Source organism: Actinomadura sp. 3N407, assembly GCF_052245875.1.
Taxonomy (GTDB): domain Bacteria; phylum Actinomycetota; class Actinomycetes; order Streptosporangiales; family Streptosporangiaceae; genus Spirillospora.
The window spans coordinates 1-55495 of record NZ_JBQQBP010000022.1 but is presented as its reverse complement, the minus strand read 5'-3'; the positions used below and the strand labels follow the sequence as shown (position 1 = coordinate 55495).

50 protein-coding genes and 1 rRNA gene (1 of these 51 cut by a window edge) are annotated in these 55495 nt (G+C 70.5%); 25 read left to right on the top strand and 26 right to left on the bottom strand.

What is annotated here, in order from left to right:
* A protein-coding gene (locus ACTWPP_RS38085; RefSeq protein WP_443109300.1) for a winged helix-turn-helix transcriptional regulator crosses the window boundary here: on the top strand, nucleotides 1–397 show its 3' portion. 269 nt of this gene lie to the left of the window's left edge; the window shows 397 of its 666 coding nt (coding positions 270–666); the start codon falls outside the window, past its left edge; the stop codon is at nucleotides 395–397.
* A 284-nt stretch (nucleotides 398–681) separates the two neighbouring features.
* Here the strand turns inward: ACTWPP_RS38085 and ACTWPP_RS38080 are convergent, their stop codons facing one another.
* The 4 genes from ACTWPP_RS38080 to ACTWPP_RS38065 all read right to left on the bottom strand — a co-directional run bounded on the left by ACTWPP_RS38080 (nucleotide 682) and on the right by ACTWPP_RS38065 (nucleotide 5232).
* The gene (locus ACTWPP_RS38080) at nucleotides 682–1335 is read right to left on the bottom strand and encodes a hypothetical protein (protein ID WP_443109299.1); all 654 of its coding nucleotides are present in this window, start codon (nucleotides 1333–1335) and stop codon (nucleotides 682–684) included.
* A gap of 203 nt (nucleotides 1336–1538) precedes the next feature.
* The gene (locus tag ACTWPP_RS38075) at nucleotides 1539–2438 is read right to left on the bottom strand and encodes a hypothetical protein (protein WP_443109298.1); all 900 of its coding nucleotides are present in this window, start codon (nucleotides 2436–2438) and stop codon (nucleotides 1539–1541) included.
* Nucleotides 2439–2568: 130 nt separating this feature from the next.
* Nucleotides 2569–3792, bottom strand: coding sequence for a cytochrome P450 (locus ACTWPP_RS38070; protein ID WP_443109297.1), 1224 nt, complete (start codon nucleotides 3790–3792; stop codon nucleotides 2569–2571).
* A 156-nt stretch (nucleotides 3793–3948) separates the two neighbouring features.
* The gene (locus ACTWPP_RS38065; protein WP_443109296.1) at nucleotides 3949–5232 is read right to left on the bottom strand and encodes a citrate synthase; all 1284 of its coding nucleotides are present in this window, start codon (nucleotides 5230–5232) and stop codon (nucleotides 3949–3951) included.
* 137 nt (nucleotides 5233–5369) lie between these two features.
* On the opposite strand from ACTWPP_RS38065, the gene ACTWPP_RS38060 reads away from it, so the two are divergent.
* The gene (locus ACTWPP_RS38060) at nucleotides 5370–6056 is read left to right on the top strand and encodes a hypothetical protein (RefSeq protein ID WP_443109294.1); all 687 of its coding nucleotides are present in this window, start codon (nucleotides 5370–5372) and stop codon (nucleotides 6054–6056) included.
* 52 nt (nucleotides 6057–6108) lie between these two features.
* Here ACTWPP_RS38060 and ACTWPP_RS38055 read toward each other — a convergent pair whose 3' ends face one another.
* The gene (locus tag ACTWPP_RS38055) at nucleotides 6109–7011 is read right to left on the bottom strand and encodes a serine/threonine-protein kinase (RefSeq protein ID WP_443109293.1); all 903 of its coding nucleotides are present in this window, start codon (nucleotides 7009–7011) and stop codon (nucleotides 6109–6111) included.
* 76 nt (nucleotides 7012–7087) lie between these two features.
* Nucleotides 7088–8026: an aldo/keto reductase gene (locus ACTWPP_RS38050; RefSeq protein ID WP_443109292.1), complete on the bottom strand. Its 939-nt coding sequence runs from the start codon at nucleotides 8024–8026 to the stop codon at nucleotides 7088–7090.
* 175 nt (nucleotides 8027–8201) lie between these two features.
* Here ACTWPP_RS38050 and ACTWPP_RS38045 point away from each other — a divergent pair, with 175 nt between their 5' ends.
* Complete coding sequence (locus ACTWPP_RS38045) at nucleotides 8202–8990, top strand: hypothetical protein (RefSeq protein ID WP_443109291.1); 789 nt, start codon at nucleotides 8202–8204, stop codon at nucleotides 8988–8990.
* Between the two features lie 47 nt (nucleotides 8991–9037).
* On the opposite strand, the gene ACTWPP_RS38040 is transcribed toward ACTWPP_RS38045, so the two are convergent.
* From ACTWPP_RS38040 to ACTWPP_RS38025, 4 genes are all read right to left on the bottom strand, one after another.
* Nucleotides 9038–9727, bottom strand: coding sequence for a hypothetical protein (locus tag ACTWPP_RS38040; protein ID WP_443109290.1), 690 nt, complete (start codon nucleotides 9725–9727; stop codon nucleotides 9038–9040).
* A gap of 1704 nt (nucleotides 9728–11431) precedes the next feature.
* Complete coding sequence (locus ACTWPP_RS38035; protein WP_443109289.1) at nucleotides 11432–12385, bottom strand: hypothetical protein; 954 nt, start codon at nucleotides 12383–12385, stop codon at nucleotides 11432–11434.
* 96 nt (nucleotides 12386–12481) lie between these two features.
* Nucleotides 12482–13423, bottom strand: coding sequence for a helix-turn-helix domain-containing protein (locus tag ACTWPP_RS38030; RefSeq protein ID WP_443109288.1), 942 nt, complete (start codon nucleotides 13421–13423; stop codon nucleotides 12482–12484).
* Nucleotides 13424–13495: 72 nt separating this feature from the next.
* Nucleotides 13496–14029, bottom strand: coding sequence for a 2,4'-dihydroxyacetophenone dioxygenase family protein (locus ACTWPP_RS38025; RefSeq protein ID WP_443109287.1), 534 nt, complete (start codon nucleotides 14027–14029; stop codon nucleotides 13496–13498).
* A 191-nt stretch (nucleotides 14030–14220) separates the two neighbouring features.
* On the opposite strand from ACTWPP_RS38025, the gene ACTWPP_RS38020 reads away from it, so the two are divergent.
* A complete protein-coding gene (locus tag ACTWPP_RS38020) occupies nucleotides 14221–15255 on the top strand; it encodes a class II glutamine amidotransferase (protein ID WP_443109286.1) in 1035 nt (344 codons plus the stop codon).
* A 363-nt stretch (nucleotides 15256–15618) separates the two neighbouring features.
* Entirely contained in the window at nucleotides 15619–15831 is a 213-nt protein-coding gene (locus ACTWPP_RS38015; protein ID WP_176196825.1) for a helix-turn-helix domain-containing protein, read from the top strand.
* A 73-nt stretch (nucleotides 15832–15904) separates the two neighbouring features.
* Here ACTWPP_RS38015 and ACTWPP_RS38010 read toward each other — a convergent pair whose 3' ends face one another.
* Together ACTWPP_RS38010 and ACTWPP_RS38005 are read right to left on the bottom strand one after the other, a co-directional pair.
* On the bottom strand, nucleotides 15905–17407 hold the full coding sequence (locus ACTWPP_RS38010) for a DUF2786 domain-containing protein (protein WP_443109285.1): 1503 nt from the start codon (nucleotides 17405–17407) through the stop codon (nucleotides 15905–15907).
* A 147-nt stretch (nucleotides 17408–17554) separates the two neighbouring features.
* Nucleotides 17555–17824, bottom strand: coding sequence for a hypothetical protein (locus ACTWPP_RS38005; RefSeq protein WP_443109284.1), 270 nt, complete (start codon nucleotides 17822–17824; stop codon nucleotides 17555–17557).
* Between the two features lie 239 nt (nucleotides 17825–18063).
* Between ACTWPP_RS38005 and ACTWPP_RS38000 the strand changes: the two genes are divergently transcribed.
* Nucleotides 18064–19587 (top strand): long-chain-fatty-acid--CoA ligase, encoded by a 1524-nt coding sequence (locus ACTWPP_RS38000; RefSeq protein ID WP_443109283.1) that lies wholly within the window; start codon nucleotides 18064–18066, stop codon nucleotides 19585–19587.
* 22 nt (nucleotides 19588–19609) lie between these two features.
* Here the strand turns inward: ACTWPP_RS38000 and ACTWPP_RS37995 are convergent, their stop codons facing one another.
* Nucleotides 19610–20707, bottom strand: coding sequence for a winged helix DNA-binding domain-containing protein (locus tag ACTWPP_RS37995; RefSeq protein WP_443109282.1), 1098 nt, complete (start codon nucleotides 20705–20707; stop codon nucleotides 19610–19612).
* 277 nt (nucleotides 20708–20984) lie between these two features.
* On the opposite strand from ACTWPP_RS37995, the gene ACTWPP_RS37990 reads away from it, so the two are divergent.
* The 3 genes from ACTWPP_RS37990 (at nucleotide 20985) to ACTWPP_RS37980 (ending at nucleotide 23276) form a co-directional block, all read left to right on the top strand.
* Nucleotides 20985–21425: a hypothetical protein gene (locus ACTWPP_RS37990; protein ID WP_443109281.1), complete on the top strand. Its 441-nt coding sequence runs from the start codon at nucleotides 20985–20987 to the stop codon at nucleotides 21423–21425.
* A gap of 851 nt (nucleotides 21426–22276) precedes the next feature.
* On the top strand, nucleotides 22277–22978 hold the full coding sequence (locus ACTWPP_RS37985) for a hypothetical protein (protein ID WP_443109280.1): 702 nt from the start codon (nucleotides 22277–22279) through the stop codon (nucleotides 22976–22978).
* 169 nt (nucleotides 22979–23147) lie between these two features.
* Complete coding sequence (locus tag ACTWPP_RS37980; protein WP_443109279.1) at nucleotides 23148–23276, top strand: hypothetical protein; 129 nt, start codon at nucleotides 23148–23150, stop codon at nucleotides 23274–23276.
* Here ACTWPP_RS37980 and ACTWPP_RS37975 read toward each other — a convergent pair.
* The 3 genes from ACTWPP_RS37975 to ACTWPP_RS37965 form a co-directional block, all read right to left on the bottom strand.
* Nucleotides 23266–24204 carry a TIGR03621 family F420-dependent LLM class oxidoreductase gene (locus ACTWPP_RS37975; RefSeq protein ID WP_443109278.1) on the bottom strand — a complete coding sequence of 313 codons (939 nt, stop codon included), beginning with the start codon at nucleotides 24202–24204 and terminating at the stop codon, nucleotides 23266–23268. The genes ACTWPP_RS37980 and ACTWPP_RS37975 overlap by 11 nt on opposite strands.
* Nucleotides 24205–24425: 221 nt before the next feature.
* A complete protein-coding gene (locus ACTWPP_RS37970; protein WP_443109277.1) occupies nucleotides 24426–24932 on the bottom strand; it encodes a GNAT family N-acetyltransferase in 507 nt (168 codons plus the stop codon).
* 63 nt (nucleotides 24933–24995) lie between these two features.
* On the bottom strand, nucleotides 24996–26060 hold the full coding sequence (locus tag ACTWPP_RS37965) for a phosphotransferase family protein (RefSeq protein WP_443109276.1): 1065 nt from the start codon (nucleotides 26058–26060) through the stop codon (nucleotides 24996–24998).
* Between the two features lie 125 nt (nucleotides 26061–26185).
* Between ACTWPP_RS37965 and ACTWPP_RS37960 the strand changes: the two genes are divergently transcribed.
* The 3 genes from ACTWPP_RS37960 (at nucleotide 26186) to ACTWPP_RS37950 (ending at nucleotide 28540) form a co-directional block, all read left to right on the top strand.
* Nucleotides 26186–27478, top strand: a complete 1293-nt coding sequence (locus ACTWPP_RS37960; protein WP_443109275.1) for an acyl-CoA dehydrogenase family protein — start codon at nucleotides 26186–26188, stop codon at nucleotides 27476–27478.
* A complete protein-coding gene (locus ACTWPP_RS37955) occupies nucleotides 27471–28103 on the top strand; it encodes a TetR/AcrR family transcriptional regulator (RefSeq protein ID WP_443109274.1) in 633 nt (210 codons plus the stop codon). Before ACTWPP_RS37960 ends, ACTWPP_RS37955 begins: the two co-directional genes overlap by 8 nt.
* A gap of 74 nt (nucleotides 28104–28177) precedes the next feature.
* On the top strand, nucleotides 28178–28540 hold the full coding sequence (locus ACTWPP_RS37950) for a VOC family protein (protein WP_443109273.1): 363 nt from the start codon (nucleotides 28178–28180) through the stop codon (nucleotides 28538–28540).
* Here the strand turns inward: ACTWPP_RS37950 and ACTWPP_RS37945 are convergent.
* The gene (locus ACTWPP_RS37945) at nucleotides 28528–29607 is read right to left on the bottom strand and encodes an amidohydrolase family protein (RefSeq protein WP_443109272.1); all 1080 of its coding nucleotides are present in this window, start codon (nucleotides 29605–29607) and stop codon (nucleotides 28528–28530) included. The genes ACTWPP_RS37950 and ACTWPP_RS37945 overlap by 13 nt on opposite strands.
* Before the next feature lie 52 nt (nucleotides 29608–29659).
* Nucleotides 29660–30367 (bottom strand): APH(3') family aminoglycoside O-phosphotransferase, encoded by a 708-nt coding sequence (locus ACTWPP_RS37940; protein WP_443109271.1) that lies wholly within the window; start codon nucleotides 30365–30367, stop codon nucleotides 29660–29662.
* 180 nt (nucleotides 30368–30547) lie between these two features.
* Between ACTWPP_RS37940 and ACTWPP_RS37935 the strand changes: the two genes are divergently transcribed.
* Complete coding sequence (locus tag ACTWPP_RS37935; protein ID WP_443109270.1) at nucleotides 30548–31978, top strand: hypothetical protein; 1431 nt, start codon at nucleotides 30548–30550, stop codon at nucleotides 31976–31978.
* Nucleotides 31975–33120, top strand: coding sequence for an ARPP-2 domain-containing protein (locus tag ACTWPP_RS37930; protein ID WP_443109269.1), 1146 nt, complete (start codon nucleotides 31975–31977; stop codon nucleotides 33118–33120). The genes ACTWPP_RS37935 and ACTWPP_RS37930 overlap by 4 nt, the downstream gene beginning before the upstream one ends.
* Here ACTWPP_RS37930 and ACTWPP_RS37925 read toward each other — a convergent pair.
* Together ACTWPP_RS37925 and ACTWPP_RS37920 are read right to left on the bottom strand one after the other, a co-directional pair.
* Nucleotides 33113–33925: a PIG-L family deacetylase gene (locus tag ACTWPP_RS37925; RefSeq protein WP_443109268.1), complete on the bottom strand. Its 813-nt coding sequence runs from the start codon at nucleotides 33923–33925 to the stop codon at nucleotides 33113–33115. The two genes, ACTWPP_RS37930 and ACTWPP_RS37925, sit on opposite strands and share 8 nt — an antisense overlap.
* Before the next feature lie 54 nt (nucleotides 33926–33979).
* Nucleotides 33980–34834 (bottom strand): class II glutamine amidotransferase, encoded by an 855-nt coding sequence (locus ACTWPP_RS37920; RefSeq protein WP_443109267.1) that lies wholly within the window; start codon nucleotides 34832–34834, stop codon nucleotides 33980–33982.
* An 89-nt stretch (nucleotides 34835–34923) separates the two neighbouring features.
* Here ACTWPP_RS37920 and ACTWPP_RS37915 point away from each other — a divergent pair, with 89 nt between their 5' ends.
* From ACTWPP_RS37915 to ACTWPP_RS37905, 3 genes are all read left to right on the top strand, one after another.
* Nucleotides 34924–35424 carry an HAD domain-containing protein gene (locus tag ACTWPP_RS37915; protein WP_443109266.1) on the top strand — a complete coding sequence of 167 codons (501 nt, stop codon included), beginning with the start codon at nucleotides 34924–34926 and terminating at the stop codon, nucleotides 35422–35424.
* Between the two features lie 309 nt (nucleotides 35425–35733).
* Entirely contained in the window at nucleotides 35734–36741 is a 1008-nt protein-coding gene (locus ACTWPP_RS37910; protein WP_443109265.1) for a methyltransferase, read from the top strand.
* Between the two features lie 95 nt (nucleotides 36742–36836).
* Nucleotides 36837–37598, top strand: coding sequence for an SDR family NAD(P)-dependent oxidoreductase (locus ACTWPP_RS37905; protein WP_443109264.1), 762 nt, complete (start codon nucleotides 36837–36839; stop codon nucleotides 37596–37598).
* A gap of 24 nt (nucleotides 37599–37622) precedes the next feature.
* Here ACTWPP_RS37905 and ACTWPP_RS37900 read toward each other — a convergent pair whose 3' ends face one another.
* Nucleotides 37623–38258 (bottom strand): NUDIX hydrolase, encoded by a 636-nt coding sequence (locus ACTWPP_RS37900; protein ID WP_443109263.1) that lies wholly within the window; start codon nucleotides 38256–38258, stop codon nucleotides 37623–37625.
* Nucleotides 38255–39118: a helix-turn-helix domain-containing protein gene (locus ACTWPP_RS37895; protein WP_443109261.1), complete on the bottom strand. Its 864-nt coding sequence runs from the start codon at nucleotides 39116–39118 to the stop codon at nucleotides 38255–38257. Before ACTWPP_RS37895 ends, ACTWPP_RS37900 begins: the two co-directional genes overlap by 4 nt.
* Before the next feature lie 96 nt (nucleotides 39119–39214).
* Here ACTWPP_RS37895 and ACTWPP_RS37890 point away from each other — a divergent pair, with 96 nt between their 5' ends.
* Both ACTWPP_RS37890 and gltX read left to right on the top strand, forming a co-directional pair.
* Nucleotides 39215–39805: a TIGR03086 family metal-binding protein gene (locus ACTWPP_RS37890; protein WP_443109260.1), complete on the top strand. Its 591-nt coding sequence runs from the start codon at nucleotides 39215–39217 to the stop codon at nucleotides 39803–39805.
* A gap of 72 nt (nucleotides 39806–39877) precedes the next feature.
* Nucleotides 39878–41275 carry a glutamate--tRNA ligase gene (gene gltX, locus ACTWPP_RS37885; RefSeq protein ID WP_443109259.1) on the top strand — a complete coding sequence of 466 codons (1398 nt, stop codon included), beginning with the start codon at nucleotides 39878–39880 and terminating at the stop codon, nucleotides 41273–41275.
* Nucleotides 41276–41364: 89 nt separating this feature from the next.
* On the opposite strand, the gene ACTWPP_RS37880 is transcribed toward gltX, so the two are convergent.
* Entirely contained in the window at nucleotides 41365–42021 is a 657-nt protein-coding gene (locus tag ACTWPP_RS37880; protein ID WP_443109258.1) for a response regulator, read from the bottom strand.
* Nucleotides 42022–42103: 82 nt separating this feature from the next.
* Entirely contained in the window at nucleotides 42104–46366 is a 4263-nt protein-coding gene (locus tag ACTWPP_RS37875) for a HAMP domain-containing protein (protein ID WP_443109257.1), read from the bottom strand.
* 338 nt (nucleotides 46367–46704) lie between these two features.
* Here ACTWPP_RS37875 and ACTWPP_RS37870 point away from each other — a divergent pair, with 338 nt between their 5' ends.
* The 3 genes from ACTWPP_RS37870 to ACTWPP_RS37860 are packed head-to-tail and all read left to right on the top strand — an operon-like array spanning nucleotide 46705 to nucleotide 49752.
* Nucleotides 46705–48969: a SpoIIE family protein phosphatase gene (locus ACTWPP_RS37870; protein WP_443109256.1), complete on the top strand. Its 2265-nt coding sequence runs from the start codon at nucleotides 46705–46707 to the stop codon at nucleotides 48967–48969.
* A gap of 31 nt (nucleotides 48970–49000) precedes the next feature.
* On the top strand, nucleotides 49001–49339 hold the full coding sequence (locus ACTWPP_RS37865) for an STAS domain-containing protein (RefSeq protein ID WP_443109255.1): 339 nt from the start codon (nucleotides 49001–49003) through the stop codon (nucleotides 49337–49339).
* 44 nt (nucleotides 49340–49383) lie between these two features.
* Nucleotides 49384–49752, top strand: a complete 369-nt coding sequence (locus tag ACTWPP_RS37860) for an ATP-binding protein (RefSeq protein ID WP_358468614.1) — start codon at nucleotides 49384–49386, stop codon at nucleotides 49750–49752.
* 109 nt (nucleotides 49753–49861) lie between these two features.
* On the opposite strand, the gene ACTWPP_RS37855 is transcribed toward ACTWPP_RS37860, so the two are convergent.
* Together ACTWPP_RS37855 and ACTWPP_RS37850 are read right to left on the bottom strand one after the other, a co-directional pair.
* Nucleotides 49862–51208: a class II 3-deoxy-7-phosphoheptulonate synthase gene (locus ACTWPP_RS37855; protein ID WP_443109254.1), complete on the bottom strand. Its 1347-nt coding sequence runs from the start codon at nucleotides 51206–51208 to the stop codon at nucleotides 49862–49864.
* 137 nt (nucleotides 51209–51345) lie between these two features.
* Nucleotides 51346–52356 (bottom strand): sigma-70 family RNA polymerase sigma factor, encoded by a 1011-nt coding sequence (locus tag ACTWPP_RS37850; protein ID WP_443109253.1) that lies wholly within the window; start codon nucleotides 52354–52356, stop codon nucleotides 51346–51348.
* Nucleotides 52357–52486: 130 nt separating this feature from the next.
* Here ACTWPP_RS37850 and trxA point away from each other — a divergent pair, with 130 nt between their 5' ends.
* From trxA to ACTWPP_RS37835, 3 genes are all read left to right on the top strand, one after another.
* Nucleotides 52487–52840 (top strand): thioredoxin, encoded by a 354-nt coding sequence (trxA, locus tag ACTWPP_RS37845; protein WP_443109252.1) that lies wholly within the window; start codon nucleotides 52487–52489, stop codon nucleotides 52838–52840.
* Between the two features lie 211 nt (nucleotides 52841–53051).
* Nucleotides 53052–53903 carry a putative RNA methyltransferase gene (locus ACTWPP_RS37840; RefSeq protein ID WP_443109251.1) on the top strand — a complete coding sequence of 284 codons (852 nt, stop codon included), beginning with the start codon at nucleotides 53052–53054 and terminating at the stop codon, nucleotides 53901–53903.
* Between the two features lie 1488 nt (nucleotides 53904–55391).
* Nucleotides 55392–55495, top strand: a 16S ribosomal RNA gene (locus ACTWPP_RS37835); the annotation flags it as partial.

Sequence of the window (55495 nt, the reverse complement as noted above, 5' to 3'; positions counted from 1 at the left end):
CGAACCGGTTCTGTTCGCCCTCGCGAAGTGGGGTGGCCGCACCCCGATCGATCCGTCGTCCACCGGCGAGCTGAGCGCCGACGCGATGATGTTCGCGCTCAAGACGACGTTCGACCCGGACGCCGCCTCGGGCCTGAGCGTCCGCCTGGCCCTCCGTTTCGAGGACGATCGCTTTGTGGCCGAGATCGACGCCGGACGGTTCGACGCCGCTCGCGCTGAAGCGCCGCTTCATGTCGATGCCACGCTGACCACCGATGTCGGGACGTTCAGGACCCTCGCGTTCGGTGGCCGTCCGCTGGCAGGGCCCAGGGACTCCGGTGAACTCCGGCTGGAAGGCGACAGCGGCCTCGCCGCGCGGTTCCTGAGCTGCTTTCCCCGCCCCTCGATCACCCCCTGACGCGCGTCCGTCCTCCCTCGAACATGTGTTCGGGCTAGTGTTTCCTCCCGTGCTGATCGATGAACCCGTCTCCGCGGAGACCACGCCCACGGGCCGACCGTCCCAGATCACCGGCCCGCGCGGCTGCTACCGGGTGCGCCGCGTGCTCGAAGAGTGGCAGGCCCCCGGTCAGGCGAGGTTCTACCGCCTCCAGGTCGCCACGCCGGGACGGTCCGGCGATCGCCGAGGTCATCGGCCCGGTCAACGGCCCATGGACCCTCCGCCGGGTCCGGCGCTGACCAGGGTCACCCGCGGACGCGCAGTACGAGGCGGCCCGAGAATCCTCCCCGCTCGGCCGCCTTGGCCGAACGCCGCTCCTCCAGTTCGCCGGGCGTGATTCCGTGCAGTGCCGCCAGGGCGTGAACCACCTCCAGGAGATCGGCCAGCTCAGCGGGATCACCACTCGCGACATACTCGCCGGCCTCCTCGTAGAGTTTGGCGCGCAGCAACGCGCCGTGCTCCTCCGGAGCGGCGACGCGGATCTCCGGCAGCCGCCCGGCGGCTCGAACGATCTCGGGAATGCGGTCCCGGACCAGCTTCTCGGCCCGTCCGCCCGCCTCTTTGGCAGGACGCTCCATCGCACCGTGCCGCCGGTCCAGAGACTGGATCCACTTCACCGCGACCGCCGCCGTCTGTACCAGTTCCGTCCGCAGGCCGCCGGGATCGGATTCGGCGAGGGCCTCGAAGAACTCCTCCGCCAGAATGTGCCGCCAGGTCAGTGCCCCGCGTGACCAGGCGGCGGCGCATTCTCGCTTGGCCTCCTCGGCGCGCTCGGTGAACTCCGGCCCGCTTCCATCGGGGAATTCCTGGACACCCCACATCCGGTCTTGGGCATCGCGTTCGGCCGCGACATCCTCCAGCGCCTTCGCCAGCGCCCCCGGCACTCGATCGCTCTCCATGCGACCCGACGCTACTGCGAACACCGCGAACCTCCCCCGACTCGCCGCTCGCCCATGCGCCACCGTCCCAGAGGCCCAAAGCATGGACCCGCACAACCGTCCACCCCCCAGCTCCAGGCACCGACCCCCGGCCCCGGCGACCGACCTTGGCGCGGTGTTGGGTGCTGGGCGGCGAGCGTGCGTGGGTGGCTGCTCGGGTTCGGTCAGGTGGGTGGCGCGTGGTCGGGTTCGCAGCTGAGCAGTTCGTGCAGGATGGGCGGGAGTTCGTCCCACAGCCATTCGTTCAGGGTGCCGGGGAAGTTCGCCGGCGGCCGGATGCCCAGGCGATCGTGGGCCACCTCTGTCAGGCGTACCGGGATGGGGCCGTCGTCCCACATCGGGTCGCGGTGTCCCCAGAACGCGGAGAAGTCGGGGCTCGTCAGCATCAGCTCGGTGGGCATGGTGTGCTCACCCGGGTGCCTGCCCAGAGGGAGCAGCCGCTGCGCCGTCGTGCGGAGGATGTTGAGCGCGGCCAGGTCGTGCGGGCAGGCGACGTCGGTGATCTCCAGTTCTGGCAGCCCGAACCGGTACAGGCCGCGGGTGGTGAGGTGGACGCAGCCGCAGCCGTCGATGGCGTCCTCGTCGGCCGGGCACCGGGAGTCCGGGCAGGAGGGCAGTGCGGCGCCGATCCAGTGGTCGGCGAGGACGAACTCGTCGAAGCGTCCGAAGGGGACGACGGGCAGGGCCTGGTTCGAGGCGAGGTCCACGGGCACGCCGCACAGCGATTCGGCGATCGCCTTGGCCGTGGCGCGCGCGAGGTGCGGCCCCGAGGGGAGGTCGCCGACCGGCAGGACGGATGTGACGCCGATGTGCCGCGTGGCCTGACGGGCCCTCTCCGCGTCCTCGTGGTCGGCGCCGGTCACCTCGCTCAGGTCCCAGGGTGAGTCGGCGGCCCGATGGCAGGCCATGACGAGGCGGGGCGTGCCGATGCGCATTGACACCGCAGCCGCGAACGGGCCGGGGAGCCGTTGCAGGACCGCCGACGTCAGGTCGCCGGGGTCTCTGTCGGCGGCGACGACGAAGCCGGCGGTCGTCTCTTCGGGAACCGTGATGGTGACGGGCATTGCAGCCTCCTCGGGCCCACGGACGGGTCTGTGCCGTTCAGCTTCCAGGAGGCGGACGGGCGAAAGAACCAGAACTGAATTCTGTGGATAAAGGGGGCCGAGAAAACGGTAAATGTCGCCTTTAAGGTGATCAGAAGGCGCAGGGGAGGGAGGTGATCCCGTTGATGAAACTGGTGCGCTGCCGGACCGGTGGCGTCGTGGCATGAAGATCCGGAAGACGCGTGTACAGCTCGCGGAGCAGTGCCGTCACCTCCCGCCGGGCGAGGTGGGCGCCGAGGCAGAAATGCGGTCCGGGGGCACCGAAACCGACGTGCGGATTGGGGGAGCGCGTGATGTCGAACGTATGCGGATCGTTGAACACTTTCTCGTCCCGGTTCGCCGAGTTGTAGTAGAGGATCACCCGATCGCCGGTCCGGTAGACGTGGCCCCGCAGTTCGTAGTCGCGAGTCAGGGTTCGGCGCATCCACGTCACAGGCGTGGCGTAACGGACGGTCTCCTCGACGGCGCCCGGTAGCCGTTCCTCCAAGTCCGCCAGGAGCAGATCCCGCTGGTCGGGGTGTTCGGTGAGAAGGACGAGGGCATGCGACAGCGCGTTGCGCGTGGTCTCGTTGCCGGCCACGACGAGCAGCGAGAAGAAACGGCCCAGTTCACGGTGATCGAGGGCTTCGCCGTCCACGTTCGCGTGCGTCAGCGCGGTGACCAGGTCGTCGGCGGGCTTCTCACGGCGCACGCGGCTGAGATCGGCCATGAGCTCGTGCAGGTAGGAGAACTTCTCGGCGAGGATCGTCGCCCGGTCCCTGCCGTCCGGGCTGACGTGGTCCGGATCGCCGACGGCCAGGATGAGGTTCGTGGCGTCGATCACCTCGTCGTGCGCCGAGTCCGGGATGCCCATCATGGAACAGATGATCTGCAGGGGCATCGGCATGGCGGCGTGCTGGACGAAGTCGCACGGTCCCCGCTCGGCCATGTCGTCCACGATGCGGCGCGCCAGGACGGCCACGTCGCCCGCGACCCGTTCGATCAGGCGCGGAGTGAAGGAACGGGAGACGATCCGCCGGAGCCTGGCGTGCCGCGGATCGTCGATGCTGATCATGGAGCCGGTGTAGTCGGTGATCTGGGGCGGCGGGTCGACGGGACTGACGGCGGTGGGCTGGGAGCTGAACACCTCGGGATTGCGGCTCGCCTCGGCGACCTGTTCGTACCGGGTCAGGGCGTAGAACCCGGGTTCACCTGGCAGGGGGCAGAAGACCCGCTCCTCCGCGGCCCGGAGTGCGGCGAACAAATCGTCTCGCTCGCCTTGCGGCTTGGCCCAGAACTCCAGGCTTGACAGATTCTTCTCGACAAGGGAGGGCATGGTGGGAGCCGCCTTCCATCGGGAATCGCCGCCGTCAGGCTAACCCGGTGGCCGGCGGAACGCGATCAATAGCGGGCGGGCGCGGAGACCCGCCCGCTGTGCGTGGGTGCCGATCGAACGGCGCGTCCCGGGAAGGAATGCGTGTAGCGGCACCCGTCAGCGGGCGGACGGCTCCGCATAGTGGCGCTCGCCCGGACCCACATAGACCTGGCGTGGACGGCCGATTTTGGTGGACGAGTCGTCCAGCATCTCGCGCCACTGGGCGATCCAGCCCGGCAGGCGGCCGAGCGCGAACAGGACGGTGAACATGTTGGTCGGGAAGCCCATCGCCTTGTAGATGACGCCGGTGTAGAAGTCCACGTTCGGGTAGAGCTTCCGCTCGACGAAGTAGTCGTCGCTCAGCGCGACCTCTTCGAGGCGCATGGCGAGGTCGAGCAGCGGGTCGGACTTGCCGAGCGCGTCGAGGACCTTGCCCGTCGCCTTCTTCACGACCGCGGCGCGCGGGTCGTAGTTGCGGTAGACCCGGTGCCCGAAGCCCATCAGCTTGACGCCGGGCTCCTTGTCCTTGACGCGGCGTACGAACGAGTCGACGTCGTCGCCGTCCTTGTGGATCCCTTCCAGCATCTCCAGGACGGCCTGGTTGGCGCCGCCGTGCAGGGGGCCGAACAGGGCGTCGACACCCGCCGACACCGACGAGAACAGGTTCGCCTGGCTGGACCCCACGAGGCGCACCGTTGAGGTGGAACAGTTCTGCTCGTGGTCCGCGTGCAGGATGAACAGCATGTCCAGCACGCGCATGATCTCAGGGTCGATGTCGTACGGCTGCGTCGGCAGGCCGAACGTCATGCGCAGGAAGTTCTCCACGTACCCGAGAGAGTTGTCGGGGTAGAGCAGCGGCTGGCCGTTGGAGGTCTTGTACGCGTACGCCGCGATGGTGGGCAGCTTGGCTATGAGCCGGATGCTGGACTGGTCGACCTGCTCGGGATCGAAGGGGTCGAGACTGTCCTGGTAGAACGTCGACAGTGCGCTGACGGCGGACGACAGCACCGCCATCGGGTGCGCCTTGCGCGGGAAGGCGGAGAAGAACGCACGGAACTTCTCGTCCAGCAGTGTGTGGTTGCGGACGTTGTCGGTGAAGTCGGCCAGGCGGTCGGGTGCCGGCAGCTCGCCATAGATCAGCAGGTAGGCGACCTCGAGGAAGGACGATTTCTCCGCCAGCTCCTCGATCGGGTAACCGCGGTAGCGCAGGATGCCCGCCTCACCGTCGATGTAGGTGATCGCCGACGTGGTGGACGCGGTGTTGGTGAAGCCCGGATCGAGCGTGACATGGCCCGTCTCCTTCAGGAGGCTGCCCACGCCGAGGCCCGAGGGACCCTCCGTCGACTCGGTCACCTCGAGAGGCATCCGGCCGCCCGCGTGGCTGAGCTCGAAATCCGACATGCTCGCTCACTCCCAACTGCGTCCACACCTGCGTAGACGTTCCGATCGTCCCGTTCATCATCGTATCCACGTGATCACGGGCGCCGATCCGTGCCCTCCGCGTTGACGTGGACCGGCGCGGGTGTTCCGGTGGGTTCATGACCGATCACAGCACGGCCCGGCCCGCCACCGGGCCCGCCGCCGAACTCGCCGCGCGCGCTCGCCGGGAGATCGTGGACGCGGCGCCCCCGAACCGTTTCGTCGATGTGCTCGAATCAGGCGAGCTGCCCAGGGAACGCCTGGTCCGGCTTGCGGGGGAGGAGTACAGGATCGTCAGCAGCGATCGGCGGAGTTTCGCCCTGCTGGCCGCGCGCTTCCCGGAATCGCCCGCCGGTGACCTCTTTCTCGGGCTCGCGCAGGGCGAGGGAGAGGCGCTGAAACTTCTCGGCGACTTCGCCGCCGCACTCGGCGAGAGTGAGAAGTATCTCAAGGCGTACGAGCCGAAACCCTTCGCCCAGGCCTATCCGGCCTACCTCGCGCAGAGAGCGGCCTTCGGAACCGCCGGTGAGGTCGCGCTGGCCATGCTGGCCAATCTGGAGGAGTGGGGCGAGTACTGCTCAAGAACCGCGCAGGCCCTCCGCACGCACTACGGCTTCAGCGAGAAGTCCGTGGGGTTCTTCACCTTCTTCGCCGAATCGCCGCCCGGTTTTGAGGAACAGGCCCTGACGGTCATCGCTTCCGGCCTCGACTCCGGTGACGATCCCGAGGAAGTCTTGCGTGCTGCCCGCTTTCTGCATGCGTACGAGACCGCCTTCTGGGACGCGCTAGCTGAGGATCTGCCCTGAACCCCATGGGGTCGCAGCCATATAGCGGCGGCGGTTCAACGGGTGGTGGTTCCTATGGGGGCGGCTCCCGGAGGGTCGGCAGCTCGGCCGTGATCTCGACCAGCGTCCGTTCCTGGACGCCGATCAGCTGCTCGACGTCGACCGGCGGCCACTCCTCGCCATAGTGCGCGTCCAGCAACGTTGACAGGGCAACGAGGACATGCTCCGGCGTAGGACGCTCCCCGGGGTCCTTGACGAGGCAGCGTGTCACCAGGCCGCGCATGGGGGCGGGCAACAGGGTGAGGTCTGGTTCGCCGTAGACGATGCGGCCGCGCACCTTGCGGTCGGTCCCGAACGGCGCCGCACCGGTCGCCGCGAACACCAGGGTCGAGCCGAGGGAGAACACGTCGCTCTCCGGATGGACCGGATCCCCGAGCGCCTGCTCTGGCGACATGTACGCGGGCGTCCCCAGGATCTCCGTACGCGACAGCGGCAGTGCGTCAAGAGGCCGCGCGATGCCGAAATCAATCACTCTCGGCCCGTCCGAGGCGAGCAGGACGTTCGACGGCTTCAGGTCCCTGTGGACGATCCCCGCCCGATGTATCGCGATCAGCGCCTCGGCAAGCCCGGCGCCCAGCCGGCATGTGGTCCGCTCACGGAGCGGTCCCTTCTCCTGCACGACCTTGGAGAGACTCACGCCGCGGATGTACTGCGTCGCAAGCCACGGCTGGTCCGCGTCCGGATCGGCGTCCACGACGGGTGCGGTGTAGAAGCCGCTGACCGACTGCGCAGAGGTGACCTCGCGGCGAAATCTCGCCCTCCACCTGGGATCGTCCAGCAGCTCCGGCCGGATGACCTTCACGGCGACCAGCCGCCTGCTCTGCGACGCCCCGAGGAACACCTCGCCCATCCCGCCGGAACCGAGCCGGGCGACCACGCGGTACGGGCCGATCATCTGTGGGAGGTCTGACTGCATGGGCAAGGGGATCCGATCATGGTGGGGCGCGCTCAATCGTGCCACGATCCGGCCCTCCCGTCCGACCGGGAACGCATCACGTCCAGGGGAGAGCACTCCGTTCGGCCCAATAGCGGTCCGGAGGAACACTCAAGCCGGACAGCACCTCCATTTCGTCGTCACTGAGGTCGACCTCCGTCACAGCCAGGTTGGCCTCCAACTGCGCCGGGCTGACCGCGCCCATGAGGACGGTGTCCGCCCACGGCCGGCTCAGCGCCGCCGCAAGGGCCAGCGCGTCCGGCCGGACGCCCTTCCCGGACGCGAGGGTGAGCGCAGCCATGGGCGGCCGCACGGCGAGCCTCCCGTTGGCCAGTACTTCCTTGAGCAGCACATGCAGCCCCGCCTCACGCGCCTCCCGCAGGGCTTCCCCGGCGGAGGTCTCCAGGATGTTCCACGTCGATTGGACGGTCCTGAAGAGCCGTTGTCCGGATACCTCCAGTTCCATCGCCCGGCGGATCGTGTCGGCCTGCCGCGGGCCTGACGTGGAGAAGCCCACGCGGACGCCGTCGGCGGCCGCTTCCGCAAGGGCTACCTGTAGCCGGACGTCCTGGAACAGTGGGCTTTCTTCGGTGAGCGAATGCACCTGATAGACCGAGAGATGCCCGTTGAGAAAGGCGAGCGTCTCCGCATACTGGGTCCGGTAGCGGTCGAGACCATGCTCCTTGACCTCGTGCACAGGCGCATCGGTCTTCCAATCACCGACGTAGGTGTATCCCCACTTACTCGATACCGTCACACCTTCAGGGGCGCGTGCGGTGAGCCAGCCACCGAGGAACTCTTCCGACCGGCCGTACGACCGCGCCGCGTCCATCCACCGGATGCCCGCCGCGTAGGCCGCGTCCAGGACGTTCCAGGTGGCCTGACGCATCTCCTCGACGCTCCGGTCAGGTGGCAGCTCGTCCGCTCTGCCCACGTTGATGTATGCGGGCCGCCCCAGCGCGGCAAGCCCGATCCCCAGCCGCTGTATCGCGTTCATCCCTTCAGCCTGGCATGCCCCGCCTCACGTCCGAGAAGGCCGACTGTCCGAAGTGACCGATGAATCGGAGAGATTCCCCTGGGTTTTCCACAGAACCGCATTCTGGTGTAAGCGGCGTGGCCCGTCCGCGAGGCTTGTCGCGTCAACGTCCCATCGCGGAAAGAAAGGCACGGCCATGCCTGTGCAGATCACTCGCGGCCATTACGGGGCCCACCAGTTCGCCGGCCTTCTCGGGCTTGCCCGGTGGCAGATGCGCGTCGGCCTGGAGCACGGAATCCTGCCCGAACCCGACCTCGACGGAGAACGGTGGTCCGCGAGGCTCGCCGAGGAGGTCAAGGGGCACGGCGAGCAGGTCATCGCCAGATTCGGCGACGAGCCGCCGGTCGGATCCACCCGGGCGGCCGCGAGGCTCGCCGCGCGGGTGGGGCTCGACGTCGAGCGGCGGGACGTCGAGGTCCTTGTCGCCCAGGGAGACCTCAACGTCATCAGCAGCTTCCGCGGACATCCGGTCTACCTCCTGCGCGACCTGGACCGGCTCGACCCGGGCTCCGTCCGGTCGGTCGTCTCCACCCGGAAGGGCCCGCTCATCGACACCGTCGACCCCGGTGGCGCCGCGACGATCCTCAACTGGCCCCGCAGGACGTTCGACCGGATCGCCGGTGAACGCGAACTCGCCATGGACCGGCTCGGCCGGTACGCGCTCGCAGACGTCCAGGCCCTGGCAGCGGACGAACTCCTGGTGCGGCAGGTCGCAGAGGAGAAGCGCCACATGGCCCTGACCAAGACGCGACGCTCAGAGGCCAGGATCGAGGACGTCATGCGCGGCTGGCTTCTCCGCTGCTCCGCCTACCTGGATCGCGACGCCGACGTCCCGCCGGACCTCGCCCCCCTCAGCCGGGCGATCCGGGGCCTCATCGCCGTCAGGGCCGAAATCGCCAGACAGGAACAGCAGGCGCCGTCCTAGACCGAGTTCCTCAGCTTCTGTGTCCGGGAGAGACGCTCGAGCACTCCTTAGGGGCGGCGGGACGTGGAGCGGCGCCTGGCCGGGGGTTTCTGGTCTTCGTTCTGGCGGGCGAGGGCCGAGAAGAGGCGGTCGCGGGCCTCGGTGCGGGACATCGCGGGGAGACGCTCGGGGAAGGGGACGGCCATCGCGGCGGGGGTGTCGACCAGGCCTTCGTCGTCCACGGTGGCTTGGTCGCCCGTCCAGCTCCCGAGGAGGATCACGGACGCGCCGCCGGGGTGGCGGTCGAGGAGGGCCTCGATCCTGTCGGTCTCACCGCCCGGATCGGCCACGAGGAGGAGACGCCGCGCCTGCGTCACGCCCGTGCTCTCGCGGATGGCGAGTTCGGTCTCGAGGTACGCCAGGGCGGCATCGAGATTGCCCGGTATGAAGAGGCCGGCGGTGTCGTCGTCGAGGAGTTCGTCCTCGGCCAGGCCGAACAGGCAGGTGGTATCGGGGCGCGGTATCACCACCAGGGAGCTCCCGCCCTGCTCGTCGAGGGCCGCCAGGGCCAGTGTCCGCGCCGTGGCGACCGCGCCCGGGCCGGTCAGGCCGATGGCCGGAGCCGCGAACGGGTCGAGTGCGGGCTTGTGACTGCGAGGGGCGGCCAGTGGCGGTTCCGTGGGCCCGGTCGTGGAGAACGAGGGGAGCCCGGCGACGGCGTAGAGACGGTGCCGGAACGGGTAGCAGATCGCCGCCACGGTGGGGAGGAGCAGGCCGAGGAGCAGGACGGGCTGCAGTGAAGGTGGGCGTGAGTCGAGGTCCTCCGCCTCACGAGTGAGAGTTGTCGGGGCGCGCGTGGGAGTCGGCTCCGTGGACGGGTCGGCGGACGAGCTGGAGGGTGCCGGAGTCGGTTCTGGGGACGAGGTAGGCGATGTTGTGATCTTTGGACGTGCCGGTGGTGGAGGCGCGGGACGGGGAGAGTCCGGCGTGGTAGGCCGCTGGCGGAGCAACTCCTCAAGCTGCCTGCGCGAAGGGGACCGGCGCCTGGGCCCGGGCATCCGGTCGTATCGGTCTCCCCGGCGGTAGAACTCCTCACCACGCCCTGATCTCTTGCGAGACCCCTCGTACATCGCCAGCCACGCCTCCCGGCACTTGTAGGCGGCGTACAAGTCGCCGGTCCTCTTGGCGCGGTGGCAGATCGGCGGAATGGATCTGCGCGGCTCCGGGTCGACGCGGGTGACCGCGTCGGCAGGTACGGCCACGCCGATGGAGATGGCGCCGGCCATCGCGGTACAACCCAGCACCCCGCCGGTACAGCGGAGCAAGCCGCAGATCACGACGGCAAGTCTGGGATGTGCAAAACGGTTCATCTTCGCCCCGGGGGATCGCGTCGGTCACCGTGAGAATGCCGATCGTAGTCACTTTGGCTACGGAGCGTTGAATATTGCTCACAGTCGATCTTCCGATCATGGCTGTTTCTTCCGTGCCACTCCGGGTTATATGGGCGGCATATCCCGGATTATTCTGATTCGTCGGTTCGCCGCCCGCGGTTCGGCTGAACCGTCGGAGCGCCTATACAGGTTTCCCTGGCAGCACGTGGATTGCGGGGAGGTGGCTTGAAGATGCACGGGTGGTTTCGCGTGCAGTCCGCAGCCGCCATGGCGCGATTCACCGGACCAGAGGCAGCATGTGCGGGTGGCGGCGTGGTGCCATAAGTCTCACTCGGTGTTATCGAGGTCGGCGAGAGCTCATCCGCGACGACGCGATCAAGGACTAGACGCCGGCACCGTTGGGCGCCCGGCAACGACCAAGGCGCCCGGGCATTCAGCAGAGGCCGAAGCCCCAACCGTCCATGACCAAAAGGCATACGAACCAGCCGATTTCGTTCGCTATGTGCCGGTTACTCGGCCTCTTCAAGCCCGAAGATCTGTTTCACGGAGAGCCTCGTGATCGGGACGCACGACAGGCGTCATGCGCACGCCGTTCGAGGGCCGCCGCCTGGGACTCGGGGACGGCACAATCACCGAACAGCGGGCGGCCTGACGACGCCCGGCCAGCCGGGCTGCCGAGGGCGGGCTCGCGGTAGACGCGCTCCACGAACAAGTTTCGCAGCCAGGTGCAGGCCTCCTGGTAGGTGCCAGGGAGTCGTTGAGATCCTTCTTCGCCTCGATCAGCAGCCCCTTGGGAGCACCTCGGACAGCATCGCCTCGCCCGCCTTCCCGGCACCGGCGGGTGTGGTGGAAGCCGCCGCGACCGGGCCGAGGCCGCCGAGCGCCGCGCCGCCGAGGCCGAGCGGGGCCGCGAGGCCGAGGCACGGCCGCGCGTGTGATGGGCGTCGGTGGTGGTGGGGTTGTGGGGTGTCCGGGCCGGCATTTCGAGGGCGTGTGATGGGCGTCAGCTCGGATGGGGTGAGGCGCTGGTGGGGTTGTTGAAGGTGTTCACGCGGTGGCGTGGTGGTGTGGTCAGGCGGCGGGTGGGAGTTGGGCGTCGGCGGGGGCCTTTAGGACGTCGTACATGCCTACGGGGAGGGTGTCGCTGTAGAGCCAGTCGTTGATCGTGCCTTCGAAGGTCGCGGGCGGGCTGACGCTGAGGAGGCGCGGGGTCAGTGGGCTCAGGCGAATCTGGAAGGGTGCCGGGGGTGTGGGGCGGCGTGCAGAGCCCCAGAAGTCGGTGAAGTCGCTCTGGCCGAGGTGCGGGGCGGCCGTGATCGTGCGGGTGTGGGCGGCGGGGCCGGAGGCCAGCCAGGACCAGTGGTCGGTCAGGAGGCGGCGGGCGGTGGTGCGCAGCACGTTGAGGGCCGCGAGGTCATGCGGGCAGGCGACGTCGCTGATCTGGAGTTCGGGGAGGCCGAAGCGGCGGAGGCCGCTGGTGCGGAGACGTACGCAGGCACAGCCGTTCACGCCCTCCGGGTCGAGGTCGGGTTCCGCGGCCGTGCAGCGGCCGTTGGAGCGGAATGGGGGCAGGACGTCGCCGAGCCACTGGTCGGCCAGCACGAAGTGCGTCCTCTCGGCGCAGCGCGTCAGGATGTGGCCCGTGATCAGGTCGGCGATGACGCCGCCGGTGGCGTCCGCGATGGCGTGGGCGGCCGCGCGGGCGACCTGGACGGCGCGGGGCTGGTCGGTGATCGCCGCGAAGGCGGTGATGACGGCGAATTCCGTCGCGTTGTTGAAGGCACGCGCGGCCGGGCCGTCCTCTGGGCCGGCCGCCTTGATGTGCCCGGGGTCCCAGCGCAGGCAGGTGAGGTCCTCCCGGGTGACCTGCAGCTGCGGAGAGCCGAGCCGTCCGGCGATGTGGGCGTGGTAGGGGCCGGCCGGACTTCGGCGGACCAGGCCGGCGAGGTCGCCCGGGATGCTCGTGGCCGCGACGGCGAACCGGGAGGTCGTGCTGGACGGAACCGGGAACGTGATCGTGGCCATCGAGGCCGCTCCTTCCGTGCCGGGACGGGACCTGGCAAGCATGCGCCGCCGTCCCGGCCGGAAGCAGTAGAACCCGATTCTGGGGATAACCCTCGATCACGCCGGTCTGGCGGCCCCCGGTGTGCAGCCGAAGCGTTCGCGGAAAACGCGGGTGAAGTGAGCCTGGTCGGCGAACCCGTGGCGGTGTGCGATCTCGGCGACGGTGGTATGGGACGCCGTGGGGTCGGCCAGATCCTCCTTCGCCTTCGTCAACCGCCGTTGCATGACGTAACGGGCAGGGGTGAGTCCTTCGGGTTCGAAGACGCGGCTGAGATGCCGGACAGAGATGCCCAGCGCGGCGGCGATGCGTCCGCTGCTCAGACCGTGGTCATGCAGGTGCCGTTCGATGTAGTCCTTCGCAACAACGAGGTGGAGCAGGCGGGTGGGCGATGCAGGACGGTCCCCGACCCGCTCGGTCGCGAGCTTGCCGAGGAGTTCCAGGGCCAGATCGTCGGCGCCGTCCGGTCCCCTCTCCTTGGCGAGTCCGAGAAGCAGGGACCGAAGGGCCCGGGATGCCGGTGAATCGTGGTCTGTGCTGAGCGCGATGGGTGCAGGCAGGAACGGTGAACGGAAACGCTCGGCGAACATCTCCCGGGGGATGTCCAGGAGCAGCTTCCGCATGGGGGTGGAGAAGCCGAAGAGATACGGACGGGCCGTGTCGTAGAGGATGAGGTTGCCTGCGTTGATGGTCAGGCAGCCGCCGGAGTGGTAGAAGACAGCCTCGCCTTGGAGGACGAGGCTGGCGAAAACCGATTCCTTGGGGAGGTCGCGGCAGGTTCGCGGTGTCCGTTCTATGACGTGTTCGTTCCCCTGGATATCGGCTAGGCGCAGCCCGCCGACCCGCAGGTTCGTCTGTTGCGCCAAGAGCCCGCCCTCCGCGTACGAGGAGCAGGTCAGCCCGACCAGTGCGCGCGCGTTGTACTCCTCCCAGTAGGCGATCCGGTCATCGGGAGGGACCTCCTCGGTCGACACGCGCGACTCCATGACGGAAACGGCCATCTCGACCTCCTCGCGTTCACGGGAACGCTCCCTTGCAGGGTGGTGGAGGAGGCCGAGTCTATCCGCCGGTCCTCAGCGGAAGAGGGAGTCGACGTAGTCGGACCCTAGGCCGACCCTGTCGTAGTGCTCGCGGCACATCGCGATGTAGTCGTGGACGTCGAAATACCCGTCGGCGTCACCGTTCTCGTCCAGCCAGATGAGCGGGCCCTTCACGATGAACATCGTCTTCATCGGCTCGCCGCTCTCGTAGGCGACGAGCGTGTGACCCTCGCCGGGCGCCTCGTAGACGAAGTCCCCGGCCGTGGCCGTCCAGGGACGTTCGAGGTAGCCCCACTTGCCGGAGATGGTGTAGGCGAACACCTCGTGAGGGTGGTAGTGCCGGTTGACCAGTCCCGCGCTGGTGGCGCGCAGGACGTCCGCCCAGGAGTTGTCCTTGACGTTGATCCACAGCGGGCGGGAACCGACGGTCTCGGTGAACGGCACGTAGTAGCGGTCGTCGTCCGTGGCGACCTTGGACAGGTACACCTCGGGCAGGGCGTCCGGCTTCTGCGAGTTCTGGATCGGCTTCAGGTTCTTCCAGAACTCCGTCGTCGCGTCCTCGGGCATGGCATCCTCCAACGTGCGCCGGTCGTTACCAGCAGTGAACCGTGCCTGCCCCGGGCCGTCTTGCCTCTGCGGGACCCTCGGGTTTGCCTGTCGTGGACACGGGCCGGATTGGCGAGAATCGCCCAACGAAGACGGCGACGTTAGGTAAGGTTGCCGTCACCCGCGGTCAGATTGATGTGAGAGGCGACGGCATGTGCCGACTTTTCGGTATGAGCACCGGAGGACCCCGTATCAGGGCGGCCCACTGGCTGCTGGACGCGTCCCGGAGCCTGCGTGCGCAGAGCCACCGGATGCAGCATGGGGCCGGACTCGGATGGTTCTCGCTCGGCGGTGAACCCGTCCGCGACAGGGCCCCGCTCGCCGCCTTCGAGAACGCCGACTTCGACTTGCACGCCCGGAACGTCCCGTCCCACACGTTCGTGGCGCATGTCCGGGACGCCTCGGTGGGCGGTCTGACCGTGCATAACTGCCACCCGTTCGTGATGGGCGACCGGCTCTTCGCGCACAACGGGGTCGTGAAGGGGCTGGACGTCCTCCGCACCTGGCTGACGGACGTGGACCGCGCCCACGTCGCCGGCGAAACCGACTCCGAGCTCGTCTTCGCCTACGTGACCGCGGAGATCCGCCGCCGCGGCGACACGACGGCCGGGATCGTCGAGGCGGTACGGCGCATCGCAGCCGAGCTCCCGGTCTTCTCTCTCAACCTGCTCGTAGCCGAGGCCGGGCGGATGTGGGCGCTGCGCTACCCGGAGAGCAACGAGCTGTGGGTGCTGTCGCCCGGCGAGGGCGGCGTGAGCGGGCCCGGACGTGCGGCTGGGACGGACGGGCCGGTGCCCGCCGTCGTCATCGCCAGCGAGCCGATGGACGACCAGCCGGGCTGGCGGCCCCTCCGGCCCGGTGAGCTGCTCGCCGTCGACGGGCTGACCGAGGCGTCCTGCTTCCCGTTCGGTCCCCTGCGCCATCCGCTGCGCCGCTCCGACCTCTCCATCCGTGAAGCCGCCTCCCAGTCGACCACCCCCGGTACCGCCGGTCCGCCTGTCGCCTCCGGCGCCCGCGCGCGCACCGACACTTCCGCTGACCTTTCGACTGCCGCCTCCGCTGCCACCGTCTCCTCCACCCAGGCACCGTCCGCAGCCGCGTCCGTTGGTTCGTCCGCCGCCCCGTCCGTTGCAGCGTCGGTTGCTTCTTCTGCTGCTCCGTCCGCCGCCGTCGGCGCCGGGCTGTAAGTAGCCGAAGCGGCGCCGCCTACCAGCGGCGCCGCGTGCCGCCTTCCCTTCGCCTCCGCCAAGCCGTCCGGTGCCACCCTGCCCGCCGGTATGGGACGTGAGGGTCTTGATGGGGCCGGGTTCCGGTCCGGGATCGGCTGCGACCGACGATCCGCGGGGGACGGCCCGACTCCTGCGTCTGAGGCCCGCTCTCCGACTCCGACACGCCGTTCACCACGGAAAAGACCAGCTTCGGCCGAATTCGCGGTGATTCGCGCGGCATCGACGGCGTAATCAGGGGGAATGTGTACGTTGGGGAGATCAACACTGCTGTGAGCTGCGGGGACGGGCCCCGTGGCGCAGCCTTGGAAACAGGAGGTCCCCGTGGCCCGAACATTGTCGAGGGGCACCCGTGTGACCGGTGCCGAACGCACACAACTCGCCGCCGAACTCGCCCCGCGGTACGCGGCCGGCGAGAGTATCCGAGACCTGGCGGCCGAGACCGGCCGGTCGTACGGGTTCATCTACAACGTCCTGAAGGAGGCGGGCGTGCCGCTCCGTGGCCGGGGCGGCAATACCCGGCGCAAGAAGGCCTGACCCGCTCCCGCGACCAGAAGGAAAAGCGCACATGAACGGACGTCCCCCTCGCCCCCCGGGGGGACCCCGCGCGCTAAGAACGGTGATGCGCCCCGGTGACCTCGAGGCGCCCGTTCAGGCTGGCGAGGTCCGCGGCGGCCCGCCCGGCCACCCAGCCCTCATAGTTGGAGACCGAACCCGCCCGACCCCTGGCGAGGTTCGGGAACATCGTGCCGACGGCCTGTTCGACGGCCCGGTCGCGCACGGCCAGGACGGGAACCAGAACGTTTCCGCCGGCGCTCGCGGTCGCCCTGTCCGCCGCCTCCCGCAGCCGCTCCCCGATACGGGCGGCGTAGGCGTTGAGGAAGGCGTGACGGAACGAGCGCGTCCTTGACCGTCCCCGCGCATCGCGCCTGGGACCCGCGTGCACCATGGCGGACGTCGCCTGGACGAGCAGCGACGTGAACAGCATTTCCACCGCGGCCAGATCGGCCGGATAACCGACGACCGTGGAGAACCCCAGCTCCCGATGCCATACCGCCCTGCAGCGGTTGGCGTCGGCCACCACCGTCAGCAGGACCGCCTTGGGCGAGTCGTAGGGGTTGTCCACCGCGATGCGGCGTCCGGCGGGGCCGCCCATGTCACCGGTCTCTGCGGCCAGCAACGCATGGTCGATGCTGTGCCGCGCCATCAGTTCCTGGGCGCGCGCGCTCAGCGCCTCCGCCTCTTCGGGGAACTCGGTCGACTCCGCCTTGGCCAGAAGCGCCCTGACCCGGCCGAGCGTCCGCTGGTCGACGTCCCGGATCCGTCCGCGCGATGCCGCCCTGGGGCCCAGGCCCGGGCCGTCTGATCCGCTCGCACCGGGCGCGCCCGTGCTGTCCCCGCCGGGGCTGGCCCCGCCCTGGCCGGCCCGGCCCTTGCTGGACCCGCCAGTGTCGGCTCCGCCTGTGCCGGAATCGGCTTCGGCCCTGCTTGTGCCGGATGTGCCTGTGCCGGACGCGCCGGTGTTGGCCCCGCCTGTGCCGGACGTCCTTGTGCCGGAAGTGCCCGTGGTGGGTGTGCCAGGGGGTGGGCTCAGGTTCGGCAGCCTTGGAAGGGTCTCCAGGAGGTGGACGAGTTCGATGGCGCATGCGACGTAGGTCGCGTGTCCGACCTCTTCGCGTCCGCACCAGGCGTCCGGATGCTCGTCGTCGTCCTCCCACCACACTTCGGCCTCAAGGGCGGCGAGTTGCTCGTACCACTGGTCGTCGACGGTGGTGCTGGTGTAGGCCCGCATCTCGCCCGCGATCACGTCCGTCGCGAGCCGTGCGTGTCTGGCGGTGCGGCGGCGGGACGCGAACCGGACCACGTCGGCCGGTTGCCACCCGCGCTCCCAGGCCGTTGTGATCCCCTGCTCCAGCCGCGCGGCGAGGCATCGGTGGACGGCGAGCGGCCAGCCGGGCACGCCGGGCCGTCCGGTCAGGTCCGCCACGAGCCGCTGGAACGCGGCGGTGTCCCCTCGGTAGAGCGACCGCACGGCCTGGGCGGTCAGTTCACCGGCGGCCTCCGTGAGGGGAGCCGCGTCCCGGGGTCGTGAACGCCGCCGCGCCTTCCGCACCGCCACTCCCGTCGTCCGAGGTCACACGAGTACGACGCATCCTGCCATCCGGCGACGACAGACTCGCCGTACCCACGCGGGATCACTCGGCCCATACGAGCGTACGCCCCCGGCCGTGCGGCCGGGGGCGGTGAGCGGGCGGTGGTCCTATTCGCGGAGCTCCTCGCCGCGCATTTCCTCGATGACGACGCTCTGATAGGCGCGGGAGGTGTCGGGAACGTAGCTGAGCCGTGCGAGGGCCTTGCCGTGGTGGTCCCGGATCTCGAAGTGGTAGCCCTCCCCGGCGTCGCCGACGTGGGCCACGGCCTGGTCGTGCCGCAGCCGGCACATCGTGTCGACCTTCTCCAACGCCACTTTCAGGCTCCCCGCGTCGCTGATGAGCCGCGCCGGCTCACTCGTCTCCCAGATCTCGAACATTGGTCGTGTCCTGTCGGCGGTCGGACGGAACGGGGCGGGGCATTCCAGACGTCGGAGACAGCTTGAACCCGTTTGATGGATCTTTCAATCAGTGCAGGTATCGGATTGATCACTATTCGAAGTTATGCACGCTCACAGCGTCATGTCCGCATGTGGCGGCGGATGGACGCTTTCGTCGGCCGTGCCGGGATCGATAGGGTCGGCCGCACATAACCGAACGGGATTCGGAAGGGGTCGGAGTGGACTACCGGGTCGTGTCCATCGTCCGTGACCACGCCCGTGAGCGGGGGACGGCGCCGGCCGTCACCGGCGACGGGCGGACCGTGAGCTACGCCGAGCTCGACGAGCGCTCCAGCCGGGTCGCCCAGGCCCTTCTGGCTGCGGGCCTCGGGCACGGCTCCCGGGTCGCCTACGTGGGCAAGAACGCGCCCGAGTTCTTCGACCTGCTGTTCGGCGCCGCGAAGATCGGCGCGGTGACGGCCCCGGTCAACTGGCGGCTGACCCCCGCCGAGATCGCCGCGGTCATCGCGGACGCGCAGGCGCCGGTGACGGTGGTGGACGCCGAGTTGGCCTCCCTCGCGTCCGAGCTCCCCGGACGCGCCGTCCTGACCGGGGAGGACCACGAGGCGTGGCTCGCGGCGCACGCCGCCGACGACCCCGGCTTCACGGGAGAGCCGGACGATGTCGTGATGCAGCTCTACACGTCCGGCACGACCGGGGTCCCGAAGGGCGTGCAACTGACCAACGCGAACTTCGAGGTGGGGGAGCGGATGGCCCGCCGGTGGCGGCTGGACGGCTCGTCGGTGAGCCTCGTCCCGATGCCGCTGTTCCACATCGGCGGCTCCGGCTGGGCCCTGGCCGGGCTGTTCGCGGGGTGCCGGCAGGTCCTCGTCCGCGACATCGACCCGGCCGCGCTGGTCGACACGTTCGAACGCGAGCGGATCACCAACGCGTTCATCGTCCCGGCGGTGCTGCAGTTCATGTGCCAGGTCCCCGGCGCGGCCGGACGCGACTATTCGGCGCTGCGGGCGATCACCTACGGCGCGTCCCCGATCACTTCGGAGGTGCTGCGCCGCGCCCTCGACACCTTCAGGGCCCCGCTCTTCCAGCTGTACGGGATGACGGAGACGACCGGCGCGATCGTCCAGCTCGAACCCGAGGACCATGATCCGGAGGGGCCGCGCGCCCACCTGATGCGCTCGGCCGGGCGCCCGTACGACTGGGTCGAGGTGAAGATCGTCGAACCGGGCGGGGACGCCGGTCGGCCAGCGGGCGAGGTCGGCGAGGTGCTGACCAGGTCCACGCAGAACACGCCGGGCTACTGGAACCGTCCCGAGGAGACCGGGCGGCTCCTCGCCGGGGACGGCTGGCTCCGCACGGGCGACGCCGGTCACCTCGACGCCGACGGCTACCTGTTCCTCACCGACCGCATCAAGGACATGATCGTCACGGGTGCGGAGAACGTGTACCCGATCGAGGTCGAGGAGGTCCTCGCCGCCCATCCGGCGATCGCCGACGTCGCGGTCATCGGCGTCCCGGACGAGCGCTGGGGCGAGGCCGTCAAGGCCGTCGTGGTGCTCGTCCCGGGCGCCGCGCTGACGGAGGACGAGGTGATCGCCTACGCGCGCGGCCGTCTCGCCGGCTTCAAGCGTCCCCGTTCGGCCGACTTCGTGGACGCCCTGCCCCGCAACCCCAGCGGCAAGATCCTCAAGAAGGATCTGCGCGCGCCCTACTGGGAAGGTCTGGGCAGGACCATCGCCTGATACGACGACTCCCTAGGGCACATTAGTCGTCGGCGACGGTGACGACGGTTTCCTTCGCGTCCGGTTCGATGAAGCGCAGCAGCGAAACGCCCTCGGTGGTCAGTTCGTCGATGGCCGCCTGGGGGAGTGGCTCGAAGGGACGCAAGCGCAGTGTCGCGACCCTGCGCTTGTACTCCGTCTCCCAGATTCCGTGCGCGAAGCCGTCCCAGAGGAAGACGGCGCGGACCCGGAGGTTCTTGGTGGTGAGCAACGGCCGGTGTGCGTCGGCGATGACGCGCCTGCGGTCGGCGTGCGCCAGGACGAGGCTGTCGAACTCGGGCAGGAACCGCGCCGGTGCCGGAACGCCCCCGCCGGGTCGTGGAGCGTCGGGCAGGTCGAACAGTTCCTTTCCCCTGTCGTCGGTGAAGACGCGGAGGCCGGGACGCAGGCGGTCGAATGCCTCACCGGCCGCAGGGAGACCCGACCAGGTCTGCGCGTCGGCGGCGGACGCGGGACCGTAGGCCGCCAGGTAGCGAAGCATCAGCTCGTCCGTCGCGGGCTCGTCCGCCAGTGCGGCGCCCAGCCATTCATCGGCCGGCGTGAACCGCGATGTACGCGGGAAGCCCCACCTGTCCTCGGACGGAACCATGACCAGCGGCACGCAGAGCCGGACGGCATATCCGAGCGCCCTGTCGTTGACGTCCGGAAACTGCTCCTGCAACAGCGCACGGACCTCGTTGAACGTCCGGGGCTCCGCTTCGAGAAGCGCACGCGCCGCCGGGACGACCTTGCTCAGGTCCATTCCCTTGGCGCGGTCGCCCAGTACGCGGAGGGCGCCGTCCAGCATCGGCTGCATCGCCGTACGGAACGCCGTGTAGTCGGCTCCGGTCATCAGATGCAGGGTGGCGCGCATCATCGTGGCGCGGACGAGTGACCGGTCGTGCAGGGCCGTGTTCAGGTCGGACGCTTGGAAGCCGTCCAGCCGGGTCCAGAGCCCCAGGAACGGTGGTTTGGGCTCCTGCGCCTGCATGCCGAACAGCCGCCCCACCGCCTCGGTTACGGGGATCGGCTCGCGCGCGAGCAGGAGCTGCCGTGCCAGCGTGGCGCGGTTCAGGGCCCGGACGCTGAGGGTGTCTGTCATCCGACAAGAATGCCCGCGATCACCGTCAGGACGCGGGCCCACGCCCGTGCATGGCCGCGGGAAATGGCAGGCGACGCGAGTTCCCGCAGGTCAAACCGCTTCGGACGCCCCGGGAGCACGGGCCGGAGTGATCGGGAACGATCGACGGGCGCAAGGGTTACGGGGTGAACTTTCCTAAAATGCACGTGCATCAGCTCTTGCACCTGCACGCCATCCCTAGCAGGATGAGCCCGGACCCCCGCACGTGAACTCCCCGGAGATCGCGATGAACGCACACTTGAGCGACAGTGACCGACAGGCGCTGCGGCTTGCCCATGATCTCCGTGAGGAGATGCGGGCGGCGCTTCCGCAGCTGCCGGCCGCCCCTTCGGTCTCCCCGTTCGTCGACCAGGCCGGGATGCCCAGCGTCCTGCTGCGGATGGACGCCGACACCGCCCGCGCGCTGATGGCCCTGCTGGCCGAGCGTCGCATGGAGCGGGCCGGCCCCCCGTCCGGGGAGCAGCGCCGGATCGACGGCTCCCACGTGCCGGGCCCGCCGTCGGCTCAGGCCGTTCCGGCGGCCCAGGGGCCCGTGGTGGCCGCGACATTCGGTGACCCCGCCTACGGTGAAACCGCCTACGGTGAGCCGCCGTTCGTCCAGCAGCAGCCGGGAGGCCCGGTCTTCACCGGCGGGACCGGTCCGACGCCCCTCGTGCCGTCGGTCTACCCCACGTACTGACTCCGCCCCTCCGCACCGCCCGCCGTGCGGGATTCCAGGTCCGGACGGTGCGGACCTCATCGGCCGTGCGCCCCATCGGCATCCGGACGCCGATCCGAACCACGGTCCTCAAGCCGTCGTCCGGCCTCTCAGAACCGACCCACGCTCCGCGCCCGTCCGCGCCTGTGCTCGCTCCGCACCTGGTCCGCGCCCGCGCTTGTGCCGCTTGGACGACCCCGCTGATCTGACCGCCCCTCCCATGGCGCCGCGGGCAGCTCCGTCGCCCGGGAACATATCCGGGCCCCCATGCGCTGAAGCGTACAACCAGGTATGAGCCATCCGAGCATAAAGATCTTTTTGCCCGTGACCGGTGCATGGTCATCGGCCGGGAGGCCCGGCAGGAAAGGCGCTCCGGCATAGTTCCGGAGAAGAAGATCTACCTGGTCAAAGGTAAAGAAATCGCCTGTTTGGCGAAACCACGGTTATGCCGTATATAGTCAACGCCAGGTCAGGGTCATGAACCGTTGACCCGGCTGATCACAAAGCCGTCGCCTCCCGCCCGCCAGGCGGGATCCCCGCGCCGAAACCACGGCCGTACCATGCACCGGCCGTTCACCGTGCTGGGCCTATGAGCCCCCGGTCGGCGTTCATCCCCGCTTAATCAAGCTCGCGTCACACGCACGTCCGAGAACGGTCGTGCGCCGTTGGGCGCGAGCGCGGTCCGCCATGCCCGCGGGCCGTTGTCCGCGGGGTCCTTCGCGCGGCGGCATCTCTCGAGTCCCGACTCTCGGAGCCGTTCCCCCCTGCCCGGATTTCCGGTGTACGCCGCCCGGCGCGGAACGGCAGCCCTGTACCCCGAACGAAGGAAATTCATGCAGCAGCGAGCGATCAATGCCGTCCTGACCGGCGTCACCGGTACCGCCCTCGCGGGCATGCTCGTGGCCGGTGTCGTCGCCGCCAGTGATGACACCGCTCCCGGCGAGCAGCAGTTCCTGACGCAGGAGGCCGTGGCCGCGCAGCAGCACGCCGTGGCCCCGCAGCAGCAGAAGGCCGGCAAGGAGACCTCCGCGGGCCTCGCCGAGAAGCGCGAGGCCGAAAAGAAGACCTCCGCGGGTGCCGCCGAGAAGCGCGAGGCGGCGAAGTCCAAGTCCTCCGACACCAAGCGTGAGAAGAAGGACCCCGACGTCCTGCTCAGCGGCACGACCACCGCGTCCTACTTCTGGGACGACGGTTCCGGCGTGCGGGGCGACACCGGCGCGCCCGCGAGCGGGAAGCCGATGCAGAAGGGCATGTTCGCCAGCCCGAGCTGGCCGATGCTGACCAAGGTCAAGGTCTCCTACAACGGGCGGAGCGTGACCGGCTTCGTCGGCGACCGCGGGCCCGGTGAGCCCTCGCACCGGGGCATCATGCTCGACCTCGACACCTACACCTTCCGTTACCTGCTGGACGGCGGCAAGCCCGAGAGCAAGTACGTCGCCGGTACCGGCCAAGGACACCTGAAGGGCCTCAAGTGGGAAGTGCTCGACTGGGGCAAGGGCCCCGGGAAGGGCAAGCCGCAGCCTTTCGGCTCCTGACGTGAGGCCGCTCACAAACCGTCCGTGAAAGGGCTCGCCGCTTCAATGTGAGCCCGCTCACGAAAGGTATGTGGGGCCTCTCACAGACCCCGGCACAGGGCTGCCGGTGCATGGAGAACGGGGATTCCCCGGTATCGCGAGATCACCGGGGAATCCCCGTTTTCAGCTCGTGGCCGTCCTCGCGGTGGACGTCCCGACGCGCGGCGTGGACGTCGGCGCCCTCGCGGGCGGCCGGCTCACCGAACCGGAGCCGGGCCTGGCCATGAACGCCGGGTTCGCCGATCCGCTCAGCCGGTGAGCAGTGCGACGACGGGGGCGAACTCCTCCATCACCTCGTCCGAGACCTGGTAGTAGGTGAAGCCGAAGCGGTCGCGGCGGGTGAGCATCTGCTCGGCGATGTGCTCGGGCGGGCCCACGAACTGGGACGGCATGTCGAGGACGAGATCGGCCGCCGACGTCCCCCAGCCGCGCAGGACGGCGACCCGTGCGGCGGCGCGGCGTGGATCGGCGCCGAACGTGGGCGTCACCATCATGCTCAGCTCGACGTCGCGCTCCCCGGCGGCGTCCCGGACCCAGCCGACCTTGCGGGCGATGGTGTCGGGGAGCCGCTCGGTGACCTCCTCGGAGATCGCCCCCTCGGGGAGGGCGCGGGGAAGGATGCCGGCGGTGTCGGCGTGCCGCCCGGCGATGCCGAGCATGCGCCTGCTCCCGGCGCCGACGACGAGCGGCGGCCGGTGCCCGGGCACCGGGAAGGCGGTCAGGCCGTCGATCCGGTAATGGTCGCCCGTGAACGCGGTCTTCTGACCGGCGAGGAGGCTCCGCAGTATCGTCAGGGACTCCTCCAGCCGTCCCACCCTCGCGCCGGCCCGGTCGAACGGCATCCCGGCGGCCTCGTACTCCTCCCGGAGCCAGCCCGCGCCGACGCCCAGCTCGAACCGTCCTCCCGACAGGTGATCGAGGGTGGCGGCCTCCTTGGCGAGCATCACCGGGTGCCGGTAGTCGTTGGCCAGGACCATCGTGCCCAGCCGCAGCGTGCTCGTGACGGAGGCGGCGGACGCCAGCGCCACCATCGGCGCGAGCTGGTCGCCGAACGGTTCGGTGACGAAGTGGTCCCGCAGGACCAGCACGTCGTAGCCGAGCTCCTCGGCGCGCCGCGCGGTGCCGGCCAGGTCGGCGCCGGAACGGATCGACTCGCCTACGACACCGAAACGGAATTTCCTGTCCATGCCATGAGCATGCAGGCCGGACCGGCCGGCGTGCTGGCGGGAATCCGACACGGGGGTTCGCGGCGAGGTGCCGACCGGTGGAACGGGGCGAGTGGCTCGATTCGCCGTCCGTGCGGCGTAAGGGCGTCACCGACTGCCCCGCTCTCACCGGTCACTTCCAGGCTGCGTCGCGTTTCCCCGATTTGCAACCCGCCGGGCGCTCACGGCGTGCCACGGGACGCCTACGGGCCGACGCGCTGGGACAGGAGGCGGCCCGGCCAGTCGCCGACCGTGAACTCGGCGACCGGCTCGAAGCCGTTCCGCCGGTAGTACTCGACGAGCCGTCCGCCGCCGCCGCCGTAGCAGTCGACGCGCAGGACGCCGGCGCCCTTCGCCCGCGCCTCGTCCTTCGCCTTGCCGATCAGCGCGCCGCCGACGCCGTGCCCGGCGAACGCGCGGTCCGTCACCAGCAGCGTGATGTAGAGCTCGGGTTCGTCGATCGCGCCGACGTAGGACGGCGGCCCCGGCGAGACCGCCATGACCCCGGCCGGGCGCCCGTCCACCTCGGCCACCCAGATCTCGTCGTCGCGGGCGATGCCGGCGATCCGCTCCACCCGCCGCGGATCGTCCGACCAGGGTTCGCTGCCCCACTGCCCCGACCGGCCCCGCGCCGCGAGCCACGCCACGGCGCCGTCCAGCATCGCCAGCATCACCGGCGCGTCGTCGGCGCCGCCCCTGCGGATCTCCATCGCACCTCCTCGTGCGGCCGATCCTGACAGGTTCTCGATCATCGGTGCGAGACGGGGACGCCGTCAGCCGTCGATGAACTGCTGCGCGCGGCCGAACAGGCCGAGGGTGATCGAGTGCAGCAGGTCGCCCGTCTGCCGGGGCGCCTTCCCGGCGAACGCGCGGGCGTTGGTGCCCTCCAGGACGATGCCGAGCTTGAAGCACGCGAGCACCGCGTACCAGGTGATGGACGACAGGTCGCGTCCGGCGACGGCGTCCGCGCGCTCGGCGTAGGTGGCGACCAGTTCGGCCGCCGCCGGAAGGCCGCCCGCATCACCGAGCGGACCGGCGAGCGCCGCGCTCTGATCGTCGCGGTCGGGCCAGGTGGCCAGCAGCCAGCCGAGGTCCAGCAGCGGGTCGCCGATCGTGCACATCTCCCAGTCGACGATCGCGGCGACCTCGGGACCGTCGAAGGAGTACATCAGGTTGGCCAGGTGGTAGTCGCCGTGCAGGATCCCCGGCCGCCATGTCGCCGGCTGGTGCGCGCGCAGCCAGCGGGCCACCTCGTCCAGGCCCGGGATGTCCGGGCCCGGGTAGCCGTCCAGCGAGCTGTAGGAGTCGAGTTCCGACAGCCAGCGGCTCACCTGCCGCTCCAGGAACCCTTCGGGTTTGCCGAAGTCGGCCAGGCCGGCGGCCTCGTGGTCGACCGCGCCCAGGGCCGACAGAGCGCGCGCCGCGTTCAGGCCCATCTCGTGCCGGACGGACGCGTCCCCGGCGTGCAGGTCAGGCAACGTCACCGAGGCGTTGAAGCCCTCGACCGGGGTCATCAGGTAGAAGACCGCGCCGCCCATGACGGACTCGTCCGGGCAGGCGGCGATGAGACGCGGCGCGGGAACGTCGGTGCCGTCCAGGGCCGCCAGGACGCGGGCCTCCCGGCGCAGGACGTCGTTCGTCCTGGCGCGCAGATGGCTGGGGCCGCGCCGGAGCACATAGTCCCGGCCGCCCCGGCGGAACCGGATCAGGGTGTTCTGCGTGCCCCCGGCCAGCGGTTCGACGTCCTCGAACGGGCCGCCCGGAAGGCCCTGCCCGTCCATCCAGCCCGCCAGCACGTCGAAGTCGACGAGCGCGCGGTCGATCTGCTCAGGCTGCACTGTGCGGGGTCCCTTTCCGGACACGGATCACCTGCCGACACGAGAACCGGAGAGTAACAGTCATGCGCTTGCATTACTCGTTCAGGTGGAGGGATTATTCAGGAAACGACGTCAGGAGGCTCGCCATGGCATGGGACTTCGAGACCGACCCCGCCTACCAGGAACTGCTCGACTGGGCCGACGCCTTCGTCCGGGACGAGGTCGAACCGCTCGACCTGGTGCTCGGCGACCCGTACGACAAGACCGACCCCCGCTACAAGGAACTGGTGCGCCCGCTCCAGGACCGGGTTCGCGAGAAGGGCCTGTGGGCCTGCCACCTCGGCCCCGACCTCGGCGGCCAGGGCTACGGGCAGGTGAAGCTGGCGCTGCTGAACGAGATCCTCGGCCGCTCCCGCTGGGCCCCCTCGGTCTTCGGCTGCCAGGCGCCCGATTCCGGCAACGCGGAGATCATCGCCCACTTCGGCACGCCCGAGCAGAGGGAGCGCTACCTGCGTCCCCTCCTGGACGGGGAGATCTCGTCGTCCTATTCGATGACCGAGCCGCACGGCGGCGCCGACCCGACCCTGTTCACCACGCGGGCCGTCCGCGACGGCGACGGCTGGGTCATCAGCGGCGAGAAGTGGTTCTCCTCCAACGCCCGGCACGCCACATTCCTGATCGTGATGGCCGTGACGAATCCCGACGTGTCCGCATATGAAGGCATGTCGATGTTCATCGTGCCGGCCGACGCGCCCGGTTTGATCACTGTCCGCAACGTGGGCGTCGGCGGCGAACGCGAGGGCTCCCACGGCTACCTGCGCTACGACAACGTCCGCGTCCCCGCCGAGAACCTCCTCGGCGACGAGGGCGGCGCGTTCGTCATCGCCCAGACCCGCCTCGGCGGCGGCCGCATCCACCACGCCATGCGAACCATCGCGCAGGTCCGCAAGGCGTTCGACATGATGCTCGAACGCGCCGTCTCCCGGCAGACGCGCTTCGGCGCCCTCGCCAAGATGCAGATGACCCGCGAGAAGATCGCCGACAGCTGGATCGAGATCGAGCAGTTCAGGCTGCTCGTCCTGCGCACCGCCTGGCTGATCGACAAGCACGGGGACTACAAGGCGGTCCGCAAGGACATCGCCGCCGTCAAGGCCGCGATGCCGAAGGTCTACCACGACGTCGTCCAGCGCGCGATGCACCTGCACGGCGCCCTCGGCGTGTCGAACGAGATGCCGTTCGCCGCCATGATGATGGGGGCCCAGGCGATGGCCATCGCCGACGGCCCCACCGAAGTCCACAAGATCACCCTCGCCCGGCAGCTGCTGCGCGACGTCGAACCCGTCGAGGGCCTGTGGCCGTCCGGCCACCTGCCCACCCGCCGGGAGGCGGCCCGCGAACGCTTCGCCGACGCACTGGAGCACGCAATCGGCAATGAATGACACCCGCGAACGCCTGCTGGACGCCGCCGAGACCCTCTACGCCTCGCGCGGCGTTGACGCCGTCAGCCTCCGGGAGATCATCCAGGAGGCCGGCGCCCGCAACGCCACGGCCGTCCAGTACCACTTCGGCGACCGCGCCGGTATCGTCCGCGCGATCCTCGCCCGGCACGCCGCCGAAGTGGAGGCCCGCCGGCACGCCCTGCTCGACGTCTGCGAAGACGGCGAGCAGGGCGTCCGCCCCCTGGCCGCCGCGCTCGTCCGCCCCATGGCGGCCCGCCTTTCCGACGCGTCGGGCCGCGCCTACCTCCAGATCTGGGCGGACGTCGTGAACCGCCCGAACCCCCTGGTCCCCTTGGCCGTCCTGGACGACCCCGAAGACAGCCTCTGCCGCTGGCGCACCCTCGTCGAACCCCTCCTCGAAGAGGACGCCGCCCGCCTGCACCGCCGCTTCACCGCCATCCTGTACGCCTCCATCGAACTGGCCCGCCGCGCCCGCTCCGGCCCCCACACCGACGACCGCCTGTTCACCAGCTACCTGATCGACGTCGTCACCGCGATCCTCGGCGCCCCCGTCTCACCCGAGACCCGCCGCCTCGCCGCCGAACGCGACGCCGCCCGCCGCTGAGGTCACATTCGTCCAAGACGGCGGATCGATCGCTCCCCAAACTGGGCATGCCGACCACGACCAGGGAGGACGACATGACAAGCGAGATCCGCCGGACCTTCTACCCGCTGATCAACTGCGCCGACACGGCCACGTCCATGGAATGGCTGGAGAAGGCGTTCGGCTTCACGCCCACCGAGGTCCACAGGGACGACGCCGGGAAGATCGTCCACGCCGAGATGAGGTACGACACCGGCATCCTCATGTTCGGCAACGGCGAACCCGGCAAGTCGGCCCTCTACGTCGCCGTGGACGATCCCGACGCCCACCACGACCGCGCCAAGGCCGCCGGCGCCGAGATCTTCCGCGAACTCACCGACCAGGACTACGGCTCCCGCGACTACGCGGCCCGCGACCTGGACGGCAACGAGTGGTACTTCGGCACCTACCGCCCCTGACCGACCCGCCGCCCGGCGGCGACCACGGCGGCCGGCCGCGCCAGGACCGCCGGATCATCGCGGGGATCGCCGTCGAAGGTGACAAGACTCGCCGGGTACCCCGCCCGAAGCCCCGGAACGCCGAGGAATTCGCAGGCCGCGGTACTCGCCGCGGCCAGCGCCGTGTCCGGTGGCAGCCCGAGCTCCACCAGCAGCGCGACCTCCTCGGCGACGCTACCGACCACATCGGTGCCGACCAGGATCCGCGCGCCGTTCTCGACCGCGGCCCGTATCAGGTGCTCGAAGTGCTCACGCCGCCGCATGCGCCGCCTACGGCGATCGGCGTCCTCGCCGGGCCGCGGGGCGATGGCCGCGCACAGCGTCGGCGTCCAGGCGCCGCCCCGGCCGGCCAGAGCCGCCACGTCCGCCTCGCTCATGCCGTCACCGTGCTCGATCGAGTCGACCCCGGCGGCGACCAGCTCACCCGCGAACCCCGTGGTCGTATGGGCGGCGACCCTGGCTCCGGCCTGGCGAACGGCCTCCACCAGCCTCCGGACGTCGTCCACCGAATACGCGGGGACGGCGTCGCCCGGACGCATGGCGCCGCTCTCCACCAAGGGAAAGTCCCCGATCAGCTTCACCCATCGGGCCCCCGCCTCGATCTCCGCCAGGGCGGCCTCGATCAGCCCGTCGGCCGGCACGGGTGAGTACAGGTCTGGGAAGTACTGCCCCTTCGGAGCGAGAAATCGGCCGCAGGCCATCAGCCGCACGCCCTCGGTGTCCTCCAGCAGCCGCAGCGCCAGGCTGCCGGGGCTGCCGAGGTCCCGGACGACCGCGATGCCCGCGCGGCGCGCCTCGGTGAGGTTCGCCCGCGCCTCCGCATAACCCAATGGCCGGGGCCGCCCGCCTTCGCCGCCGCCGACGCTCAGATGGCAGTGCGCGTCCACGAGCCCCGGCAGGACGAAGCTTCCGGGAAGCGGCTCGCTCCCGTCCAGCGGCGTCTCGACCCACCGCCCCTGATCGTCGACGCCGCCCGCGCCGGGCCGCCCCTCAGGCAGGAACGCCCCCTCCACCCGCCAGCCCGCCATGGCCACGAATATACGGCCGACCATGGGTCATCGATCCGGGGGAGGGCCCGCCTCAGACGAATTCGTCGAGGAGGAGGTAGAAGGCCGTCTTGTCCGGATCGGGCTCGATGCCGTATCGATCGAGGTAGCGGCCGGCCGCCCACGGACCGAACTGCGAACCGGGTTCGCCGTTCAACGACCGGACGGCGATCGCCAGATCGACCCAGCGGTCGGCCACGCCGAGCCGGGCCGTGTCGATCACGCCGGACACCTCGCACGTGTCAGGGTCGAAGAGAACGTTCGGCTCGGACAGGTCGCCGTGGCAGACGGCCAGGTCCTCATCCCGCGGCCGGGTGGCCAGCAGTTCCGCGACCAGGTCGTCGCGCGTCCGGCCACGGCGCTCGGCGTCCAGATCGTCGAGGTCGACCTCGGCCGACAGCGCCTCGGGAATCGTCACCGCGAGGCTCTGGTCGAAGGGGCAGTCGGCGACCGGCAGGTCGTGCAGCGCGCGTGTCAGGCCGGCCAACGCGTCGACGATGCGCGGCCGTGACGCGACCGGCCACGGGCCGGCCCAGGGCCTGCCCGGCACCTGCCTGGTGACCAGCAGGCCCGGGCGGCATTCGAGCACCTCGGCGGCCGGGATGCCCTGTCCGCTCAGCCAGAGCAGGCGCTCACCCTCGCCCACCAGGTCGATCGCCGGGTCATCGGATTCCTTGCGGTACACCCCGTCCCGCCGGGTGACCACCGCCCCGGACTGACCGGCCGTCACTCTCTCCCACACGGACAAAGAATCCCATGGCCAGGCGAGCGGTGCGTGGCGGCTCCGGTGCGGTGTACGGTGCCGGAGCCGGCCGCGGGACTTCGGTGTGACTTCCGGAACCCACCTTTCAAGTGATGATTCGCCGCTCGCGCCCTCCTTCCCCGGCCGGCACCTCAGCCCCCGACCTGCGTGGAAATGGCGATGACCGAGACGTTCGCGGAACTCATCGCGTGCGAGGACGCGCTGATGTTCGTCAACGCGGCCATCACGTCGACCGGGCAGCGGGAATTCCAGCACTACCCCGGCGACCAGCGGCTCAGCCTTGAGTTCCTGCACGAGTACATGCTGGAGAACTACCGGGAGGTTTACGCGGCCTCTCTCGCACTGGACGTCAACGACCACAATGCGGCGATCATCGTCCGGAATCTGCTGGTGCGGGCGGGCGACGCCGGGATCGAGCGGCGCCGGTACGAGGGGCGCCTCATCGCGCGGCGGCTGGAGACGATGCCGCAGCACCGCGTGTACCGGGTGTTCGGTGAACTGAGGCGGCGCGGCGTGAACAACCGGCGGACGCGCGCCGTCATCCGGGACTGGATGGCGGGGCGCCGCGATCCGGCGTTCGACTCCGTCAAATACCGGGGAGCCGTGAAGATCGCGGCCCGGCACGCGCATCTGCGGCTTCGCGGGGAACAGCGCGACTTCCTGTTCGCGCCGTTCAGCGTCAAGGCGTTCCAGACGCCCATTTTCGAGCAGTGGCGGCGTGCGCACTATGAGCAGGCCGCGATATACGAGCTTCCGTACACGGTCGCGGAGGGGTTCGCGGCCAAGCACGGGATTCCGCGTGAGGTTTTCCTGGAGCGCATCGAGCCCCGCATGACCCGGCTGGAGCGGCTCCGGCTCCAGACGAGCGGGGGCGAGGCCGTCCGCACGGACCTGGGGAAGATGCCTCTCACCCGGCTCGCCTCGTACGTGCTGTCCCTGCCGCTGGACGCGAGGGCGGAGCGGCGGGCCGAGCTGACCGGGGCGCTGCGCACCGCCGCTCGGCGCGTGGCCGGGGCGGCGCGCGGATCGTGGGGCAAGGTCACCGCGGTTCTCGACGACAGCTACTCGGCGGTGGGGTCGGGGCAGAAGCGGCGGCGTCCGCTGGCGGTGGCGCTCGCCTCGACCTACCTGCTGGAGGCGCTGGCGAAGGAGTACACGCCGCTGTGGACGTCGGGACGCACCGACGAGCTGCTGCTGTACCCGTTCGGGCCGACGCCGCTGGGGCGGCGGATCATCGACGCGCTGGAGACGGAGCCCGAGCGGCTCATCATCGTCTCGGACGGCTGCGACAACGCGCCGCCCGGCCTCGCCCGTGACGTCCTGCGGATCTGGCGGACCCGCCTCGACCCCGGGCACCGGCGGGCGCCCGGGCAGCGGGTGATGATCGTCCACCTGAACCCGGTGTACGACGCCGACGACTTCGACGTCCGCCGGCTCGCGCCGACCGTGCCGACCGCCGGCATCCGGGACGCCGAGGACCTCCCGACGCTCGTCGAGCTGGCCAGGTTCGCCGAGGGACGGGTCGGGGCGGCGCAACTGCGGGCCCATCTGGAGGACCGGACGGCCCGCTTCCTGGGGGATCGCTCATGACGTTCGCACTGGACGGCCTGGAGACCAGGCCCGCGCAGGTGTGGGGTTCGGTGCGGCTCGTTCCGCTCGTCCGGGACGAGCCCGTCCCGCATCTGCGGCTGCACCGGAGGGTCTACGAGGAACCGGTGTCGGTCGTGGAGGTCGGTGACGGGACGGTCTACACGTCGTTCGTCCCGCATGCGTTCGTGGCGAGCTGGAGTGAGGACGACCAGTTGCCCGCGGCCTCGTACGGGACGCGGCTGCTGGAGCGCGACACCAAGGCCGCGCCGCCGCGGATGCCGGTGCGGACGACGCGCCGGATGGCGAGGAAGGCGGGCAAGGACCGGCTCCGCTTCCTGCCGCTGCACCTGGCCGTCGAGGGCTATCTCGCGCTGCATTTCGGCGGCCCGGAGATCGCGTGGGAGGAGTGGTCGCGCAGGGCGGTCGCGCACGGGTTGTCGCCCCGGTGCGAGGAGACCTACCTCGGGCATCAGGTGCGGGGGCTTGAGGACGCCCTGCGGATCTTCGAGATCCACCCGGGACAGTGCGGCGTGATGGTCTACGTGGCGGACGCGCTGGCGAGTGCGTTCGTCACCCCGCATCCCGACGACTACCGGGCACTGCATCCGACTCTGGTCGAAGACCTGTTCGGTGAACTGATCTACATGTACGGCCTGCTGAGGATGCCCGCGGGCGACCTGTCGGCGGGAATCGACGACACGGAGATCCGTTCGCTCGAGGACCTGCGGACGGCGGCGGAGAAGCGGCAGGCCGAATGGGCGGCCTTCCACGACGGCGTCATGGCCGGGCAGCTCTTCGACGAGGACGGGTCCCGCCAGGTTGTGCAGTACCTGAACGGCTTCGAGCTGTCGCGGTTCCTGCCCTCGTTCGGGCTGCGCAAGGAGAACCACATCGGCGAGACCATCACCGACGCGGACGGCGGTGTCGCGTACATGAAGACGTTCCGGCTCTCGGACGCCCAGGTGAAGCGGGGATACCTGCTCAAGCGGCTGGCCGCGCACGAGTGGCGGCTGGACGCCGCGGCCGCTTCGATGGGCATCGACGAACCGGCCCTGGCGCTGCGCCTTGAGCGGTCCGGGTTCGGGTACCTGCTGCGCCAGGACGTCCTCGACCACTACAGGGCCCAGGCCCGGGTCACCTGAGACCGTCGAACAGGTCCTCTTCCTTGTCGGGGGCCGCGACGCGGGAGTGGTGGCGGACGAACGACTCGAACGAGAACGCCGCCTGCTGCGCCTCCTCCGGCAGCCGCAGGAGGAAGATGTTCTCGCCCTGGCTCGCGTGCGCCTGGAGGGCCTTCCGCTTGACCTCCACATGCGCGGACACGTCGAGCGTGCTGGTGATCAGCTCGTCGGGGGTTCCGAAGTCCTCCGGCGGGTCGAAGTCGATCTCCACGCCCGCCTCCCGGACGGTCTCGAACATCTGCTTGATGCCCGAGCGGGGGATGGCGGTGTAGTACAGCTTGTCCGGCACGCCGCTCTTCTCGGCGGCGGCGAGCGCGATGCGGTGGGCCTGGATGTGGTCGGGGTGCCCGTAGCCGCCGTTCTCGTCGTAGGTGACGACGACCTGAGGACGGTAGTGCTCCATCAGCGCGGCGAGCCGCCCGGCGGACTCGTCCAGCGGGACGTTCGCGAACGCCTCGGGATCGTCGTTGGTCGACCAGCCGGCCATGCCGGAGTCGCGGTAGCCGAGCAGTTCCACGTGGCCGATGCCGAGCAGGCCGGCCGACTCGCGCAGTTCGGCGAGTCGCCGTTCGGCGACCTCCGGGGCGTTGTGACCCGGTTCGCCGGGCTTCACGCCGCCGGCGTCGTCGCCCTGTTCCCCGTTGGTACAGGTCACCAGCACCGTGCGGATGCCTTCGGCGGCGCAGCGGGCGAGCAGGCCGCCGGTCCCCAGCACCTCGTCGTCGGGGTGGGCGTGCACGGCCATCAGCGTGAGTTGGTGCGTCATCCGGGCTCCTTCAAGACTCGGCCGTCCACTCTACGTCCCGAACGCCGGAGTTGATCAGGTCTGGGACGTGGCCTCCGCCGCCGATAGGTCGGCGACCGTCAGCGGGTGCGCCGGGTCGTCGAAGGGGAACAGCGAGGTCGCCTCCAGCCCGTCCATCATGAGCAGTTCGCCGGGCGCGAGGAGCCGCCACCCAGGGTCGTCGTCCATGCGCTCGCTGGCGATGACGAACGCCGGGCACGGCTCCCTGTGCGCCCCCACGCTCACCTTTCCGGGCTCGCGGCCGGAGCTCAGGTGGCGGGCGGGGCCGGTCTTCTCCAGCGTCGGCTTGAGGACCCACAGCTCGTGGGTGTCCGGGTAGCGCAGCGCCCACAGCCGCCGGGACTCGGCCAGCAGGACGTTCAGCGCGAAGACGGGCAGCTCGGCGGCGATGCGCCGGACGGCGGAGATCAGCCCGGCCAGGGTGTCGCCGCGCCGCCGGATCTCCGCCGTGATGTAGGCGAACACCAGCTCCGAGTCGGTCTGCCCCTGTGTCAGAGCCCGTTCCACGTCGGTGAGCCACGAGCGGAGGGCGTCGCGGCGCTTCACCACGCCGTTGTGGGCGAACAGCCGGTCGTCCATGACGAAGGGGTGGGAGTTGTGCACGTCCGGCGCGCCCGCCGACGCGAACCGGACGTGGGAGACGAACGTGTGCGACACGACGTGGCGCGCCTCGGCGTTGAAGTCGGCGTCCCGGAACGCGGCGATGGGCGCGCGGTCGCGGACGGGCTCCTCGCCGAGCGAGAACCAGCCGAGCCCCGTTCCGTCGGGCATGCGGCGGCTCTGGGACTTCAGGCTGTACGGGGCGTCCAGCAGCCAGAACGTGCTGTGGACGCGCGGTCCTCCCGTGGTCATCCCGAACAGCCGGCACATGACCGCACGATGCCCGCAGGGCGGAAACCTATGACGCGCGGCCGGAAATGACCTTCGACGGACGGTCCGGGATGTCGTACCGTCCGGGTATGGGGTCGCCGGTGGTTCTTCTGGACGTGGACGGGGTTCTCAATCCATTCGAGAGGCCCCACCGGGGCTACAAGCGGCATCGCTGCTCGCCGAACGGCATGACGTTCAGGCTGTGGCTCAACCCCGAGCACGGCCCGTCCCTGCTGGACCTGGCCGAGTCCGCCGGCGCGGAACTGGCCTGGGCGAGCTACTGGTGCGACAACGCCAACGTGTGGATCGCCCCGAGGATCGGGTTGCCGGAGCTGCCGTTCGTCCCGATCCCGCAGTTCCCCGGCGCCGAGGAGGGGCGGACGCTCGGCGCCTGGAAGGCCCGCCATGTCGCCGCGTGGACTGAGGGCCGCCCGTTCGTCTGGTTCGAGGACGAGCCCGACGCCACCGAGTGCATCGCCGGTGAGCCGGACGTCGCCGAGCATCTGCTCGTGGAGATCGACCCGATGGGCGGCCTGGCGGACGAGCACCTCGCCGCCGCCGCGACCTGGCTGCGCGCCCTGGCCCGCTGACCGCTGCCCGCTGCCCGCCGGCAGGCGGCCCGTCCTGCGGGTGAGGGCCGGCGGGGCCCCGGGGCTGGCGTGTGCCCGAGGCCCCGCCGGGGCCGGGGGAGGGATCAGCAGGGTTCGAGGATCACTTCGCGGGTGTCGCAGCTCGGGAGCACGAGCCGCCAGTCTTGAATAGTTGGATTAAGGCGAAATGTCTGTTTTGTTAGCGGAGATCACGATCAGGTCACGGTGCCCGCCGGGCAGGTTTCATTCGTCCAAGACGGTCCCCGCGCGACTCCGTAGCGTCCCGGGTGACGACGAAGGGAACCGACGATGTCGAGATCACCGCTGCTGGACCTGGCCTTCGGGTACATGCCGGCGCAGATGCTTCACGTGGCCGCGGAGATACGGCTGGCCGACGCCCTGGCGGACGGGCCGAGGTCGAGCGAGGAACTGGCGGAGGAGACCGGAACGCACGCGCCGTCGCTGTACCGGCTGCTGCGCGGCCTCACCGGCCTGGACGTCGTGGACCAGAAGGAGCGCGACCTGTTCGCGCTGACCGCCGAGGGGCAGCGGCTCCGCACCGACGCGCCCGACTCCGTCCACGCGCTGATCAAGCTGTTCTGCGGCCCGGCCGTCTGGCGGACGTGGGGCGACATGACCGAGACGCTGCGCACGGGGGAGTACGCGTGGAAACGCGCGACCGGCAAGACGCCGTTCGAGTTCTTCAAGTCGGACGACGAGCTGTCGGCGACGTTCAACGAGGCGATGGCCGAGCACACCCGTTCCGTCGCGCCGGGGATCATCGAGGCCCACGACTTCGGCCGCTACGGGACGGTCGCGGACCTCGGCGGAGGTGACGGGACGCTGCTCGCCGCGATCCTGCGCGCCAACCCCGGCCTGCGCGGAGTGGTCTTCGACCTGCCCGCCGGGATCGAGGCCGCGTCCGGCACGCTGGAGGACGTCGCCGACCGGGCGGAGATCGTCCCGGGCGACTTCTTCGAGTCCGTTCCCGAGGGCCCGGACGCCTACGTCCTCAAGAGCGTGATCCACGACTGGGACGACGAGAAGGCCGCCGCGATCCTGAAGAACTGCCGCGCGGTGATGAGTCCCGACGCCCGGGTGCTCCTGCTGGAGCAGGTGATGCCGGAGATGGTCACGCCGGAGACGGCGGGCGTCGTCCGCAACGACCTCAACATGCTCGTCTCGACGGGCGGACGCGAACGGACCGAGGCGGAGTTCCGGGAGCTGCTCGAAGGCGCGGGACTCACGGTGGCCTCGGTGACCGGGCCGCTGCCGCCGTCCGCCTACCACGTCATCGAGGCGAAACCGGCCGAATAGGGCCGGGGGGCATCCTTCGTCAGGGCCGCTTACGGCGCGAAATCCCGAACATGCAGGATGGGACCGTCGTGAGTCCCCTGACGAAGGAGCCCCCCATGAGTTCTCTGGCCGGTCGTACCGCCCTGGTCACCGGAGGCGGCCGGGGCATCGGCCGGGCGATCGCCCTGGCCCTGGCCGCCGACGGGGCCGGGGTGGCCGTCGCCTACCGGCGCGACGAGGACGCCGCACGCAAGACCGTCGCCGAAATCGAGGCCGCGGGCGTGCGCGGCCACGCGTTCCGCGCCTCGGTCGACGACCTTGAGGAGTGCCGCGCCCTGGCCGCCCGGGTCGAGTCGGAACTCGGCGGCCTCGACATCCTCGTCCACAGCGCCGGGATCGCCAGCCGCGGCCACAGCGTCGCCGACACCGACCCCGCCGAGCTGGAGCGGGTGCTGCGCGTCCACGCGTTCGGCCCGCACCACCTCAGCCAGGCGCTGCTGCCGCTGATGCGCCGCGCCGAACGCAGCGACATGGTGTTCGTCTCCAGCGTGATCACCGACATCATGCCGCCGTTCAGCGGCCCGTACGCGATGGGCAAGGCCGCGATGGAGGCGCTCGCGCAGACCATCGCCAAGGAGGAGCGCGGCAACGGCATGCACGTCAACGTCGTCGCGCCCGGCGTGGTCGACACCGACATGGGACGTCGGCTGGTGCGCGCCACCGCGGGCATCAAGGACATCCGGCAGGCGGACGCCTCGTCCCCCTACGGGCACGTCTGCTCTCCCGAGGAGGTCGCCGACGTGGTGCGGTTCCTCGTCTCCGGCGGGGCGTCCTACGTCACCGGGCAGCGCATCGTCATCGACGGCGGGACGTTCTAGCGCCGAAGCTCCCGGCGCCGAAGCTCAGTGGCGTGTCCAGTCGGGCTGGACGAAGCCGGCGACCCTGGCATCCCGCCCGAGCAGAACCACCTCGCGGAACTGCCACAGCATCGCACCGGTCGGGGCATGGACACGCCAGCCGGGCCCCAGCCGCATCTGCAGCAGATGTCCGCCGCCGGGCTGCGAAATCCACTTCGGCGTGTCGTCGTCGGCGAGCTTGCGCAGGCTCGTGTGGTGGACGGAGTGGACCTCGTCCGGGCTCGGCGTCAGCGGCCCGGGGTCGTCCAGCACCACCACGATCGGCGTGATCGAGAAACCGGAGGTGGCGGGGAAGTCGTCGAGCCTGCCGAGGACGTCGGCGGACCCGGCGGTCAGCCCGATCTCCTCGTGCAGTTCCCGCAGGGCCGCCTCCTCGGGCGACTCGCCGTCCTCCAGCCGTCCGCCGGGCAGCCCCCACTGTCCAGCGTTCCGTCCCCGGTACGCGCGCTTGATCAGGATCACCGACGGGACGCCGTCGTGCTCCACCGCGCACAGGACGACCCCGGCGCGGCGCAGGCCTGGCTTGTCCGGGACGGTCGTGTACTCGAACGAGCCGAGCCGGCCGGCGGCGACACTCCGGAACGAGGCGAGGTCGCCGAACGGATCGAGGGGGGCGGTCATGCGTCGATGGTGCCAGGCCCCCGCTCGTGGTCCGGACCCGCCTCCCGCGCGTACCTCGCGGGCGGGATCCCGACGGCCGCGGTGAAGTCGCGGGTGAAGTGCGCCTGGTCGGCGTAGCCCAGCTCCGCCGCCACCTCCGCCCAGTCGACGTCCGAGCCGGACGCGGCCCGCTCGTGCGCCTCCTGCATCCGGAACCGCCGGATGACCCACTTCGGGCCGACGCCCACGTACTCGTGGAACAGGCGCTGCAGGCTGCGCGGGCTCATCCCCACGTCCCGGGCCAGCTCGTCCACCCGCAGCAGGCCCGGCCGCGCCTCGATCCGCGCGACGATCCCGGCGGCCCGCTCGGCGGACGGGTCGGGCACGGGACGCCGCCCGATCAGGAAGTCCTTCAGCAGCGCGAGGCCCGCCACGGCGCCGGGGGCCGCGAAGATCTGCCCGGCGAGCGCGAGGCCGTCCTCGCCGAACACCTCGTCCACCCCGGCGAACCGGCCGGTGAGCGCGGAGACCGGCACGTCGCCGCGCAGGAACGGCCGGAAACCGCCCGGCCGGAAACCGACCCCCACCACGCGGCCCTCGTCCGCGATCTCCTCGACGAACTCGTCGCGCACCACGCCCACGATCCGCGCCCGCGTCGCACCGCCGGTCAGATAGCTGGTGAAGGTCATGTGGACGGACGGCAGCGTGAGCAGCCGCTGGCGGTGCGGGGGCCGTCCGCGCAGGTCCCAGTGCAGCACCCAGAAGAAATCGACGAACGGGGCGAGCGGAGGCGGCGGCGCGGTCCGCTCGACCTGGAAGTGCTCCAGCCCCGTCCGCGCGTGCAGGATGCCCCGCGTCCCACCGGGTAGGGGTCGTTCCATCGGCCCAGGCTAACGGTGTCGCGTTTCTTCAAGACCGGGTCCCGCAGCCGGTCCTAACGTGGACCCGTGTTCGAACGAATGAGCGAAGGAGAGACCATGGATGTCCGGAGCCAGATGCTTCCCGCCGCGGAGGCCGCGGCGCGGATCGTCCTGGAGATCCCCGAGACGAAGCTGGACGCGCCGACCCCGTGCGCGGACTGGGACGTGCGCGCCCTGATCAACCACCTGATCCTGTGGAGCGCGCGGGGCGAGGCCGCCGCGCACAAGCTGCCGATCACCGGACCGGGGGAGGACCACGACTTCACCGCCGAGCCGCGCTGGGCCGAACGGTACGAGGAGCAGGCCAGAAAGACCGCCGAGGCCTGGCAGGACCCGGCGGCGTGGGAGGGCAGCACCAGCCTCACCGGCAACAAGGAGGGCATGCCGGCCGAGTTCATCGCCGGGATCCTCTTCGGCGAGTCCGTCACCCACGGCTGGGACCTCGCCGCCGCCACCGGACGCGAGCCCGGCTTCCCGCCGGGAGTGGTGCAGGCGGCGTGGGAGCAGCTCGTCCCGACGGCGGAGATCGGCCGCGAGTACGGGGCGTTCGGCGCCGAGGTGCCCGTCCCGGAGGACGCGCCGCTGCTCGACCGGCTCATCGGGCTGTCCGGCCGCGACCCGCACTGGCGGCCCGGACCGGGGGCGTAGAGCGGCGAAAGGCGGGGGCGGGGCGCGCGGGTCCCGGCGCGAGCGGGGCCCCGCGCGCTCTACCCTTGAAGCATGTCTTCGACCTCTTCGATCCGCGTCCGCTTCGCCCCGTCCCCGACCGGCATGTTCCATGTCGGCGGCGCCCGCTCGGCGCTGTTCAACTGGGTGATGGCCGCGCAGTCGGGCGGGACGCTCGTCCTGCGGATCGAGGACACCGACGCCTCCCGCAACAGCCCCGAATGGACCGAGGGCATCATCCGCGCCCTCGCCTGGCTCGGGATGGACGGCGAGCAGTACGAAGGCCCCTACTTCCAGTCGGCCAACACCGACAAGCACGCCGAGGCCGTCCAGACGCTCAAGGGCAAGGGCCGCGCCTACTACTGCGACTGCACGCGTGAGGCCGTGATCGCCCGCACCGGCGACCAGCACAAGGGCTACGACGGGTTCTGCCGCGACCGCGGCCTGGAGGCCGGCCCCGGCCGCGCCCTGCGCTACCGCACCCCCGACGAGGGCCAGACCACGGTCATCGACCTGCTGCGCGGCAAGCCCGTCTTCGAGAACGCCGTCCTGGAGGACTTCGTCATCGCCCGCGCCGACGGGTCGGTCACGTTCCTGCTCGCCAACGCGGTCGACGACATGAGCCAGGGCATCACCCACGTGGTGCGAGGCGAAGAGCACCTGTCCAACGCGCCCAAGCAGCAGCTGCTGTGGGAGGCGCTCGGCGGCGAACCGCCCGTGTGGGCGCACGTCCCCGTCATCGTCAACGAGAAGCGGCAGAAGCTGTCCAAGCGCCGCGACAAGGTCGCGCTGGAGGACTACCGGGCCGAGGGCTACCTCCCCGACGCCGTGCGCAACTACCTGATGCTGCTCGGCTGGGCCCCGTCCGGCGACCGCGAGATCGTCCCCTGGGACGTGATCGTCGACGAGTTCCGCATCGAGGACGTCAACACCTCGCCCGCGTTCTTCGACGTCAAGAAGCTCCGCGCCATCAACGGCGAGTACATCCGCGCGCTGCCCGTCGAGAAGTTCATCGCCGAATGCCTGCCGTTCCTGCAGGAGGCGCCGTTCGACGTGGACGTCGCGGTGTTCGCGGAGCTGGCGCCGCTGGCGCAGACCCGGGTGGCGCTGCTGTCCGAGATCGTCCCGATGATCGACTTCGCGTTCCTGGACGAGCCGCCGTCCGACGAGCAGTCCTGGAACAAGGCGATGAAGGAGCCCGCCGCCGCGATCCTCGCCGCCGCCGAGACCGCCTACCAGGACGGGCCGTGGAACGCCGCCGAGCTCAAGGACCGGCTGGAGCGGATCGGCGCCGAACACGGCCTCAAGCTCGGCAAGACCCAGGCGCCCGTCCGCGTCGCCGTCACCGGCCGCACCGTCGGGCTCCCGCTGTTCGAGTCCCTGGAGATCCTCGGCCGGGACCGCACCCTCGCCCGCATCGCCGCCGCCCGGGCCGTACTGAATCGCGGCTAGCCCGGGTCAGGCGCCTGGGGCGCCAGACCCCCGTGAACGGGCCGAAGATGCCGGGAACACGCTGGTGCCGTGGCCGGCGTCGCGGACGGTCAGGATGAATCCGGGGTGTCACCGTCGAGGGCCTGGCGGAGTTCGGTGAGGCGGCGGTCGAGTTCCTTGAACTCGCCGCGCAGCGCGTCCGGGACGCGTTTGCCGACGACCTCGGCCTGCTCCTCCACGGCCGCCAGCCGCTCACCGGCCCGCTGCGGCAACGCCTGCCGCGGTGCCTCCTCGGCGGGGCGCGCCCGCAGGAGCGTCGACTGCTCCCGCAGCAGGGCGGCCTGCTCGCGCAGCAGCGTCGTCTGGTCGCGGAGCTGCTTGTTCTTGTTGTGCAGCTCCACGAACACCGACACCTTCGCGCGCAGCACCCACGGGTCGAACGGCTTGGAGATGAAGTCGACCGCGCCCGCCGCGTAGCCGCGGAAGGCGTAGTCGGGGTCGCTGTTCACCGCCGTGAGGAAGATGATCGGCAGGTCCCGGGTCTTCTTGCGGCGCTTGATGTCGCGGGCCGTCTCGAACCCGTCCATCCCCGGCATGACGACGTCCAGCAGGATGACCGCGTACTCGTCGGTGAGAAGCGCCTTGAGCGCGTCCTCCCCGGACCGCGCCCGGACGAGATCCTGATCCAGCGAGCTGAGGATGGCCTCCAGCGCGATCAGGTTCTCCTCGCGATCGTCCACGAGCAGGATCTTCGCCTTGTCGTCCACGCGCGTCTCTCCGATTCCGGTCCCCGCCATCGCCGGCCGCTGCAGCGCCTACGGCGACCCTACTGTCGGCCCTCTCCTCTCCTCAGCGGACGATGGAGGGTTGCAGCCAGTTCCTCATGACGTCAAGAAGATGATCCACGTCCACGGGCTTGGGCACGTAGTCCGAAGCGCCGGACTCCAGGCTCTTCTCCCGGTCGCCCTTCATCACCTTCGCAGTGATCACGATAATGGGCAGGTCGGCGAACTGCGGCATCTCCCTGATCGCGGCGGTGGTCGCGTAGCCGTCCAGGCCCGGCATCATGACGTCCATCAGCACGACCGCCACGTCCGGGTTGCGGTGCAGGACGTCGATTCCGGCCTGCCCGTCCTCGGCGTAGAGGACCTCCATCCCGTAGCCCTCCAGCACGCTGGTGAGGGCGAACACGTTCCGGACGTCGTCGTCGACGATCAGGACCTTGCGGCCGGACAGGACCGTGTCGAGAAAGTCCGCGGGCGGCTCCTCCAGAAGGCCCGCGATCACGGCCTCCGGCTCGCCGGGACGTTCCCCGCCGGGCGCCCGCTGCTCGGCCGCCAGCCCGTTGTCCCCGGCGGGCGCGGTCACGGCACCTGCCCCGCCGCCGACCAGGCCGCCGTTGCCGGGCTCGCCGCCGGCCATCATGCCCGGCATGCCCTCCGGCGCGCCGACCACATCGTCCGTCAGCGGCGAACGGCGCCGGTCGTCGCGCGCGCTGTACTCGGCGGGCAGGTACAGCGTGAACACGCTGCCGCGGCCCGGCTGGCTCTCCGCGTGGATCTCCCCGCCCAGCAGCCGCGCGATGTTCCGGCTGATCGACAGGCCGAGGCCGGTGCCGCCGTAGCGGCGGCTCGTCGTCCCGTCCGCCTGCTGGAACGGCTCGAAGATCTCCTGCAGCTTGTCCGTGCTCACCCCGATGCCGGTGTCGATCACCCGGAACGCGATCACGTCGGGTGTGTTCCACAGCGCGGGCAGGGTGAAGTCGATGTCGCCGGCCCGCTCGATCAGCAGCCGCACCTCGCCCTCGGCGGTGAACTTCACCGCGTTCGACAGCAGGTTGCGCAGCACCTGCTGCAGCCGCTGCTCGTCGGTGTTCAGGGCGGACGGGACGTCGGGCGCGACCTCCACGCCGAACTGCAGGCCCTTGTCGACCGACAGCGGGCGGAACGTCGCGTCGACGTAGTCGACCAGCGCCGTCACCGACAGCCGCTGCGGGTGCGCCTCCATCTTCCCGGCCTCGACCTTCGCCAGATCCAGGATGTCGTTGATCAGCTCCAGCAGGTCGGTGCCGGACTCGTGGATCGTCTGGGCGAACTCCACCTGCTTGTCGGTGAGGTTGCCGCCCTGGTTCTCCGACAGCAGCTTGGCCAGCACGAGCAGGCTGTTCAGCGGCGTGCGCAGCTCGTGCGACATGTTCGCCAGGAACTCCGACTTGTACCGCGAGGAGATCGCCAGCTGCTCGGCGCGCTCCTCCAGCGTCCGCCTGGCCTGCTCGATCTGGAAGTTCTGGATCTCGATCGCGCGGTTCTGCTGGGCCAGCAGCGCCGCCTTCTCCTCCAGCTCGGTGTTGGAGTGCCGCAGTTCCCCCTGCTGCCGCTGCAGCTCGTCCGAGCGCTCCTGGAGCTCCTGCGCGAGGCGCTGGGACTCGCCGAGCAGCGCCTCGGTGCGGGTGTTGGCGCTGATCGCGTTCAGCGTGACCCCGATCGTCTCGATGAGCTGGCTGAAGAACGCCAGGTGGACGTCGGTGAACCGGCCGAACGAGGCCAGCTCGATGGCGCCGAGCACCGCGTCCTCGAACACGATCGGCAGCACGATGATGTTGACCGGGGACGCCTCGCCCACGCCCGACCCGATCTTGACGTAGTCGGCGGGGGCGTCGGCGATCAGCAGCGGCCGGCGCTCCTGCGCCGCCTGCCCGACCAGCCCCTCGCCCATCGCGAACCGGACGGCCCCGATCCGGCCCCGCCGCATCCCGTACCCGGCGATCATGACCAGCTCGGTCTCCTCGCCGATGGTCTCCGCGAGGTAGAACGCGCCGTACTGGGCGGTCGCCGTCGGCGTCAGCTCCCGCATGATCAGCTCGGCGACCTGCATGAGGTCCCGGTGGCCCTGCATGAGGCCCCCGATCCGCGCCAGGTTCGTCTTGAGCCAGTCCTGCTCCTCGTTGGCGCGGGTCGTCTCGCGCAGCGTCGCGACCATCAGGTTGACGTTGTCGCTCAGCTCGGCGACCTCGCCGCGCGCCTCCACGGTGATCGTCCGGGTCAGGTCGCCGGTGGCGACCGCGCTGGCGACCTCGCCGATCGCGCGGACCTGGGTGGTCAGGTTGCCGGCCAGCTCGTTCACGCTCTCGGTCAGCCGCTTCCAGGTGCCCGACACGCCCTCGACCTCGGCCTGGCCGCCCAGGCGCCCCTCGCTGCCGACCTCGCGGGCGACGCGGGTGACCTCGGACGCGAACGACGACAGCGTGTCCACCATCGTGTTCAGCGTGGTCTTCAGCTCCAGGATCTCGCCCTGCGCGTCCACGTCGATGCGCCGCGTCAGGTCGCCGTGCGCCACCGCCGTCGCTACCTGCGCGATGTTGCGGACCTGGTAGGTCAGGTTGGACGCCATCCCGTTGACGTTGTCGGTGAGGTCCTTCCACATGCCGCCCGCGCCGGGCACGTGGGCTTGGCCGCCGAGGCGTCCCTCGGTGCCGACCTCGCGGGCGACGCGGCTGACCTCGTCGGCGAACGCCGACAGCGTGTCGACCATCGTGTTCAGGGTGTCCTTGAGCTGGAGGATCTCGCCCTGCGCGTCCACCTCGATCTTGCGGGTCAGGTCGCCCTTCGCGACCGCCGTGGTGACCTGCGCGATCCCGCGGACCTGAGTCGTCAGGTTGTTCGCCATCGAGTTGACGTTGTCGGTCAGGTCCTTCCAGACGCCGCTGACGTCCGGCATCCGCGCCTGGCCGCCGAGGCGTCCCTCGGTGCCGACCTCGCGGGCCACGCGGGTGACCTCGGACGCGAACGACGACAGCGTGTCCACCATCGCGTTCACCGTGTCCTTCAGCTCCAGGATCTCGCCCTGCGCGTCCACGGTGATCTTCTTGCCGAGGTCGCCCTCGGCGACGGCGGTGGTGACCTGCGCGATGTTGCGGACCTGGTAGGTCAGGTTGGACGCCATCCCGTTGACGTTGCTGGTCAGGTCCTTCCAGACGCCGCTCACTCCGGGCACGCGGGCCTGGCCGCCGAGGCGTCCCTCGGTGCCGACCTCGCGGGCGACGCGGGTGACCTCGGCGGCGAAGGCCGACAGCGTGTCCACCATCGTGTTCACGGTGTCCTTGAGCTGCAGGATCTCGCCCTGCGCGTCCACGGTGATCTTCTTGCCGAGGTCGCCGTCGGCGACGGCGGTGGTGACCTGGGCGATGTTGCGGACCTGGTAGGTCAGGTTGTTCGCCATCGCGTTGACGTTGTCGGTGAGGTTCTTCCACACCCCGCTGACGCCGGGCACGTTGGCCTGGCCGCCGAGCTGACCCTCGGTGCCGACCTCGCGGGCGACGCGGGTCACCTCGTCGGCGAACGCCGACAGCTGATCGACCATCGTGTTCACGGTCAGCTTCAGCTCCTGGAGCTCACCGGTCGCCTCCACCGTGACCTTGCGGGTCAGGTCGCCCCGCGCGACCGCCGTGGTGACCTCCGCGATGTCGCGGACCTGGGACGTCAGCCGCGCGGCCATGATGTTCACCGAGGCCGTCACGTCCCGCCACCGGCCCGTCATCCCGCGCGCCGGGGCCTGCCCGCCGAGCCGTCCCTCGGTGCCGACCTCGCGGGCGAACTGGGTGACCTCCCACGTGAACTGGTCGAGCAGCTCCACCATGCCGTTCACCGACTTGGCCATGCGCAGCAGCTCCCCGCGCATCGGCCGGCCGCGCACCCGCAGCTCGACCCGCTGGCTCAGGTCGCCCGCGGCCACCGCCTCCACCACCTGGCTCATCCCCGTGGCGAGGTCGGTCAGCTTGTCGATGATCGCGTTGGCGTCCTCCACGGCGGTCGCCCAGGTGCCCCGCAGCGTCCCCGGCGTCAGCCGCCCGCGAAGCTGGCCCTCACGGCCGATCTCGCGGCGGACGCGGCTCAGCCCCGACGCCAGCTCCTGGCCGTTCTGCCGGATCTCCTCCAGAACCGCCGCGGCCTCGGCCACGGCGCCCTCGCCCGGCACGTTCAGCTCCGACCTCGCCCTGCCGTCCCGCACGGCGATGAGCGCCTTGAGGAGCGGTTCGATATCGGCGTCGCTGTAGCGGGGGGTGGTGTCGCGGTACCCGCCGCCTGGGCGGGCGCGAGACGCGGTACGCGGCATGCTGTTCATCCTCCTGGCCCGCGATTGTCAGGTATCCGGAGACCGGTGCCGTATGGCCCGGACTCCTTCTCTAGGGCCTTCCTGGCCGCACCCTGTACTCTACGTCGCCGTGCGGTGCTGGACGCCGTCCGCACGCCGGAGGTGAACGGACGGCAATGATCGTGCATCCGCACTTGTAGTCTTCGTGTTACGGTCTGTCGTGTTGTGGCGGGGGTCGAGTCGCCGAGACCGGGCGCACGGCTCCGCCTCCCGGTTCACGGGTCCCGTGGCCGGGTCGCCGACCGGTCTGTCACGATGGCCGGGCTCGGGTAGTGACGCTTCGAACGTAGGGACGACAGTTGGATCGGCAGACGGCGTCGGCCACCTTCCCGTCCGCCGCCCCGGCGGTGGCGGACGCGCGCCGGTTCGTCCGGAAGGTGCTGGCCGACTGGGGCATGGACGAGCTCGCGGACGACGCCGTCCTGGCCACCAGCGAGCTCGCCACCAACGCGATCGCCTACGCCGGCACGTCCTTCGAGGTCTCCTGCCGGCTGGAGGACGGCGACATCAAGATCGAGGTCCGCGACCGGCATCCCACCCGGGGCATCGAAATGCCGGGCGTCACCGCCTCCAGCGGGCGCGGGCTGCCGTCGATCTCCCGGCTCGCCGCGTCCTGGGGCGTCTCCTACGACCGCCGCACCAAGGGCGTCTGGTTCCGGCTGCCCAGACCGGGCGCCGCGGGCGCCCCCGCGCCGGCCGGTTCCCTCACCGAAGAGGCCGCCGAGGCCGGCCCCTCCGCCGAGCCCGCCGGAGACGGCGCCGCCAGGCGTGAGCGCACCCGCGAGCGCGTCGCACGCGAGGTCGCGGGCGAGGCCGCCCGCGACGGCTCATCGGGCGGCCAGGTCAGGGAGGGCAGGCTCGGCGAGGGCGTGGGCGAGGTCCCCGCCGCGGGCGACCGGCTCCTGCGATCCCCGACGGCCGTGGAGTCCATGGAGGACGGCGTCGCCGGCGTCCGGGAGGTCCTCGGCGCCGAGGGCGCGGCCGTCCTGCTGACCGAGCGCGACGGGCGCCTGATCATGGGGGCGTCCGCCGGGACCGCCGCCGAGATGCCACTCGGCGAGCTGTCGGTCGCCGGGCTCGGCCCCGCCGCCCGCGCCGGCTCGGCCTGGGTGGCCTCAGACGCCTCCGATCCGACCGCCGCGGCCCTGCAGGCGCGGTCCCTGGCCGCCGCGCCGCTGGAGTCCCAGGGACGCCTCACCGGCCTGCTCGTGGCCGTCTCGTCCGTTTCGGACCGGTTTGCCGAGTCCGACGGCGCCCGGCTCGGCCGGCTCGCCGACGAAATGTCGCTCTCCCTGGAGAAGGCCAGGGTGGGGGAACTGGAACGGTCCTGGCGGGGCTGGCTCAGCTTCGTCGCCGAGGCCAGCGACCTGCTCGCCGGGACCCTCGACCAGGAACGCACGATGGCGCTCGTCGCCCAGCTCGTCGTCCCCCGCCTGGCCACCTGGTGCGCCGTCTACAACGTCACCGAGTCCGAGCCCGACCGGCTCGCCTACGTGTGGCACGCCGACGAGAACCGCGCCGACGGGCTCCGCGAGCTGCTCGAACACGCGGGCGCCGCCCCGCCGATGGACGTCCCCGGCCCCTGGAACGGGCTCGCCGCCGCGCCCGCGGAGGTCCGGGCCGCCAGCGGCGGCACCGCCGCCGACCAGGTCTACGCGTTCCCGCTGATCGCCCGTGGCCGGCGCATCGGCACCATCGTCATCGGCCGCCCGTCCGGCGACCGCTTCCCCCGCAGCGCGATCGAGCTGGCCGAGGAGCTCAGCCGCCGCGCCGCCCTCGCCGTCGACAACGCGCGGCTGTTCTCCGCCCAGACCGCCATGAGCAGCGCCCTCCAGCGCAGCCTCCTGCCGCCCGGCATCCCCGAGATCCCCGGCCTGGAGGTCGCCGTCGTGTACGAGCCCGCCGGGGAGGGCAGCGAGGTCGGCGGCGACTTCTACGACGTCTTCGAGAGCGGGCGGCGGCCCGGCGGCCCGGCCGCCGCGTCCCACTGGCGGTTCGCCATCGGCGACGTGTGCGGCACCGGCCCCGAGGCCGCCGCCGTCACCGGGCTCGCCCGGCACGCGCTGCGCATCCTCGCCGCCGAGGACATGTCCGTCCCGGGCGTCCTCGGCCGGCTCAACCGGCTCATCCTCGGCGAGGGCGAACGCGGGCGGCTGCTCACCCTGCTGCACGGCGAGATCGCCGCCCGGCGCCGCAACGGCGGCGTGACGATCAGGCTGACGAGCGCGGGGCATCCGCCCCCGCTGGTGCTCGCCACGGACGGCACGGTGCGGGAGGGGGCCTCGCCTCAGCCGCTGCTCGGCGTGTTCGACGGCGTCGAGTTCCACACCGACACGGTCGACCTGCGCCGGGGGGAGGTCCTGCTCTGCGTCACCGACGGCGTCACCGAGCGGCGCTCGGGCAACCGGCTGCTCGGGGACGGCGAAGGACTCGAGAACCTGCTCGCCGACTGCACGGGACTGAGCGCGGGCGCCGTCGCCGCCCGCATCCAGCGCGCCGTCCGCGACTTCGGCCCCGAGCCGTCGAACGACGACGTTGCCCTCATCGTTCTGCGGGCGTCATGATGGAGACCAACAATCGGTAAGGTGGGGTGGCGTGGGGCTTGCCTTGCACACGACACGACAGGACGGCCGCGCGACGATCGCCGCGCGCGGCTCCATCGACCTGCACTCCTCCGACGAGCTGAGGTCCCGGCTGACCGAACTCGTCGACGCGGGGGAGCGGGCGGTCGTCGTCGACCTTGCCGCGGTCGACTTCTGTGACTCCTCCGGTCTCAACGTTCTCGTGCGGGCGTACAAGCACGCGCGCGCTCAGAACGCCACGCTCACCGTCACCGGCGCCTACGGCCGGGTCGAGAACGTGCTGCGGACCACCGGCCTCGATCGCTTCCTGATCGAGGACCCGGCGGAGGAGGCTCCGGCCGATGGGCGGTGAGGAGAGACGATGAAGAACGGCGAGCGGGCGGAGTGACCGACCCGATGACCGAGACCACACTGCGCGCGGCGCCGCAGACCGAGGCGGTCGAGTACGCGCGGCGCCTCGCCGCCCGCACCATGCGGACCTGGGCGCTGATGGAGCGTGAGGAACTCGTCACCGCGATCGTCGCGGAACTGGTCGCCAACGCCGTCCGGCACGCGGGGACGGCGCTGGAGCTGCGCCTTCTGCGCGGCAGCGGCCGCATCCGCGTCGAGGTCCGCGACCGCGCCGCCCAGCTGCCGCGGCTGACCGTCCCCGGCCCGCTGGACGAGTCGCACCGCGGACTGTTCATCGTCGACCGGTTCGCGAACTCCTGGGGCGCCGACCCCGTGACCGGCGGCAAGGTCGTCTGGGCCGAGGTGGACATCTGACGGACACGTTCCGGCTTGGAACGTGCCGCCGCGCAAGACCTCCTGCGGGAGCGCGCCCACCGAGGCCGCCCCGCGGATCCGGGCGGCTCGATGGGCGCGGCCCGTGCGGTCAGGCGGACTTGCGGTAGAGCTCGGCGACCATGAAGGCCAGGTCCAGTGACTGGCCACGGTTGAGCCGCGGGTCGCACGCCGTCTCGTACCGCTGGTGCAGATCGGCCTCCGCGAGCCCGTGGGCGCCGCCGACGCACTCGGTGACGTCGTCGCCGGTGAACTCGATGTGGATGCCGCCCGGGTGCGTCCCGAGAGCCCGGTGGACCTCGAAGAACCCCGCCACCTCGTCCAGCACGTCGTCCAGCCGCCTCGTCTTGTGCCCGCTCGGCGCCTCGAAGGTGTTGCCGTGCATGGGGTCGCAGATCCACGCGACCGGCGCGCCGCTCTGGTGCACCCTCTCGATCAGCGGCGGCAGCGCGTCCCGGATCCGGCCCGCGCCCATCCGCGTGATGAAGGTCAGCCGGCCGGGCTCATGGTCGGGGTTCAGCCGCTTGATCAGCGCCAGGGCGTCGTCGGCGGAGGTCGTCGGGCCGAGCTTCACCCCGATCGGGTTCCGGATGTGGCGCAGGAACTCCACGTGCGCGCCGTCCAGCTGCCGGGTGCGCTCACCGATCCACAGGAAATGCGCCGACACGTCGTACGGCAGGCCGCTGAGATGGTCGATGCGGGTCAGGGCCCTCTCGTACTCCAGCAGCAGCGCCTCATGGCTGGAGTAGAACTCCACCCCGTGGAACTCGTCGGGGTTCGCCCCGCACGCCTTCATGAACGTCAGCGCCCGGTCGATCTCACCCGCCAGCCGGTCGTAGCGGCGGCCGGCGGGGCTCCGCGCCACGAAGTCCTGGTTCCAGGCGTGCACCTGCCGCAGATCGGCGTACCCGCCCTTGGTGAACGCCCGGCACAGGTTCAGCGTCACCGCCGAGCAGTGGTAGGCCTTCAGCAGCCGGTTCGGGTCGTTGCGCCGCGACGCGGCGTCGAAGCCGAACCCGTTGACCGCGTCGCCCCGGTACGCGGGAAGCTCCACGCCCCCGCGCACCTCCACGGGCTTGGAGCGGGGCTTGGCGAACTGGCCCGCCATCCGGCCGATCTTCACCACCGGTACGCTGGCCGCGTAGGTGAGCACGACCGCCATCTGCAGCAGCGTCTTGAGCTTGTTCTTCACCGCGTCGGCGGTCGACCCGTCGAACGTCTCGGCGCAGTCGCCGCCCTGCAGGACGAAGGCCCGGCCCTGCGCGACGTCCGCGAGCTGGGCTTTGAGCTGGTCGCATTCGCCGGCGAAGACGAGCGGGGGCTGCCTGGCCAGTTCGGCGGCCACCGCCCGGACCTCGTCCGGATCGTCCCAATCGGGCTGCTGGAGGGCGGGGAGGGTGCGCCAGGCGTCGAGGTCCCCGATGGCGGATGTACTCACGCGGAAAGGCTATGGCACGCCTCACCGTGCCGGGCGACGAGCCCGCCGGGGAGAGGGGCGCGGACGCGAACGGGCGGCCCCGGCTCCGGGGCCGCCCGTTTCGTCGATCACAGAGCGGTCGGTCCGCCGTCCCGGCCTCAGGCCGCCCGGCTCCCGGCGGTCGCGCGCACCGGCTCCCGCACGGAGCCCGGCCCGCCCGCCAGCGTCCGGCGGCCGCTCAGATCGGCCTCGCTCGCCAGCTGCCGCAGCCGCCGCAGCGAACGGTCGGTGATCTGCCTCACCCGGTTGTGGCTCAGGCCGTACCGGGCGCCGATCTGCGCGTACGACAGGGGCTGGCCGCTGTCCATGCCGAACCGGGCCCGCAGGATCGCGGACTCCCGTTCCGGCAGCCGGTCCAGCAGCCGACCGAGGCCCTCGATGTCGTCCAGCGCGAGGATCTCGGCCTCCGGTGTCACGGCGTCCGGATCCTCCAGCAGGTCGCCCATCGGCGTCTCGCCCGCCTCGTCGACGGTCGCGTCCAGGCTCGCCGGGTCGCGCCGCCAGCGCAGCAGCTCGTCCACATGTTCGGCCTCGGCGCCGATCGTGTCGGCGATCTCCTCGCGGGTCGGCTCCCTGCCGAGCTCACGGCCCAGCTGACGCTCCGCGCGCCGCAGCCGGGAGAGCTCCTCCTCAACGTGGACGGGCAGCCGGATCGTGCGGGCCGTGTGGCTGAGCCCGCGGCCGATCGCCTGCCTGATCCACCATGTCGCGTACGTGGAGAACTTGAAGCCGCGGCGGTAGTCGAACTTCTCCACCGCGCGCATCAGCCCCAGGTTCCCCTCCTGAATGAGGTCGATGAGGGGCAACGAGTCGGTCGGGTACTTGCGGGCGATCGAGACCACGAGGCGCAGATTGGCCTCGACGAAGCGCTGCTTGGCATGCAGCCCCGCCGCGGTCAGCGCCTCAAGCTCCTCGCGGGTCGCGCCCCCGGGCGCGTTCCCCTCCTCGAGCAGCTGTTCGGCGTACAGGCCCCCTTCGATCGCCTTGGCCAGATCGACCTCCTCCTGCGCGTCGAGCAGGGGTGTACGGCCGATCCGGTCGAGGTACGCTCCGACCAGATCCTTGTCGGGAACGTCGACCCTGTCGCCCTTGGTACGGGTTGCAGCCATCCTGACCCTTCTCCGGTGCGATCTCCCTAGGAGGACAACGCTAATTACCGCTCTGTGATTCCCGGGTGGGGAATACTGCGAGGCTGTTAGCCGCTCTACGTCCTGATACCCCGACTGAGGAGAAACCGACATGGCGACGGTCACACTCACCGCAGAGAACTTCGACCAGGTCGCTCAGGAAGACGGCATCGTACTGGTCGACTTCTGGGCGGAGTGGTGCGGACCGTGCAAGAGGTTCGCGCCCGTGTACGAGAGGTCGGCGGGCAAGCACGACGACATCGTCTTCGCCAAGGTCGACACCGACGCCGAGCCGGAACTGTCGCAGCGGTTCGGGATCAGGTCCATCCCCACCCTGATGGCGATCCGCGACGGCATGATCGTCTTCGCCGAGCCCGGCGCGGTGCCCGAGTCGACGCTGGAGAACGTCATCGAGCAGGTGCGCGGCCTCGACATGGAGGACGTCCGCCGCCGCGCGGAGTCCTGAACCGCCCCGCAGGCTCTGAAACACTCGCAGGCTCTGAATCGCCTCCGCGCGTCGTGAACCAACCGGCCGAACCCGCCGAACGGCCTGGTCGCCCGGTCGTGGAGGACTCCCGGGGACATGGCCGCCTAGGTGGCGTGCGCGGGAAGCGCGGCTGACGGCGCGGCGGCATGACGGCAAAGAAGCCGACGGTGTCGCCCCTTCCGCATCCGGCATGGACGATGATGGACGGATGCTCGCCGATGTCGTCCAATACCTGGTGTGCCCCGTCTGCGGAGCGGACCTCGAACTGGCTGACCGCGGACTGCTCTGCCCGGCCGGGCATACCTTCGACATCGCACGGCAGGGGTACGCGAACCTGCTGCCCGGCAACGCCCGTCCGGGAACGGCCGACACCCCCGAGATGGTGCGCGCACGAGGCGAGTTCCTCGGGGCGGGACACTTCACGGCACTCGCGGACCGGCTCGCCTGGGAAGTCTCACGCGCCGGTCCGTCCTTCGTCCTCGACGCGGGAGCGGGGACCGGGTACTACCTGAGCCGGATCCTCGACCGGTCACCGGACGCGGCCGGGCTCGCCCTGGACATCTCCAAGCACGCCGCGCGCAGGGCGGCCAAGGCGCATCCGCGTGCCGGCGCGGTCGTCGCGGACCTGTGGCGCCCACTTCCGCTGCGCGACGGCGCCGCCGACACCGTCGTGAACGTCTTCGCCCCCCGCAACGCCGCCGAATTCCACCGGGTGCTCCGCGACGACGGGCTCCTCTTCACCGTGACGCCGTCCCCCGGGCACCTCGGATCCCTCGTGGAGCCACTCGGGCTGCTCTCGATCGACCGGCGCAAGACCGAGCGCACGGACGCGGCACTCGCCGGCTACTTCAAGCTGGACTCCCGCAAGGGCATCAGAGCCGAGGCCGTCCTGACCCACGACGAGGTCACCACGCTCGTGGGAATGGGTCCGAGCGCCCATCACGTCCCGGTCGAACGGCTCCGTGAACGGCTCGGACGGCTACCCGACCCGCTCCCAGTGCCCATGTCCTTTGTGCTGTCGGGGTACCGGCGGCTTGAGTAGCCGCCGCGCATCCATGTCCTGCGTGAGTTCGAGAAGGACCTGGGGCACTTCGCCGGGCTGCGTCACGTGCTCCATGCCGGGGACGTCGACATCGAACCTGAACGAGATCGAGACCGCACGGGCCGTACCGCTCAACAGAAGACGCTGGAGTGCCTGCCCTGCGCGCAGCCACTCGGCGGGGGAGTCTCCGTACGTGGTCAACACCGCCCGCTGAGTCATCGCCTTCTCCGCCGTGGCCAGCGGATGAAGCGCAGCTCCTTCCAACCTCACCGCCTCGCCCAGTTCGTTGACGACGGAGATGGACGGCCGTGCAGCGGCAACCGGACGACCCGCGAGGAAGGGCCGGAGCGTGGCGGCGTACAGCAGACGTTCCTCCCGCGTGATCCGGTGCCGTCCCGCAAGCCGCACCGACGCGAGAACCGATGGGCTGCCGACGTCGGGGAAGCAGCCGCGCCACCGCCTCGTGCCCGAGCTGAGCGGCGGCCAAGCGTAGATTCACGAGGGCGGCGCCACTGCTCAGATGCAGGCTCCGCCCAAGCGGATCGCGCGTCGGCCGGAACCTGACGGGATCGGCATGCACTTCGATCAGACCAGGCACGACCTTGAACCGCCACGCATGCACGTCGTGGATCGTCGGCCCCATCGTCGCGGCCACCACCAGGCGTTCAGCCGAAGCACGGATGGCGACGGGCACATTCACGAGGTGTTCCTCCAGACCTCGGCCGGCTGTCCTGCCGGGAGCCACCGCACGCCCCGACGCCGGGTTCCGGGGGCCTTGCGGTCTGCGCACCGTATCCCACTGTGACCCGGCCCACGTAATGTGTGAACAGCGAGGTCAGTGGGACGAACGATGTGCGCGACCGACAGAGTGGCGGCACGCTTCAGGTGTCGCGATTTGACGTCCTCGGGCGGGGGACCTTACGGTCACTGCTGCCTCAAGGGATGCGGGACGCCAGCGTGCGGCCGGCCTCGGGGCACCAGGCCTCCAGAAATGGTTCGAGCCACGCTCGGGCTGTTGTAGGATGGCTTGACAGCCTCAAACGGGATGTAGGACGCCGCAAGGTGGCCGGCCCGCAGGGCACTCCTACGAAACGATCTTGGCGGGTCTTCGGGCGCGTCGTTGTGTTGTGGCGTGGGGATCTTGGGGAGTCACCGTCCGTCGAAAAGATCTTGGTTGATCGGCTTGACAGCGGCGGCGAACCGGGTAAGTTAGAAGGGTTGCCCCGGAGCCGGGGCCTGCGGGAGCGGGGTTCGGCGCGGTGGGTGTCCGTTTCTTGAGAACTCAACAGCGTGTTAAAAGCCAGTGCCTTTATCGGCTCGGCCGGTTCTTTTTGTCGGTCGGGTCGCCCCGTGTGCCGCCCCGCTGTGTGGGGGGTGGTGGGGGTTTCTTTGAGGCAAGGGCCCCGCCTTTTTGGTGGGGTTGTTTGCTGGGATTGTTTTCCGAGGTTTGGCCGGCTGGGGGTTCGTTCTCTGGTTGGTCGTTGTGCCTTAATGGAGAGTTTGATCCTGGCTCAGGACGAACGCTGGCGGCGTGCTTAACACATGCAAGTCGAGCGGAAAGGCCCCTTTGGGGGTACTCGAGCGGCGAACGG

Excerpts from the sequence above, each read along its gene's own strand:
- ACTWPP_RS38080 (WP_443109299.1), bottom strand. The coding sequence starts at position 1,335 with ATGGAGAGCGATCGAGTGCCGGGGGCGCTGGCGAAGGCGCTGGAGGAT.
- ACTWPP_RS38075 (WP_443109298.1), bottom strand. The coding sequence starts at position 2,438 with ATGCCCGTCACCATCACGGTTCCCGAAGAGACGACCGCCGGCTTCGTC.
- ACTWPP_RS38070 (WP_443109297.1), bottom strand. The coding sequence starts at position 3,792 with ATGCCCTCCCTTGTCGAGAAGAATCTGTCAAGCCTGGAGTTCTGGGCC.
- ACTWPP_RS38065 (WP_443109296.1), bottom strand. The coding sequence starts at position 5,232 with ATGTCGGATTTCGAGCTCAGCCACGCGGGCGGCCGGATGCCTCTCGAG.
- ACTWPP_RS38060 (WP_443109294.1), top strand. The coding sequence starts at position 5,370 with ATGACCGATCACAGCACGGCCCGGCCCGCCACCGGGCCCGCCGCCGAA.
- ACTWPP_RS38055 (WP_443109293.1), bottom strand. The coding sequence starts at position 7,011 with ATGCAGTCAGACCTCCCACAGATGATCGGCCCGTACCGCGTGGTCGCC.
- ACTWPP_RS38050 (WP_443109292.1), bottom strand. The coding sequence starts at position 8,026 with ATGAACGCGATACAGCGGCTGGGGATCGGGCTTGCCGCGCTGGGGCGG.
- ACTWPP_RS38045 (WP_443109291.1), top strand. The coding sequence starts at position 8,202 with ATGCCTGTGCAGATCACTCGCGGCCATTACGGGGCCCACCAGTTCGCC.
- ACTWPP_RS38035 (WP_443109289.1), bottom strand. The coding sequence starts at position 12,385 with ATGGCCACGATCACGTTCCCGGTTCCGTCCAGCACGACCTCCCGGTTC.
- ACTWPP_RS38030 (WP_443109288.1), bottom strand. The coding sequence starts at position 13,423 with ATGGCCGTTTCCGTCATGGAGTCGCGCGTGTCGACCGAGGAGGTCCCT.
- ACTWPP_RS38025 (WP_443109287.1), bottom strand. The coding sequence starts at position 14,029 with ATGCCCGAGGACGCGACGACGGAGTTCTGGAAGAACCTGAAGCCGATC.
- ACTWPP_RS38020 (WP_443109286.1), top strand. The coding sequence starts at position 14,221 with ATGTGCCGACTTTTCGGTATGAGCACCGGAGGACCCCGTATCAGGGCG.
- ACTWPP_RS38005 (WP_443109284.1), bottom strand. The coding sequence starts at position 17,824 with ATGTTCGAGATCTGGGAGACGAGTGAGCCGGCGCGGCTCATCAGCGAC.
- ACTWPP_RS37995 (WP_443109282.1), bottom strand. The coding sequence starts at position 20,707 with ATGACAGACACCCTCAGCGTCCGGGCCCTGAACCGCGCCACGCTGGCA.
- ACTWPP_RS37985 (WP_443109280.1), top strand. The coding sequence starts at position 22,277 with ATGCAGCAGCGAGCGATCAATGCCGTCCTGACCGGCGTCACCGGTACC.
- ACTWPP_RS37975 (WP_443109278.1), bottom strand. The coding sequence starts at position 24,204 with ATGGACAGGAAATTCCGTTTCGGTGTCGTAGGCGAGTCGATCCGTTCC.
- ACTWPP_RS37970 (WP_443109277.1), bottom strand. The coding sequence starts at position 24,932 with ATGGAGATCCGCAGGGGCGGCGCCGACGACGCGCCGGTGATGCTGGCG.
- ACTWPP_RS37960 (WP_443109275.1), top strand. The coding sequence starts at position 26,186 with ATGGCATGGGACTTCGAGACCGACCCCGCCTACCAGGAACTGCTCGAC.
- ACTWPP_RS37955 (WP_443109274.1), top strand. The coding sequence starts at position 27,471 with ATGAATGACACCCGCGAACGCCTGCTGGACGCCGCCGAGACCCTCTAC.
- ACTWPP_RS37950 (WP_443109273.1), top strand. The coding sequence starts at position 28,178 with ATGACAAGCGAGATCCGCCGGACCTTCTACCCGCTGATCAACTGCGCC.
- ACTWPP_RS37945 (WP_443109272.1), bottom strand. The coding sequence starts at position 29,607 with ATGGCGGGCTGGCGGGTGGAGGGGGCGTTCCTGCCTGAGGGGCGGCCC.
- ACTWPP_RS37935 (WP_443109270.1), top strand. The coding sequence starts at position 30,548 with ATGACCGAGACGTTCGCGGAACTCATCGCGTGCGAGGACGCGCTGATG.
- ACTWPP_RS37930 (WP_443109269.1), top strand. The coding sequence starts at position 31,975 with ATGACGTTCGCACTGGACGGCCTGGAGACCAGGCCCGCGCAGGTGTGG.
- ACTWPP_RS37925 (WP_443109268.1), bottom strand. The coding sequence starts at position 33,925 with ATGACGCACCAACTCACGCTGATGGCCGTGCACGCCCACCCCGACGAC.
- ACTWPP_RS37920 (WP_443109267.1), bottom strand. The coding sequence starts at position 34,834 with ATGTGCCGGCTGTTCGGGATGACCACGGGAGGACCGCGCGTCCACAGC.
- ACTWPP_RS37915 (WP_443109266.1), top strand. The coding sequence starts at position 34,924 with ATGGGGTCGCCGGTGGTTCTTCTGGACGTGGACGGGGTTCTCAATCCA.
- ACTWPP_RS37910 (WP_443109265.1), top strand. The coding sequence starts at position 35,734 with ATGTCGAGATCACCGCTGCTGGACCTGGCCTTCGGGTACATGCCGGCG.
- ACTWPP_RS37905 (WP_443109264.1), top strand. The coding sequence starts at position 36,837 with ATGAGTTCTCTGGCCGGTCGTACCGCCCTGGTCACCGGAGGCGGCCGG.
- ACTWPP_RS37900 (WP_443109263.1), bottom strand. The coding sequence starts at position 38,258 with ATGACCGCCCCCCTCGATCCGTTCGGCGACCTCGCCTCGTTCCGGAGT.
- ACTWPP_RS37895 (WP_443109261.1), bottom strand. The coding sequence starts at position 39,118 with ATGGAACGACCCCTACCCGGTGGGACGCGGGGCATCCTGCACGCGCGG.
- ACTWPP_RS37890 (WP_443109260.1), top strand. The coding sequence starts at position 39,215 with ATGGATGTCCGGAGCCAGATGCTTCCCGCCGCGGAGGCCGCGGCGCGG.
- gltX (WP_443109259.1), top strand. The coding sequence starts at position 39,878 with ATGTCTTCGACCTCTTCGATCCGCGTCCGCTTCGCCCCGTCCCCGACC.
- ACTWPP_RS37875 (WP_443109257.1), bottom strand. The coding sequence starts at position 46,366 with ATGCCGCGTACCGCGTCTCGCGCCCGCCCAGGCGGCGGGTACCGCGAC.
- ACTWPP_RS37860 (WP_358468614.1), top strand. The coding sequence starts at position 49,384 with ATGACCGAGACCACACTGCGCGCGGCGCCGCAGACCGAGGCGGTCGAG.
- ACTWPP_RS37850 (WP_443109253.1), bottom strand. The coding sequence starts at position 52,356 with ATGGCTGCAACCCGTACCAAGGGCGACAGGGTCGACGTTCCCGACAAG.
- trxA (WP_443109252.1), top strand. The coding sequence starts at position 52,487 with ATGGCGACGGTCACACTCACCGCAGAGAACTTCGACCAGGTCGCTCAG.
- ACTWPP_RS37840 (WP_443109251.1), top strand. The coding sequence starts at position 53,052 with ATGGACGATGATGGACGGATGCTCGCCGATGTCGTCCAATACCTGGTG.